The 55,768-nt window shown below is 63.8% G+C and carries 50 protein-coding genes, 4 tRNA genes and 2 pseudogenes (2 of these 56 running past the window's edge); 27 read left to right on the top strand and 29 right to left on the bottom strand.

The features are described from left to right. Positions 1-1,278, bottom strand: partial view of a sensor histidine kinase gene (locus AC1Q64_RS04330; protein WP_291436181.1) — the 5' portion only. 267 nt of this gene lie to the left of the window's left edge; 1,278 of the gene's 1,545 nt are visible here — the first part of the coding sequence; the start codon lies at positions 1,276-1,278; the stop codon falls past the left edge of the window. A 6-nt stretch (positions 1,279-1,284) separates the two neighbouring features. Then, positions 1,285-2,016: an osmolarity response regulator transcription factor OmpR gene (gene ompR, locus AC1Q64_RS04335; RefSeq protein ID WP_015014739.1), complete on the bottom strand. Its 732-nt coding sequence runs from the start codon at positions 2,014-2,016 to the stop codon at positions 1,285-1,287. A 217-nt stretch (positions 2,017-2,233) separates the two neighbouring features. Between ompR and AC1Q64_RS04340 the strand changes: the two genes are divergently transcribed. Then, the gene (locus AC1Q64_RS04340; protein WP_492250583.1) at positions 2,234-2,947 is read left to right on the top strand and encodes an SIMPL domain-containing protein; all 714 of its coding nucleotides are present in this window, start codon (positions 2,234-2,236) and stop codon (positions 2,945-2,947) included. Between the two features lie 116 nt (positions 2,948-3,063). On the opposite strand, the gene AC1Q64_RS04345 is transcribed toward AC1Q64_RS04340, so the two are convergent. After that, the gene (locus AC1Q64_RS04345; protein ID WP_060986609.1) at positions 3,064-3,846 is read right to left on the bottom strand and encodes a 3-hydroxybutyrate dehydrogenase; all 783 of its coding nucleotides are present in this window, start codon (positions 3,844-3,846) and stop codon (positions 3,064-3,066) included. 115 nt (positions 3,847-3,961) lie between these two features. Between AC1Q64_RS04345 and AC1Q64_RS04350 the strand changes: the two genes are divergently transcribed. The 5 genes from AC1Q64_RS04350 (at position 3,962) to rimO (ending at position 9,700) form a co-directional block, all read left to right on the top strand. Beyond that, the gene (locus AC1Q64_RS04350) at positions 3,962-4,930 is read left to right on the top strand and encodes an alpha/beta fold hydrolase (RefSeq protein ID WP_492250584.1); all 969 of its coding nucleotides are present in this window, start codon (positions 3,962-3,964) and stop codon (positions 4,928-4,930) included. Next, positions 4,927-7,140, top strand: coding sequence for a RelA/SpoT family protein (locus tag AC1Q64_RS04355; RefSeq protein WP_492250585.1), 2,214 nt, complete (start codon positions 4,927-4,929; stop codon positions 7,138-7,140). The genes AC1Q64_RS04350 and AC1Q64_RS04355 overlap by 4 nt, the downstream gene beginning before the upstream one ends. Positions 7,141-7,256: 116 nt before the next feature. Next, positions 7,257-7,333: transfer RNA gene (locus tag AC1Q64_RS04360), tRNA-Val, on the top strand. A gap of 279 nt (positions 7,334-7,612) precedes the next feature. Further along, on the top strand, positions 7,613-8,173 hold the full coding sequence (gene phaR / locus AC1Q64_RS04365; RefSeq protein WP_056064204.1) for a polyhydroxyalkanoate synthesis repressor PhaR: 561 nt from the start codon (positions 7,613-7,615) through the stop codon (positions 8,171-8,173). A gap of 135 nt (positions 8,174-8,308) precedes the next feature. Further along, positions 8,309-9,700, top strand: a complete 1,392-nt coding sequence (gene rimO, locus AC1Q64_RS04370; protein ID WP_492250586.1) for a 30S ribosomal protein S12 methylthiotransferase RimO — start codon at positions 8,309-8,311, stop codon at positions 9,698-9,700. Between the two features lie 138 nt (positions 9,701-9,838). Here rimO and efp read toward each other — a convergent pair whose 3' ends face one another. From efp to AC1Q64_RS04385, 3 genes are all read right to left on the bottom strand, one after another. Further along, positions 9,839-10,393 (bottom strand): elongation factor P, encoded by a 555-nt coding sequence (efp, locus tag AC1Q64_RS04375; protein WP_008906801.1) that lies wholly within the window; start codon positions 10,391-10,393, stop codon positions 9,839-9,841. Between the two features lie 140 nt (positions 10,394-10,533). Further along, positions 10,534-11,679, bottom strand: a complete 1,146-nt coding sequence (gene earP / locus AC1Q64_RS04380; RefSeq protein WP_492250587.1) for an elongation factor P maturation arginine rhamnosyltransferase EarP — start codon at positions 11,677-11,679, stop codon at positions 10,534-10,536. Beyond that, positions 11,676-12,572: a LysR family transcriptional regulator gene (locus AC1Q64_RS04385; RefSeq protein WP_492250588.1), complete on the bottom strand. Its 897-nt coding sequence runs from the start codon at positions 12,570-12,572 to the stop codon at positions 11,676-11,678. Before AC1Q64_RS04385 ends, earP begins: the two co-directional genes overlap by 4 nt. A 149-nt stretch (positions 12,573-12,721) precedes the next feature. Here AC1Q64_RS04385 and AC1Q64_RS04390 point away from each other — a divergent pair, with 149 nt between their 5' ends. From AC1Q64_RS04390 to AC1Q64_RS04460, 15 genes are all read left to right on the top strand, one after another. Further along, positions 12,722-13,951: a CaiB/BaiF CoA transferase family protein gene (locus AC1Q64_RS04390; RefSeq protein ID WP_492250589.1), complete on the top strand. Its 1,230-nt coding sequence runs from the start codon at positions 12,722-12,724 to the stop codon at positions 13,949-13,951. Continuing rightward, positions 13,948-14,928: a hydroxymethylglutaryl-CoA lyase gene (locus AC1Q64_RS04395; protein WP_492250590.1), complete on the top strand. Its 981-nt coding sequence runs from the start codon at positions 13,948-13,950 to the stop codon at positions 14,926-14,928. Before AC1Q64_RS04390 ends, AC1Q64_RS04395 begins: the two co-directional genes overlap by 4 nt. A gap of 46 nt (positions 14,929-14,974) precedes the next feature. Continuing rightward, positions 14,975-15,955: a Bug family tripartite tricarboxylate transporter substrate binding protein gene (locus tag AC1Q64_RS04400; protein ID WP_492250591.1), complete on the top strand. Its 981-nt coding sequence runs from the start codon at positions 14,975-14,977 to the stop codon at positions 15,953-15,955. Positions 15,956-16,037: 82 nt separating this feature from the next. Continuing rightward, the gene (locus AC1Q64_RS04405; RefSeq protein ID WP_492250592.1) at positions 16,038-17,018 is read left to right on the top strand and encodes a Bug family tripartite tricarboxylate transporter substrate binding protein; all 981 of its coding nucleotides are present in this window, start codon (positions 16,038-16,040) and stop codon (positions 17,016-17,018) included. A gap of 117 nt (positions 17,019-17,135) precedes the next feature. Next, positions 17,136-19,133, top strand: coding sequence for an excinuclease ABC subunit UvrC (uvrC, locus tag AC1Q64_RS04410; protein ID WP_492250593.1), 1,998 nt, complete (start codon positions 17,136-17,138; stop codon positions 19,131-19,133). Between the two features lie 45 nt (positions 19,134-19,178). Further along, complete coding sequence (gene pgsA, locus AC1Q64_RS04415; protein WP_492250594.1) at positions 19,179-19,745, top strand: CDP-diacylglycerol--glycerol-3-phosphate 3-phosphatidyltransferase; 567 nt, start codon at positions 19,179-19,181, stop codon at positions 19,743-19,745. A gap of 70 nt (positions 19,746-19,815) precedes the next feature. Beyond that, positions 19,816-20,910 (top strand): tartrate dehydrogenase, encoded by a 1,095-nt coding sequence (locus tag AC1Q64_RS04420; protein WP_492250595.1) that lies wholly within the window; start codon positions 19,816-19,818, stop codon positions 20,908-20,910. A 301-nt stretch (positions 20,911-21,211) separates the two neighbouring features. Continuing rightward, a complete protein-coding gene (locus AC1Q64_RS04425) occupies positions 21,212-21,484 on the top strand; it encodes an HU family DNA-binding protein (protein ID WP_008906675.1) in 273 nt (90 codons plus the stop codon). Positions 21,485-21,499: 15 nt separating this feature from the next. Next, positions 21,500-21,575 (top strand) — tRNA-Val (locus AC1Q64_RS04430). A gap of 60 nt (positions 21,576-21,635) precedes the next feature. Then, positions 21,636-23,564, top strand: coding sequence for a SurA N-terminal domain-containing protein (locus AC1Q64_RS04435; RefSeq protein ID WP_492250596.1), 1,929 nt, complete (start codon positions 21,636-21,638; stop codon positions 23,562-23,564). Positions 23,565-23,613: 49 nt separating this feature from the next. Continuing rightward, positions 23,614-23,689 (top strand) — tRNA-His (locus tag AC1Q64_RS04440). 184 nt (positions 23,690-23,873) lie between these two features. Continuing rightward, positions 23,874-24,077: a hypothetical protein gene (locus tag AC1Q64_RS04445; protein ID WP_056064167.1), complete on the top strand. Its 204-nt coding sequence runs from the start codon at positions 23,874-23,876 to the stop codon at positions 24,075-24,077. Positions 24,078-24,530: 453 nt separating this feature from the next. Next, a complete protein-coding gene (locus AC1Q64_RS04450) occupies positions 24,531-24,971 on the top strand; it encodes a hypothetical protein (RefSeq protein WP_291438380.1) in 441 nt (146 codons plus the stop codon). 69 nt (positions 24,972-25,040) lie between these two features. Further along, entirely contained in the window at positions 25,041-25,262 is a 222-nt protein-coding gene (locus tag AC1Q64_RS04455) for a hypothetical protein (RefSeq protein WP_492250597.1), read from the top strand. 73 nt (positions 25,263-25,335) lie between these two features. After that, positions 25,336-25,593 (top strand): hypothetical protein, encoded by a 258-nt coding sequence (locus tag AC1Q64_RS04460; protein ID WP_110959664.1) that lies wholly within the window; start codon positions 25,336-25,338, stop codon positions 25,591-25,593. A gap of 653 nt (positions 25,594-26,246) precedes the next feature. On the opposite strand, the gene AC1Q64_RS04465 is transcribed toward AC1Q64_RS04460, so the two are convergent. The 9 genes from AC1Q64_RS04465 to AC1Q64_RS04505 all read right to left on the bottom strand — a co-directional run bounded on the left by AC1Q64_RS04465 (position 26,247) and on the right by AC1Q64_RS04505 (position 33,150). Beyond that, the gene (locus AC1Q64_RS04465) at positions 26,247-26,945 is read right to left on the bottom strand and encodes a hypothetical protein (protein WP_492250598.1); all 699 of its coding nucleotides are present in this window, start codon (positions 26,943-26,945) and stop codon (positions 26,247-26,249) included. Continuing rightward, complete coding sequence (locus tag AC1Q64_RS04470) at positions 26,942-27,232, bottom strand: hypothetical protein (RefSeq protein WP_099730601.1); 291 nt, start codon at positions 27,230-27,232, stop codon at positions 26,942-26,944. The genes AC1Q64_RS04465 and AC1Q64_RS04470 overlap by 4 nt, the downstream gene beginning before the upstream one ends. A 191-nt stretch (positions 27,233-27,423) precedes the next feature. After that, entirely contained in the window at positions 27,424-29,835 is a 2,412-nt protein-coding gene (locus AC1Q64_RS04475) for a DUF3987 domain-containing protein (RefSeq protein WP_099730600.1), read from the bottom strand. Further along, a complete protein-coding gene (locus AC1Q64_RS04480) occupies positions 29,819-30,121 on the bottom strand; it encodes a helix-turn-helix domain-containing protein (protein WP_492250599.1) in 303 nt (100 codons plus the stop codon). Before AC1Q64_RS04480 ends, AC1Q64_RS04475 begins: the two co-directional genes overlap by 17 nt. Positions 30,122-30,132: 11 nt before the next feature. Beyond that, complete coding sequence (locus tag AC1Q64_RS04485) at positions 30,133-30,393, bottom strand: helix-turn-helix transcriptional regulator (RefSeq protein WP_099730598.1); 261 nt, start codon at positions 30,391-30,393, stop codon at positions 30,133-30,135. After that, positions 30,390-30,659, bottom strand: coding sequence for a helix-turn-helix transcriptional regulator (locus AC1Q64_RS04490; RefSeq protein ID WP_099730597.1), 270 nt, complete (start codon positions 30,657-30,659; stop codon positions 30,390-30,392). Before AC1Q64_RS04490 ends, AC1Q64_RS04485 begins: the two co-directional genes overlap by 4 nt. Before the next feature lie 73 nt (positions 30,660-30,732). Then, the gene (locus tag AC1Q64_RS04495; RefSeq protein WP_143227274.1) at positions 30,733-31,554 is read right to left on the bottom strand and encodes a hypothetical protein; all 822 of its coding nucleotides are present in this window, start codon (positions 31,552-31,554) and stop codon (positions 30,733-30,735) included. Between the two features lie 99 nt (positions 31,555-31,653). Beyond that, positions 31,654-32,898 (bottom strand): tyrosine-type recombinase/integrase, encoded by a 1,245-nt coding sequence (locus tag AC1Q64_RS04500; RefSeq protein WP_099730596.1) that lies wholly within the window; start codon positions 32,896-32,898, stop codon positions 31,654-31,656. A gap of 175 nt (positions 32,899-33,073) precedes the next feature. Continuing rightward, a tRNA-Arg gene (locus tag AC1Q64_RS04505) sits at positions 33,074-33,150 on the bottom strand. A 190-nt stretch (positions 33,151-33,340) separates the two neighbouring features. On the opposite strand from AC1Q64_RS04505, the gene AC1Q64_RS04510 reads away from it, so the two are divergent. Next, positions 33,341-35,080, top strand: a complete 1,740-nt coding sequence (locus AC1Q64_RS04510) for a cation:proton antiporter domain-containing protein (protein ID WP_492250600.1) — start codon at positions 33,341-33,343, stop codon at positions 35,078-35,080. 190 nt (positions 35,081-35,270) lie between these two features. Here the strand turns inward: AC1Q64_RS04510 and AC1Q64_RS04515 are convergent, their stop codons facing one another. Next, positions 35,271-37,145 carry a M14 family metallopeptidase gene (locus AC1Q64_RS04515; protein WP_492250601.1) on the bottom strand — a complete coding sequence of 625 codons (1,875 nt, stop codon included), beginning with the start codon at positions 37,143-37,145 and terminating at the stop codon, positions 35,271-35,273. Positions 37,146-37,283: 138 nt separating this feature from the next. Continuing rightward, positions 37,284-38,372, bottom strand: coding sequence for an endonuclease/exonuclease/phosphatase family protein (locus AC1Q64_RS04520; RefSeq protein WP_492250602.1), 1,089 nt, complete (start codon positions 38,370-38,372; stop codon positions 37,284-37,286). A 109-nt stretch (positions 38,373-38,481) separates the two neighbouring features. Here AC1Q64_RS04520 and AC1Q64_RS04525 point away from each other — a divergent pair, with 109 nt between their 5' ends. Beyond that, a complete protein-coding gene (locus tag AC1Q64_RS04525; protein WP_492250603.1) occupies positions 38,482-38,808 on the top strand; it encodes a hypothetical protein in 327 nt (108 codons plus the stop codon). Positions 38,809-39,033: 225 nt separating this feature from the next. Here AC1Q64_RS04525 and AC1Q64_RS04530 read toward each other — a convergent pair whose 3' ends face one another. Then, the gene (locus tag AC1Q64_RS04530; RefSeq protein ID WP_492250604.1) at positions 39,034-40,827 is read right to left on the bottom strand and encodes a DEAD/DEAH box helicase; all 1,794 of its coding nucleotides are present in this window, start codon (positions 40,825-40,827) and stop codon (positions 39,034-39,036) included. A 298-nt stretch (positions 40,828-41,125) separates the two neighbouring features. On the opposite strand from AC1Q64_RS04530, the gene ettA reads away from it, so the two are divergent. After that, positions 41,126-42,787 (top strand): energy-dependent translational throttle protein EttA, encoded by a 1,662-nt coding sequence (gene ettA / locus AC1Q64_RS04535; RefSeq protein ID WP_492250605.1) that lies wholly within the window; start codon positions 41,126-41,128, stop codon positions 42,785-42,787. A gap of 59 nt (positions 42,788-42,846) precedes the next feature. Beyond that, positions 42,847-45,375, top strand: a complete 2,529-nt coding sequence (locus AC1Q64_RS04540) for a DUF1631 family protein (protein ID WP_492250606.1) — start codon at positions 42,847-42,849, stop codon at positions 45,373-45,375. A 69-nt stretch (positions 45,376-45,444) separates the two neighbouring features. Here AC1Q64_RS04540 and AC1Q64_RS04545 read toward each other — a convergent pair whose 3' ends face one another. The 3 genes from AC1Q64_RS04545 to AC1Q64_RS04555 all read right to left on the bottom strand — a co-directional run bounded on the left by AC1Q64_RS04545 (position 45,445) and on the right by AC1Q64_RS04555 (position 48,379). Then, entirely contained in the window at positions 45,445-46,863 is a 1,419-nt protein-coding gene (locus tag AC1Q64_RS04545; RefSeq protein WP_291437349.1) for a TAXI family TRAP transporter solute-binding subunit, read from the bottom strand. Between the two features lie 210 nt (positions 46,864-47,073). Next, positions 47,074-47,571: an EF-hand domain-containing protein gene (locus AC1Q64_RS04550; RefSeq protein ID WP_492250607.1), complete on the bottom strand. Its 498-nt coding sequence runs from the start codon at positions 47,569-47,571 to the stop codon at positions 47,074-47,076. A gap of 10 nt (positions 47,572-47,581) precedes the next feature. Next, complete coding sequence (locus tag AC1Q64_RS04555; protein ID WP_492250608.1) at positions 47,582-48,379, bottom strand: lectin; 798 nt, start codon at positions 48,377-48,379, stop codon at positions 47,582-47,584. A gap of 246 nt (positions 48,380-48,625) precedes the next feature. Between AC1Q64_RS04555 and AC1Q64_RS04560 the strand changes: the two genes are divergently transcribed. Beyond that, positions 48,626-50,194, top strand: a complete 1,569-nt coding sequence (locus AC1Q64_RS04560; protein ID WP_492250609.1) for an EAL domain-containing protein — start codon at positions 48,626-48,628, stop codon at positions 50,192-50,194. A gap of 50 nt (positions 50,195-50,244) precedes the next feature. Here AC1Q64_RS04560 and AC1Q64_RS04565 read toward each other — a convergent pair. Continuing rightward, positions 50,245-50,584 (bottom strand): annotated as a pseudogene (locus tag AC1Q64_RS04565) (methyl-accepting chemotaxis protein); the annotation flags it as partial. A 63-nt stretch (positions 50,585-50,647) separates the two neighbouring features. Next, on the bottom strand, positions 50,648-51,448 hold the full coding sequence (locus AC1Q64_RS04570; protein WP_492250686.1) for a LysR family transcriptional regulator: 801 nt from the start codon (positions 51,446-51,448) through the stop codon (positions 50,648-50,650). Here AC1Q64_RS04570 and AC1Q64_RS04575 point away from each other — a divergent pair. Next, a pseudogene (locus AC1Q64_RS04575) lies at positions 51,447-51,668 on the top strand (tautomerase family protein); the annotation flags it as partial. The gene AC1Q64_RS04570 and the pseudogene AC1Q64_RS04575 sit on opposite strands and share 2 nt — an antisense overlap. A gap of 32 nt (positions 51,669-51,700) precedes the next feature. Here AC1Q64_RS04575 and AC1Q64_RS04580 read toward each other — a convergent pair. The 6 genes from AC1Q64_RS04580 to AC1Q64_RS04605 form a co-directional block, all read right to left on the bottom strand. Further along, a complete protein-coding gene (locus tag AC1Q64_RS04580; protein ID WP_291437339.1) occupies positions 51,701-52,708 on the bottom strand; it encodes a P1 family peptidase in 1,008 nt (335 codons plus the stop codon). A 76-nt stretch (positions 52,709-52,784) separates the two neighbouring features. Further along, a complete protein-coding gene (locus AC1Q64_RS04585) occupies positions 52,785-53,156 on the bottom strand; it encodes a copper-binding protein (RefSeq protein WP_291437337.1) in 372 nt (123 codons plus the stop codon). Beyond that, complete coding sequence (locus AC1Q64_RS04590; protein ID WP_492250610.1) at positions 53,153-53,707, bottom strand: DUF411 domain-containing protein; 555 nt, start codon at positions 53,705-53,707, stop codon at positions 53,153-53,155. Before AC1Q64_RS04590 ends, AC1Q64_RS04585 begins: the two co-directional genes overlap by 4 nt. 16 nt (positions 53,708-53,723) lie before the next feature. Further along, positions 53,724-54,230, bottom strand: a complete 507-nt coding sequence (locus tag AC1Q64_RS04595; RefSeq protein WP_492250611.1) for a cupredoxin domain-containing protein — start codon at positions 54,228-54,230, stop codon at positions 53,724-53,726. A 14-nt stretch (positions 54,231-54,244) separates the two neighbouring features. After that, a complete protein-coding gene (locus tag AC1Q64_RS04600) occupies positions 54,245-55,627 on the bottom strand; it encodes a multicopper oxidase family protein (protein ID WP_492250612.1) in 1,383 nt (460 codons plus the stop codon). Position 55,628: 1 nt separating this feature from the next. After that, positions 55,629-55,768, bottom strand: the final stretch of a protein-coding gene (locus tag AC1Q64_RS04605; RefSeq protein ID WP_492250613.1) for a TolC family protein. Its footprint extends 1,288 nt past the window's final position; only the last 140 of its 1,428 coding nucleotides appear in the window; its start codon lies off the right edge, out of view; its stop codon occupies positions 55,629-55,631.

Consider the following 55,768-nt stretch of genomic DNA (forward strand, 5'->3'; position numbering starts at 1 on the left):
CGGCTTGGTGAGGTTGGACAGTTGCTCAGGCGGAACGCCGGCGCCGTGGTCTCGCAGCTTGATAAGCACCCAGTTTTCTCGGCTTTTGGCAGCGATGTCCACGTTGGTGATGCCCGTGTCTTCGTTCTTGCCGTAGCGCCTGGCATTCTCCAGCAGGTTGGAGATCACCCGGGCCAGTTCCACCTCGTCGGCCAGCACATTCAGGTCTTCAGGCACGGACATCGTGATCTGCAGCTCGCGGTGGTCCTGCACCGCATACACGCACGACGACACCACCGCATGCAGGTTGACGGGCGTGAGCGTCACATGGTCGGGCCGGGCGTAGTCCAGGAACTTGTCGATAGTGGCATCGAGCTGCACGATGTCCGCCACCATGTGCTCGCGGGCCACTTCGTCGGTCACGCTCATCTCGGTTTCCAGCCGCAGGCGCGCCAGCGGCGTGCGCAGGTCGTGCGAGATGCCCGCGAGCATCACTGCGCGGTCCTGCTCCAGCTTGGCGAGTTTTTGCGCCATGCGGTTGAAGCCGATATTCACCTCGCGGATTTCGCTGGTCACCACTTCTTCGTCCAGGTGACTGGCGGCAAAGTCACCGTCCTTGACGCGGTTGGCCGCATACGACAGCTGCTTGAGCGGGCGGTTGATGAGCCGCGCAATCGCAGCGGCACCGGCCAGCGACAGCGCTGCCGCCGTGATCAGCCAGATCAGCCAGGTGCGTCCACCCGCAGGGCTGAAGCGCGAACGGTCCATCAGCAGCCAGTTGGGATCGCCATTGATGTTAAAGCCGACCCACAGGCCATTTTCCCCGTTCACGCTCTGCGCCACGATGGTGTCGGGGCCCAGGCGCATGGTCAGCTCGTCCGTCAGGCGGTTGCCCAGAGCGGTTGGGTCGAGCAGCGCGTACTTGTCCTTGGGCTCGCGCGGCAGGATGCGCACACCCTCCTGGTCGGCCATGGTCTTGATCAGCGACACCCGCGCGATGGCGTCCGAGTGCACCAGCGCCGCGCGGCTCAGGTTGACGAGCGACGCAATCTGCTGCGCCGTCTGCAGCGTGCGCGGTTCAAACTCCAGCGCGCGCAGGGTCTGCAGCCACGCCAGGATGCTGCCTACCAGCAGCAGCGCCAGCAGAAAGAACGTGCGCCAGAAAAGATTCAGACCCACGCGCGTACGTTGTTCCCGCGCCCGCCGAATGGCCTCCAGCGGGGCGGGGCTGGTTGCGTCGGAGGGGGCGGTGGCAGACTTGCGGGACGAAGGTCTTGGCTTGCCCTCAGTATTGGCCATGAACTATCAGCTCGTTCCGTCCGGCACAAACACGTAGCCCACGCCCCACACGGTCTGGATGTAGCGGGGCGCGGCGGCGTCCACTTCCACCAGCTTGCGCAGGCGCGACACCTGCACGTCCAGGCTGCGGTCAAAGGGCTCGAACTCGCGGCCGCGGGCCAGCAGTGCCAGCTTTTCGCGCGACAGGGGCTGGCGCGGGTGGCGCACCAGGGCCTTGAGCATGGCGAATTCGCCGGTAGTCAGGGGCAGCTCTTCGCCGTTGCGCTGCAGTGCGCGCGTTCCCAGGTCGAAGGTGAAAGGGCCAAAGGTGACCACCTCGTTGTCGCCAGAAGGGGCGCCCGGTGCTTCCTGAGCAGGGCGGCGGCGCAGCACGGCATGGATACGGGCCAGCAGCTCGCGGGGGTTGAAGGGCTTGCCCAGGTAATCGTCGGCGCCCACTTCCAGGCCCACGATGCGGTCCACGTCCTCGCCCTTGGCAGTGAGCATGATGATGGGAGTGCGGTCGTTGGCGGCGCGCAGGCGGCGGCAGATCGACAAACCGTCTTCGCCGGGCATCATCAGGTCCAGCACGATGATGTCCACCGTCTCGCGCAGCAGCAGGCGGTTGAGGGCCTTGCCGTCTTCGGCAACCATGACTTCAAAACCCTCTTGGGTGAGGTAGCGGCGCAGCAGGTCGCGGATGCGGGCGTCGTCGTCCACTACCAGAACTTTGTCGGTGCGATTGGGTGTTGTGGCCATGTTGATCTCAAGTCCAATTTGTAACAGAGCCAATTCTGACCAGTTGGAACGCCGAAGTTCGGGTTTGGAGGCCGGGTTTGACCAACTGTTACAAGTTTTGCCCAGCTTCGCACCTCGTGCGACATGGCTTTGTCAAGGGCGTAGCGCACTGCGGTTAAGGTGGTGCCCCGCACGCCTGGCAACCGGGGCGTGCACCAATGAAAAGGACCGTGTGATGATGAAAAACACTACCAAATTGATAGCTGCCAGTGCATTGATCGCCTGCGCAAGCGCCGCTTTTGCCCAAAATACATCGGCCCCTGAGCTGCGCAATGTGGTGCAGCTGTCGGCCACGGGCACGGTGGAGGTGCAGCAAGACCTGCTGGTGCTCAACCTTGCCACCAGCAAAGAGGCCGCCGATGCCGCTACCGTGCAAACCCAACTCAAGCAGGCGCTGGATGCTGCACTGACTGAGGCCAAGCGCAATGCGCAGCCCGGACAGCTGGACGTGCGCACCGGTCCGTTCGGGCTGTACCCGCGCTACGGCAAGGACGGCAAGATCAACGGCTGGCAGGGCCGGGCCGAGCTGGTGCTCGAGGGCCGCGACTTTGCGCGCATCACGGCCACCGCTGGCAAGATCCAGACTCTGTCCATCAGCCAGGTGGCATTTGGCCTGTCGCGCGAGGCCCGCGCCAAGGTGGAGTCCGAGGCCCAGACCCAGGCCATCGAGCAGTTCAAGGCCCGTGCGGCCGAGCTGGCCAAAGGCTTTGGATTTGCCAACTACAGCTTGCGCGAAGTGGCGGTGAACAGCAATGAAATGTCGCCCGGCCCCCGGCCCCGCATGATGGCCGCCGAGGCCAAGGCGGCGTCGTTCTCGGACTCTGCCGTGCCGGTGGAGGCGGGCAAGGCTCAGGTCATTGTGAACGTGTCGGGCTCGGTGCAGATGCGCTGAGACCTCTGAGCCCCCTGAGTCACTGGGTGTGCCCTGTTTGAAGTAAAAATGGCTGCAAGCGCCAGTGCAATAAGCGCTGGCAGCTATCAAAAGCAGAGCGATTGCTCAGCGCCGGCTTACTGCGCAGCCCAGCCGCCATCCATGTTCCACGCCACGCCACGCACGTTGTTGGCTGCGGGGGAGCAGAAGAACACGGCCAGCTCGCCCAGCTCTTCGGGCGTGGTGAACTGCATGGAGGGCTCCTTTTCGCCCAGCAGCAGCTTCTTGGCTTCTTCGTTGGAGATGCCGTGTTCGGCGGCCTTGGCGTCCACCTGCTTTTGAACCAGCGGCGTCAGCACCCAGCCGGGGCAGATGGCGTTGCAGGTCACGCCGGTGGTGGCGTTCTCCAGCGCGGTGACCTTGGTCAGGCCCACGATGCCGTGCTTGGCGGCCACATAGGCAGACTTCTGCGCTGATCCCACCAGACCGTGCACCGACGCCACATTGATGATGCGGCCCCAGTTGGCGCTCTTCATCGCAGGCAGGGCCAGGCGCGAGGTGTGGAAGGCGCTGGTCAGGTTGATGGCGATGATGGAGTCCCAGCGTTCGACGGGGAAGTTCTCCACATTGGCCACATGCTGGATGCCCGCGTTGTTGACCAGAATGTCCACGCGGCCGAACTGGCTGGCGCTGTACTTCATCATGTCTTCGATGTCGGCCACGCGGCTCATGTCGGCGCCGTGGTAAGCCACCTGGGCACCGGCGGCCTCGCCGGCAGCCAGCACCTCGGCGCGGGGGCCATCCACATCGCCAAAGCCGTTGAGCACGATATTGGCGCCCTGGCGCGCCAGGGCCTTGGCGATGCCAAGACCAATGCCGCTGGTGGAGCCGGTGACGAGGGCAGTTTTGCCTTTCAGCATGGGAGTCTCTCCGAATGAATTACGATGCAACGCAAGAAAAAGTCGGCACTCAAGGGCAACCTACGGGTGCCAACGACCACGGCATTATCGAGCGCTGCCCCCGGATTTCGCACCCATGATTGAACCTACGCTGAACTACGTACTGTGCCCAGGCCCTGCGGCCTCGCCGGAGACCCCAGACCGTGCGCCCGCGTCGGCACAGCAGCACCGCATGGCGTACTGGGAGTGGAATGCCACGGGCGATGCAGCGCACCCGCATGTCATCGTCTGCGTTCACGGCCTGTCGCGCCAGGGGCGGGATTTTGATACCCTGGCACGCGTGCTGAGTCAGCATGCACGGGTGGTCTGCCCCGACGTGGTGGGCCGTGGCCGCAGCGACTGGCTGGCCGACCCCATGGGCTACCAGATTCCGCAATACGCGGCCGACATGCTGTCAATGGTGGCGCAATTGCACCAGCAAGCCCCCATCACCACGCTGGACTGGGTGGGCACGAGCATGGGCGGGCTCATCGGCATGGGCATCACCGGCCAGCCGGGCCTTCCCTTGCCGGTGCCTGTGCGTCGGCTGGTGCTGAACGATGTGGGGCCCGTCATTCAGTGGCAGGCGCTGCAGCGCATCGGCCAGTACCTGGGGCAGCCCGCCCGGTTTGCTTCGCTGCAGCAGGCGGCCGAAGCGATGTGGGCCATCTCCACCAGCTTTGGCCCCCACACGCCCGCCCAGTGGCTGGAGCTGTCGCGTGCCATGGTGCGTGAGTTGCCGCAGCCCGCTGGAGGCGGCCTTGCGCTGCACTATGACCCGGCGATTGCCGTGCCTTTCAGGACGCTCACGCAGGAAGCTGCGGCAGCGGGCGAGGCGGCACTGTGGCAGCTGTATGACCACATCACGGCCCAGACACTGTTGCTCCGTGGTGCGCAGTCTGATCTGCTCTCGCGCGAGACAGCGCTGGCCATGGAGCAGCGCGGTCCCCTTGCCCGCGTGGTGGAGTTTGAGGGTGTGGGCCACGCACCCACGCTGGTGGCGCCTGACCAAGTGGGTGCAGTCACTGATTTCTTGCTGGCAGCAGAAGGCACTGTGGCCGGATGAAAACCAACCCCCCTGCACCAGCATCTCTTATCCCCCAGGCCGACGCTGTCCCCCAGCTCATCGCCGCCACGGCGCACACCCTGCCCGAGCAGGTGAACGCGCTGGCCCGGGCGCGCGCGTTTGCCGAGCCCTTGATGGCGGGCGAAACGCTCGACTCCGGTGAGAACACGCTGGCCCACGCCGATGCCGTGGCCGCCATACTCAAGGGCATTGGCGGCTCCGAGGCCATGCAGGCCGCCAGCTATCTGGTGCATGCCTGCGTCCATCTGAACAAACCCGAAGAGGTGATTGCCAAGGCCTTTGGCGCCAATTTTGCGGCGCTGGCGGTGGAGACCACCAAGCTGATGCGCGTGCAGCAGCAGGCCCGTGCGGCTGCGCCGCTGGACGACCCGGCCGTGCAGACGGAGAACGTGCGCAAGATGCTGCTGGCTTTCTCGCGCGACCTGCGTGTGGTGATGCTGCGGTTGGCCTCGCGCTTGCAGACGCTGCGTTTTCATGCCGCCAGCAAGCGCCCCGTGTCGCCCAGCCTGGCGCGCGAGTCGCTGCAGGTGTTTGCGCCGCTGGCGAACCGCCTGGGTATCTGGCAGGTGAAGTGGGAGCTGGAGGACCTGTCCTTCCGCTTCCTGGAGCCCGACACCTACAAGGAAGTGGCCCGCCTGCTCGACGAAAAGCGGGGCGAGCGCGAGGTCTACATGGAGCAGCTGCGCGCGCGGCTCGAATCCGACCTGCGTGCGCGCAGCATCAGCGCCACCGTGGCGGGCCGCCCCAAGCACATCTACAGCATCGTCAAGAAGATGCGTGGCAAGTCGCTCAACTTCGACCAGGTGTTCGACATCCGCGCGCTGCGTGTGGTGGTGCCCACGGTGAAGGACTGCTACGCCGCCCTGAGCTGGGTGCATGAGCAGTTCAAGCCCATCGTGGAGGAGTTTGACGACTACATCGCCAAGCCCAAGCCCAACGGCTACCAGTCGCTGCACACCATCGTGCGGGACGACAACGGCAAGCCCATCGAGATCCAGATCCGCACCCAGGCCATGCACGAACACGCCGAGCATGGCGTGGCAGCGCACTGGGCGTACAAGGAGGCGGGTGCCAAGGGTTATGCGGGCGTCTCTGCGACGGGCGAGTACGACGCCAAGATCGCCGTGCTGCGCCAGCTGCTGGCGTGGGAGCGGGACCTTGCGGGCGCGTTGCCCAACCGGGGCTTGTTCGAGGACCGCATCTACGTGTTGACCCCCGATGCCGCCGTGGTGGAGCTGCCCCAGGGCGCCACCCCGGTGGACTTTGCCTACTCGGTCCACACCAGCCTGGGCCACCGCTGCCGGGGCGCCAAGGTCGATGGTGTGATGGTGCCGCTCAATACCCCGTTGCAAAACGGGCAGACGGTCGAAATCTCCACCGTCAAGGAAGGGCGCCCCTCGCGCGACTGGCTCAATGCCGAGCTGGGCTATCTCACCAGCAACCGCGCCAAGGCCAAGGTGCGTGCCTGGTTCAACGCACAGGCCACGCACGAGACAGTGGCCCGGGGTCGCGAGGCCGTGGAGAAGCTGCTGCAGCGCGAGGGCAAGACCGCCATCAAGCTCGACGATCTGGCGGTGCAACTTGGCTTCAAGTCGGCCGACGCGCTGTTTGAGGTGGTGGGCAAGGACGAGTTTTCGCTGCGCAACATCGAAACGGTGCTGCGCCCGCCCGAGCCCGTGCTGCAGCCTGACGACTATCTGCTGCTCAAGAAAACACGCACCAACGACGCGGCCCCCAAGGGCGGTGTGCTGGTGGTGGGCATCGACTCGCTGATGACTCAGCTGGCCAAGTGCTGCAAGCCCGCGCCGCCGGACACCATCCGTGGCTTTGTCACGCGCGGCAAAGGGGTGAGCGTACACCGTGCCGACTGCAGCAACTTCCGCGAGATGGCGGCACGCAATGCCGAGCGTGTGATCGAGGTGGAGTGGGGCGTGCCCAAGCCATCGGCATCCACAGCGGTGTACCCGGTGGACGTTGCGGTGGAGGCCGCCGACCGCCAGGGCCTGCTGCGCGACATCTCGGAAGTGTTCGCCCGTGAAAAAACCAATGTGATCGGTGTGCAGACGCAGTCCGTCAAAGGCACGGCGTGGATGACCTTCACGGTAGAAGTGTCCGACTCAGGCCGTCTGAACAAGGTGCTGGGCATCGTGGCTGGGGTGCATGGCGTTCGTTCTGCCCGCCGCCGTTGAGGCGAGGCGCGCGCGGGCCTTGCCTGTGAGCCCGCTTCGCGCGCGTTGTGTGATTTGTAGCGTGCTGTGCCCGAGGGGGCGATTTTTATGGCTATAATCGTGGTCTTGATAACGACAGGCGCGTAGCTCAGCTGGTTAGAGCACCACCTTGACATGGTGGGGGTCGTTGGTTCGAGTCCAATCGCGCCTACCAAGTTTTTCGCTGAAAGAAACCAGCTTTCAGATTTTAGAAAACTTGGCAATGACACCGCTGCAGGTGTTCACACAGCAAGCCACCGCAAGGTGGCTTTTTTTGTTTCTGCTTCTCTGTCACCTCACCGGGGGCTGTTGTTGGGGAGGGGCAGGCGGCTGCACTACATACGACGCTTGGCGCACCAGTCACCCGCGCGACACTCGGGTGCCTTGCATCATCAGGGTATTCCTTTGCCGTTGCGGCTCAGCAGTCTCCCTAGAATGTGCTGCACTGCAATACATGGGTTTTGAGCCCGAGGAGTTCGTTGTGTCCGAACCGAAAACCGCTGCGTCCAAATCGGCCCAGCGCGTCATCAAGAAGTACCCCAACCGCCGTCTGTACGACACAGACACCTCCACCTACATCACGCTGGCCGAGGTGCGCCAGCTGGTGATGGACCACCAGAACGTGGTGGTGCGCGACGCCAAGACGGGCGAAGACCTCACGCGCAGCATTCTGCTGCAGATCATTCTGGAAGAGGAGGCCGGCGGTGCGCCCATGTTCACCGAGGCGGTGCTGGCCAACATCATCCGGTTCTATGGTCATGCCATGCAGGGGTTCATGGGCGCGTACCTGGAGAAGAACGTGCAGGCCTTCACCGATGTGCAAACCAAGCTGGCCGAGCAGTCGCAAAGCGTGACGCCCGAGATGTGGGCGCAGTTCATGAGTCTGCAGTCGCCCATGCTCAAGGGCATGATGGGCAACTATGTCGAACAGTCGCAGACCATGCTGGCGCAGATGCAGGAGCAGATGCAAAAACAGACGGAGCAGATGCTGGGCGCGTTTGGACTGAAGAGATAACCCCCTGCAGCGCTGCCAGAGCGCGGTGGCCACTGGCTTGGGCAGCGCCGGTTACGCAGGTTGCAGGGAGTGGCAAACGTTGCCATGAATCGGCAACCCACCCGCTCAACGCCGGAACTGGGACAATAGGGGGATATGAGCGAAGCAATTGCCCCCACCAAAACACCCAAAGTCGGATTCGTCAGCCTGGGCTGCCCCAAGGCGCTGACCGATTCCGAGCTGATCCTCACGCAGCTAAGCGCCGAGGGTTACGAAACCTCCAAGACCTTCCAGGGCGCAGACCTGGTCATCGTCAACACCTGCGGCTTCATCGACGATGCCGTGAAAGAAAGCCTGGACACCATTGGCGAAGCCTTGGCCGAGAATGGCAAAGTCATCGTCACCGGCTGCCTGGGTGCCCGCACGGGTGACGATGGTGGCAACATGGTGCGGCAGATGCACCCCAGTGTGCTGGCCGTGACCGGGCCCCACGCCACGCAAGAAGTGATGGACGCCGTCCACCTGAACCTGCCCAAGCCCCACGACCCGTTCGTGGACCTGGTGCCCGGCAGCTTTGGCATTGCGGGCATCAAGCTCACGCCCAAGCACTACGCCTACCTCAAGATCAGCGAGGGCTGCAACCACCGTTGTACCTTCTGCATCATCCCGTCCATGCGCGGTGACCTGGTGTCGCGGCCCATTGGCGATGTGCTCAGTGAGGCCAAGGCCTTGTTTGAAGGTGGCGTGAAGGAATTGCTGGTGATCAGCCAGGACACCTCGGCCTACGGTGTGGACGTGAAGTACCGCACGGGCTTCTGGGACGGCAAGCCGGTCAAGACCCGGATGCTGGAGCTGGTTCAGACGCTGGGTGAGATTGCGGAACCCTACGGCGCCTGGGTGCGCCTGCACTACGTGTACCCATATCCCAGCGTGGATGAAGTCATCCCGTTCATGGCGACGGGCAAGGTGCTGCCGTATCTGGACGTGCCTTTCCAGCACAGCCACCCAGACGTACTCAAGCGCATGAAGCGCCCCGCCAGTGGCGAGCGCAACCTGGAGCGCATCCTGCGCTGGCGCGAAGCCTGCCCCGAGCTGGTCATTCGCAGCACGTTCATTGCGGGCTTTCCGGGCGAGACGGAAGAAGAGTTCCAGCACCTGCTGGACTTCGTGCGCGAGGCACAGATTGATCGTGCGGGCTGCTTTGCCTACAGCGATGTGAATGGCGCCGCTGCCAACGAACTGCCCGGCATGCTGCCGATGGAGGTGCGCGAAGAGCGCCGTGCCCGCTTCATGGCGGTGGCCGAAGAGGTGTCGATTGCGAGACTGCAACGCCGGGTGGGTGCCACCATGCAGGTGCTGGTGGATCACGCTCCCGCTCTGGGGCGCAAGGGCGGTGTGGGCCGCACCTATGCGGATGCGCCCGAGATCGACGGCACCGTGCAGCTGCTGCCGCCCGAGAAGATCAGCAAGCAGCTCAAGGTGGGTGAGTTCACCAAGGCACGTATCGTGGGCGTGCAGGGACACGACCTTGTAGCGCAACCTATCTGATTGCTATTGAATTCATAGCGTTAGACCCATGCAGCATTAGCGCATTGGCGCTGAACCATGAAAAAAGGCTTCCCGAGGGAAGCCTTTTTCTTGGGGGATCTCCTGTGAGGGAGAGAAGGCAGCGAGCCCTTGCCGCCCTTAGACGCGCTTGCGGTATTCGCCAGTGCGGGTGTCGATTTCGATCTTGTCGCCTTGGCTGACGAAGAGGGGCACGGGCACTTCGAAGCCGGTGGCGATCTTGGCAGGCTTCATGACCTTGCCGGAGGTGTCGCCCTTGACGGCGGGTTCCGTCCAGGTGATTTCGCGCTCGACGCTGGTGGGCAGTTCGACCGAGATGGCCTTGCCGTCATAGAACACCACTTCCACGGTCATGCCGTCTTCCAGGTAGTTCAGCGAGTCGCCCATGTTTTCGGCTTCCACTTCGTACTGGTTGTACTCGGTGTCCATGCACACGTACATGGGGTCGGCAAAGTAGGAGTAGGTGCACTCCTTCTTGTCCAGGATCACGTTGTCGATCTTGTCGTCGGCCTTGAACACGACTTCGGTGCCGAAGTTGCCGATCAGGCTCTTGAGCTTCATGCGCACGGTGGCTGCACCGCGGCCGCCGCGGGCGTATTCGGTCTTCAGGACCACCATCGGGTCCTTGCCGTGCATGATGACGTTGCCGGCGCGGATTTCTTGAGCGATTTTCATAGCAAGTTGCTTGGGTTGGGGCCGCTCAACGCGCGAGCTGGCAAACCTCCTGGTTTGCGCGCCGGTGCATGTTCTGCGGCGAAAGTGCGCAGGGCGGGGGCACTGACATGCCGCGCCTGATTTGCGCAAAGCCTCGGATTTTACCGTTTTTCGGCGACAAAGCCCAAAAGTTGTGCGACGAGGTTGTCCTGCGTCAGCAGGCGCGCACGGGCAGCTTGGGTGCATGCGGTCCACTCTGCCAGGGTGTTGTCGTCCGGCCATTGCAGCGGCACGGCGTCCAGCCCGTTCCAGGTAGCGTGGAACTGCCGCAGCGACGCAGGGGCCTGCAGCCAGTCCAGAAACGCCCAGAGCTTGTCGTGGTGGGCGTTGTCGTGCTGCGGGTAGATGTGCCAGACAAAGGCCTGGCCAGCCCACAGAGCACGCACCAACGAGTCCTCGCCTCGCACCGCGTTGAAGTCGCAAGCCCAGAGCATTGCGTCGAACGCAGCCTGGGGCCGGTGAGGCAGGTAGGACAAGGACAGCAGCCCTCGCTGGTCATGCTGTTGCTGGCCCCCTTCGGTGCCCTGGGCGGGCTCGGCCAGGGCCGCCCGCACAGCAGCGGCCGGTCGGCCAGGCGTGACCAGCAGCTCCGTGGGCTGCAGCGCACATTGTTGAAGCATGTTGGTCAGTGCTGGGGGCTCGTAGCAGAACAGCGACACCCAGCGTCTTCCCGGTGCTTCATCATCCAGGCCAAACAGGGCCCGGTGCTCAACGCGCCATGCGCTGCGGTCAAACGCCTCGCGCTGCACCATCAGATGGGGCTCGCGCAGCAGACCGCCGGTGCCGGTGGTGAAGCCAGGGTAAAAAAACCAGCGTGTCCACCCCGATGCCGGGCCGGACAGAATGGGGGACGGCAGGCGGTGGGTGCGCTCTACATAGGCCTCTGCAGACAGGTATTCCAGGTTGATCCAGACGGGTTTTGAACGGTTTTGGCCAGAAGCGCTAGTGGAAACTGCGCTATATGCTATGAATTCAGGAGCAATATCGCAGCCGAAGGCCTCTACCATCACGTCGGGCTTGGGCTCTTGCGGGCCCGGTGGCGGCGCGCCCCAGGGCCGCACATCCACCCCTGGGCAACCCCCGGGGGCCATCCATTGCAGCGCCGAGGCTTCGTCCACCCACAGGCGCACGCGGTGGCCCAGAGCGGCCAGCTGCGCCACCAGGCGCCAGCACACGCCGATGTCGCCAAAGTTGTCGATCACGCGGCAGAAAACATCCCACTGAAGGGGGGGGTGGTCGGGGGTCATGGTGTGGTGGGCTGCGTGCGCAAGTGGTCCACCAGCAGCCGGGCCACCGTGGAGAGGGATTCTTCTGACCGCACACACAGCGACAGGCGGCGGTGGGCCCAGGGCTCGTTCAGGGTGACGGTGCGGATCTGCAGTGCGCCCTGGTACAGCCGCGCACTGCCGCGCGGCATCACACCCACACCCAGCCCGGCGTTGACCATGAGGCACAGCGCGTCGTAGCTGGTCACCTGCATGCGCAGCCGCAGCGGCAGCCCCGCTTCGGCCGCAGCGCGGGTGAGCTGGTTGTTGATGGCGCTGTTGGGGTGGGCGCCCACAAAGTCGTAGGAGAGGGCTTCGGCCAGCCGCACGGACTTGCGCCGCGCCAGCGCATGGCCGGTGGGCACCACCAGCACCAGCTCGTCGGTGCGGTAGGGGAGCAGCGTCACACGCTCGCCGTAGTGACCTTCGTTCAGGATGCCCACGTCGGCTGCGTTCTCGGCCACTGAATGGGCAATCGCACTGCTGATCTGCTCCTGCAGCCGCACATCCACCTGCGGGTGTTGCGTCAGAAAGCTCTGCAGCTCAGCCGGCAAAAACTGAGTGATGGCCGAGATGTTGGCCACCACGCGCACATGGCCGCGCACCCCCGTGCCGTACTCGCGCATCTGGGAGGCGATGCCGTCCAGGTCGTTCAGCACGCCGCGCGCGAGGTTCAGCAGCGCAAACGCGGCAGCGGTGGGCTCGGTGCCCTTGTTGCTGCGCATGAACAGGCTCACGCGCAGGGCGTCTTCCAGGTCGGCCAGGCGGCGGCTCACGGCCGATGCGGCAATGTGCTCGCGCGCGGCGGCGGCAGCGATGGTGCTTTCTTCCATCACGGCCACAAACAGGCGCAGGGAGACGGGATCCAGTTTCATGGGGGCCTGATGGTAGCAAGCGGCACAGCTGCCATGCCGGTTTGCGATGGCATCTTGTTGCTTGAGCGATTTACGGCCCTGCTTGCACTGCGCATCATTCGCGCCGAGCCGCCCCAGCGTGGGGCTGGACGCAGCAGACAACTCCACCCATGGATTCCATTGCTTCCCCCTCCGCCTTGCAAAATGTGCGCGTCATCGAAATGGGCCAGCTCATCGCCGGCCCCTTCTGTGGCAAGACGCTGGGCGAGTTTGGCGCCGACGTGATCAAGATCGAGGCCCCCGCGGACCCGAGCCGACCCGGTGCGTCGGGCGGCGACCCGCTGCGCAACTGGCGCCTGATCAAGGAAGGCACCTCCGTCTGGTGGCAGGTGCAGTCGCGCAACAAGCGCTCGGTGGCGCTGGACCTGCGTCAAAAGGAAGGCCAGGACATTGCGCGTCAGCTGATTGCCGAGGCCGATGTGCTGGTCGAGAACTTCCGCCCCGGCACGCTGGAAGGCTGGGGCATGTCGCCCGAAGAGCTGCATGCGCTCAACCCCGGCCTGGTCATGCTGCGAATATCGGGCTACGGCCAGACGGGGCCGTACCGCGACCTACCCGGCTTTGGCGCCATCGGCGAGGCCATGGGCGGCCTGCGCCACCTGACGGGTGAGCCCGGCCGCGTGCCGGTGCGCGTGGGGGTATCGATTGGTGACACGCTGGCGGCGCTGCACGGCACCATTGGCGTGCTCACAGCGCTGTACCACCGCAAGGTCAACGGCGGCAAAGGCCAGGTGATTGACGTGGCGCTGCATGAGGCGGTGTTCAACGTGATGGAGAGCCTGATCCCTGAATACAGCGCCTTCGGCGCGGTGCGCGAGGCTGCGGGCAGTGCGCTGCCGGGCATTGCTCCGAGCAACGCCTACCCCTGCACCGACGGCTGGGTGCTGGTGGCGGGCAATGGCGACAGCATCTTCAAGCGGCTGATGGAGGCCATTGGCCGCGCAGACCTGGGCGCCGCGCCCGACCTGGCCAACAACACAGGCCGCGTGGCCCGCGTGGAAGAGATCGATGCCGCTATTGGCGACTGGAGCGCGCAGCGTACCGTGCAGCAGGTGTTGGACGTCTTGGGCGCCGCGCGTGTACCTGCAGGCAAGGTTTACACCGCCAAGGACATTGCCGAAGATCCGCACTACCGCGACCGCGACATGCTGCTGACGCAGCAGACGCGCGATGGCTACAGCGTGGAGGTGCCGGGCATCGTGCCCAAACTCTCGGCCACTCCCGGCACCATCCGCAGCAGTGCGCCGCACTTGGGCGATGACACCGATGCGGTGCTGGCCGAGGCGGGTCTCACCGTCGAACAGATTGCACTGCTGCGCAGCAAGGGAGTGATTCAATGAGTGCATCCAACTCGGTGTGGCAGGGCGCAAACCGCCGCATTCACATGCAGGAGGTCGGCCTGCGCGACGGTCTGCAGATGGAAAAGGCCTTTGTGCCCACAGCCGACAAGATCGCGCTGTGCAACGCATTGTCGGCAGCGGGCCTGTCCAAGATCGAGGTGACTTCATTCACCTCGCCCACGGCCATCCCGGCGCTGAAAGATGCCGAGATCGTGATGCGCGAGATCACGCGCCGCCCCGGTACCGTCTACACCGCGCTGGTGCCCAATCTGCGCGGGGCCGAGCGCGCCATCGAGTCGCGTACGGATGAACTCAACCTTGTGATGTCGGTGAGCGCCACCCACAACCTGGCCAACCTGCGCATGACGCAGGAGCAATCGTTTGCGGCGCTGGCGCAGGTGGTGGCGCTGGCGCAGGGTGCCAACGTGGCGGTGAATGTGTCGCTGTCGTGTGTATTCGGCTGCCCCATGGAAGGCGATGTAGCCCAGGCCAATGTGTTCGGCTGGGTGCAGCGTTTTGTGGATCGGGGCGTGCGCGGCATCACGCTGTGCGACACCACGGGCATGGCCTACCCCACGCAGGTGCACCAGCTCACGGCGGCAGCCCGCGCGCGTTGGCCTGCAGTGGCGTTCACGCTGCACTTCCACAACACGCGCGGCATGGGGCTGGCCAATGTGCTGGCGGCCATTGATGCAGGTGCGGACCGGTTTGACGCTTCGCTGGGTGGCTTGGGCGGTTGCCCCTATGCGCCGGGCGCCAGCGGCAATGTGTGCAGCGAAGAGGTCGTGCATGCGCTGGCGCTGATGGGCTATGACACGGGCGTGGACCTGGTGCAACTTGTGGCGGCGGCGCAGCAGCTGCCTGCGTTGATTGGCCACGACATTCCGAGCCAGATCGCCAAGGCGGGCCCGCGCCTGGCACTGCACCCGGTGCCTGCGGATTTCGAAGCCATCCGCGAAAGGGCGCTGTCCCGCTGACTACGGGTGAGCCTGCATCCCCCCATAACAACAGGAGACAAGAGCCATGACATTTCAAACTACGCTGTCCCGCCGCGCCTTTGCCGCTGCCGTGTTGTGCTCAGCTGCTTTTGCCGCAGGCGCGCAGGACAAGTACCCGTCCAAGCCCGTCACCGTGGTTGTGCCCCAGGCTGCGGGTGGCGCCAACGACGCCATTGCGCGAGTGCTGGCACAAAAGCTCGGCGAGCAACTGGGCCAGAGCGTGATTGTGGAAAACCGCCCTGGTGCAGGTGGCACCCTTGCCACGGGCACCACGGCCCGCGCGCGCAATGATGGCTACACCCTGCTGCTGACGGCCGACAGTGCCCATGTGATTGGCCCTGCGCTGTACAAGAACCCGGGCTTTGACCCGGTGAAGGACTTTGCGCCTGTGGCGCCCGTGGCCACCGCAGGCTATGTGCTGGTCGCGCACCCGTCTTTTCCCGCCAATAACGTGGCCGAGCTTGTGAATTTGGCCAAGGCCAGCCCTGGCAAGTATTCGATCGCCTCGGCAGGCAACGGCACGCTGAACCATCTGATTGGCGAAATGCTGCAAAAGGCGGCGGGCATCCAGCTGCAGCACATCCCTTACAAGGGCTCGGCGGCTGCGGCCACCGATGTGGTGGGCGGGCAGGTGCCGCTGTCGGTGCAAAGCCTGCCGTCGGCCATTGCGTTCATCAAGGCGGGCAAGCTCAAGGTGCTGGGCGTGGTCAATGAAAAGCGCGTGGCGGCCTTGCCTGATGCGCCCACCATTGGCGAGACGATCAAGGGCTTTGGCCAGGCGCCCTGGTATGCGCTGTTTGCCCCGGCCGGTACGCCCGCGCCCATCGTGGCGCAGCTGCAGGCCGAGGTGGCCCGCGCGCTGGAGCACAAGGACGTGGTGGACAAGCTGGCCACCGTGGGCTGCGAGCCCTTCAAGGGCTCGGCGGCGCAGCTGGCGGTGCTGGTGCAGTCTGACCTGCCCAAGTGGAGCCGCGTGGTCAAGGACACCGGTGCCACGGTGGATTGAGCGGTGCAGGGCTGTCGAGCCCTGCTGCTTTGTTTTTGATATTCAAACCTTTCACAACAACGACAACGGAGACATCGCTTTCATGAAAACCACCCGCAAACAGTTCACCACCCTGGCCCTTGCCGCACTGGCCACGGGCTTTATCGGCCACGCCGCAGCGCAGGGCGCCTACCCGTCCAAAAACGTCACCATGGTGGTGCCTACCGCCGCCGGTGGCACCACGGACCTGTCGGCCCGCATGCTGGCGCAGGCCTTGGCGCCGGTGCTGGGCCAGGCGGTCATCGTGGACAACAAGGGCGGGGGCAACGGCAACATTGCGGCCAGTGCCGTCAAGCGGGCCGAGGCCGATGGCTACACGCTGCTGATGCAGTACTCGGGCTACCACGTCATCTCGCCCCACATCACCAAACAAAAGCAGTGGGAGCAAGGCGACTTCCAGCCCGTGGCCAATGTCATCTCGGCCCCGCAGATCATCGTGGTGCGGGCCGACCTGCCGGTGAAAACGCTGCCCGAGTTGATTGCCTATGCCAAGGCCAACCCCGGCAAGCTCAACTACGCCTCGTCGGGCAACGGCTCGCTGCAGCACGTGACCGGTGCCATGCTGGAGCAGCAGGGCGCCATCAAGATGGTCCATGTGCCCTACAAGGGCACAGGCCCGGCGCTGCAGGACCTGCTGGGCGGCCAGGTGGACCTGACCTTTGGCACTGCACCGCCGTTCATGCCCCACATCGCCAGCGGCAAGCTGCGCGTGCTGGCCGTGACGGGCAAGCAGCGCCTGCCCAGCCTGCCCGATGTGCCCACCACCGCCGAGGCGGGCTACCCCAAGGTCGATGCCACCTCGTGGTTTGCGGTGTTTGCCCCCGCCGCCGTGCCCAAGACCGTGGTGGACAAGCTCACGGCCGACATCCGCACCGTGGTGCAGAACCCGGCCTTCCAGCAAAAAGCGCAGGAGCAGGGCGCCACGGCCGACTACCAGACCCCTGCGCAGCTGGGTGACAAGGTGAAGGCCGATCTGGCCAACTGGGCCATGGTGGTGAAGACCTCGAAGATCGAGGCGGAGTGATCCTGGGTACGGTGCTTTTTTGATCAAAATGGCTGCAAGCGCTGGTTGAATATGCGCTGGTAGCTATTTATTTGATAGTGAATGGGGCAAGCCGCGCCCGGGGCCACAATACGCGCCATGTCCCATTCCGAAGAACTCCTCGCCCAGGTGGCTGCGCTGCCCACGCTGCCGGGCGTGTACCGCTATTTCGACACGCAGGATGCGCTGCTGTACGTGGGCAAGGCGCTCAACCTCAAGCGCCGTGTGTCAAGCTATTTCCAGAAGAACCATGGTGGCACCCGCATCGGCCACATGGTCAGCAAGATCGTGCGCATGGAAACCACGGTGGTGCGCTCCGAGGCCGAGGCGCTGCTGCTGGAAAACAACCTGATCAAGACGCTGAACCCCAAGTTCAACATCTTGTTCCGCGACGACAAGAGCTACCCGTATCTCAAGATCACCGGCACGCCGGGCGCCCACACACGGGGCGATGTGCCAGGGCAGGTGTTTCCGCGCATGGCTTACTACCGGGGCGCGGTCGATAAAAAACACCGCTACTTTGGTCCGTACCCCAGCGCCTGGGCCGTCAAGGAAACCATCCAGCTCTTGCAAAAGGTGTTCCGGCTGCGCACCTGTGAAGACACGGTGTTTGCCAACCGCACACGACCCTGCCTGCTGTTCCAGATCAAGCGATGCACCGGCCCGTGTGTGGACTTGATCTCGCCCGAGGCCTATGCCGCCGACGTGTCGCATGCGGAAGCTCTGTTGCGCGGCGAAACGCAGGAGGTGCTGCAAGCCATGGAGGCGCGGATGATGGCGCACTCGGACAAGCTGGAGTTTGAGCAGGCTGCCGAGGTGCGCAACCAGATCCAGGCGCTGTCGCGCGTGCTGCACCAGCAGTCCATCGAGACGGTGGATGACAAGGATGTGGACATCCTGGCGGTGCGCGTGCAAGGTGGCCGCGCCTGCGTGAACCTGGCCATGGTGCGCGGTGGCCGCCACCTGGGCGACCGGCCGTACTTTCCAGTGCATGTCGAGGACGCTGCGGCGGTGTTTGAGGAAGAAGGCGCAGAGGGCGCGGATGAAGCGGTGACCAGCCCCTCGCGCCCCGCGCGCCCCGTGGAGGCCTTGGTACTGGAGGCCTTCATTGCCCAGCACTACATCGGCGTGCCCGTACCGCCGTTGCTGGTGACCAGCGTGCCAGTGGACAAGGCGTTGCTGGACGCGCTGACCGAACAGAGCGGCTTGCGCGTGAGTGCCATCCACCAGCCGCGCGAACAGCGCCGTGCCTGGCTGGACATGGCGCAGAAAAACGCCGACCTGCAACTGGCCCGTCTGCTGGCCGAGGAGGGCTCGCAGCAGGCCCGCACGCGGGCGCTGGCCGAGGCGCTGGATCTGCCGTCCGAAGACCTGGACCTGCTCACCATCGAGTGTTTCGACATCTCGCACACGGCAGGCGAATCCACCCAGGCGTCGTGTGTGGTGTTCCACCACCACAAGATGCAGAGCAGCGAATACCGCCGCTACAAGATCGACGGCATCACCGGCGGCGACGACTACGCCGCCATGCGCCAAGTGCTCACGCGCCGCTATAGCAAGGTGGTGGAGGCACAGCGCGCGGAGGGGGGTATCGACTTTGCCGCCCCGGACGCCGAAGCAGGTGCCCCCATCCGCAAAGGGGCTGCGCGCTTGCCCGACCTGGTGCTCATCGACGGTGGCAAGGGCCAGGTGGGCGTGGCGCGCGAGGTGTTCACCGCGCTGGGGCTGGATCTGACCCGCATCGTGGGCGTGGAAAAGGGCGAGGGCCGCAAGGTGGGCCTGGAAGAGCTGGTGTTTGCCGATGGCCGCGAGAAGGTCTACTTGGGCAAGGACTCTGCCGCGCTCATGCTGGTGGCGCAGATCCGCGATGAGGCCCACCGGTTTGCCATCACCGGCATGCGGGCAGCACGGGCCAAGGTGCGCGTGGGGGGCGGGCAACTGGAAGAAATTGCGGGGGTGGGACCCAAGAAGCGAGCGCGACTGTTGCAACGTTTTGGCGGGGTGCGTGGTGTGGCGTCCGCGAGTGTGGAAGACCTTGTTACTGTGGATGGCATCTCGCATGAATTGGCAGAAGAAATTTACAAAGCATTGAGATAAGCCCCCTGTGTCGTTCCACGGCCGCGTCGTGACACAATCGCCGCCATGTTCTGGACTATCCCCACCTTGATGACCTGGACGCGCATCGTCGCGATACCTTTGATCGTGGGGGTGTTCTACGCACCGCTGGACCCGGCCACGCGCAACCTCATTGCCACCGTGCTGTTCGTGGTGTTCGCGGCCACCGACTGGCTGGACGGCTACCTGGCCCGCAAGCTCAATCAGACCTCGTCCTTCGGTGCTTTCCTGGACCCGGTGGCCGACAAGTTTCTCGTGTGTGCGTCGCTCCTGGTGCTGGTGCACCTGCAACGTGCCGACGTGTTTGTGGCCCTCATCATCATCGGCCGCGAGATCGCGATCTCGGCCCTGCGCGAGTGGATGGCGCAGATCGGCGCCAGCAAGAGCGTGGCCGTGCACATGATCGGCAAGGTCAAGACCACGGTGCAGATGCTGGCCATCCCCTTTCTGCTGTACGACGGGCGCCTGTTCGGCGTGATCGATACCGGCGTGTGGGGCACCTGGCTCATCTGGGCCTCGGCGGTGCTCACGGTCTGGTCGATGGTGTACTACCTGCAGAAGGCCTTGCCTGAGATCCGGGCACGCGTCAAATAGGTTTCAAGTCTTTGATGCCTGGAGCGTTGGATCAATAAGCACAGGCAGCTATATTTTCAGGAGCATCTGAATGGCGAAGCATCGCATTGCAGTCATTGCCGGTGACGGCATTGGCAAAGAGGTCATGCCCGAGGGGCTGCGCGTTTTGGACGAGGCCGCCCGCAAGTTTGGCATCGACCTGCACTTCGACCACTTCGACTTTTCGAGCTGGGACTATTACGAAAAGCACGGCAAGATGCTGCCCGACAACTGGAAGGACCAGATCGGCGGTCATGAGGCGATTTACTTCGGCGCCGTGGGCTGGCCCGAGAAGATTGCCGACCATGTCTCGCTTTGGGGATCGCTGCTGCTGTTCCGCCGAGAGTTCGATCAGTACATCAACCTGCGCCCCGCGCGCCTCATGCCTGGCGTGATCGCCCCCGTGGTGCGCCGTGACGGCAGCCCGCGCCTGCCCGGCGAGATCGACATGCTGATCGTGCGCGAGAACACCGAAGGCGAATACTCCAGCATCGGTGGCCGCATGTACGAAGGTACCCCGCGCGAGATCGTGATGCAGGAGACAGTGATGTCGCGCCACGGCGTGGACCGCGTGCTCAAGTTTGCGTTTGAACTGGCCCGGTCGCGCCCCAAGAAGCACCTGACCAGCGCCACCAAGTCCAACGGCATTGCCATCACCATGCCCTACTGGGACGAGCGCGTGGCCGAGATGGCCAAGGCCTACCCCGATGTGACGGTGGACAAGTTCCACATCGACATCCTCACCGCCCACTTCGTGCAGCGGCCCGACTTCTTTGATGTGGTGGTTGCCAGCAACCTGTTTGGCGACATCCTTTCGGACCTGGGGCCCGCTTGCACGGGCACCATCGGTATCGCACCCAGCGCCAACCTCAATCCCACGCGCACCATGCCGTCGCTGTTTGAGCCGGTGCATGGCTCGGCGCCCGACATCGCGGGCAAAGGCATCGCCAACCCCATCGGGCAGATCTGGTGCGGCGCAATGATGCTGGACTTCCTGGGTTATCGCGCCGCGCACGACGCTGTGCTGGCCGCCATCGAAGCCGTTTTGCAACCCGGCAGTGGTGCCCCTCGCACCCCGGACCTGGGTGGCACAGGCGGCACTCAGGATGTGGGCAAAGCCATCGCTCAGGCACTCGCTGCTCGTTGAGTACGGCTGGCTGCGGGGTGTCAATACGGAATGCTGCCCATACGGCGTGTTTGAGACAAAAACGCCCGCCAAGCCCTGTCGCAGCGTCAAATACGACTAGAATTCAAAACAACGCTGACGCAAAACAGCGTGTTGTATTGACACTCTGAAACTCGATGGCTTTAATCTGATGCAGCAGCCACTGCTGTGTATGCCAGTCGTTCCCCCGCCTGTTCTCCACCAGCCCACGGCTGTGCTTTCAGGCGTGTGAAGACCAGATATCCTCGAGACATTCCATTAACTCTTTTCCGAGAGGCTTCTTGTGAACAAAACCGAATTGATTGAGCACATCGCTACCAACGCCGACATCTCCAAGGCCGCTGCTGCGCGTGCCCTGGAATCCACGATCGAGGCTGTCAAGAAGACTCTCAAGAAGGGCGGCACCGTGTCGCTCGTCGGTTTCGGTACCTTCGCTGTGGGCAAGCGTGCTGCCCGTACCGGTCGCAATCCCCGCACTGGCGCTACGATTAAAATCAAAGCTGCTAAAGTTCCGAAGTTCCGTCCTGGCAAGGCATTGAAAGATGCCTTGAACTGAGGATCAGTTTAGGTGGGGTCCTTAGCTCAGTTGGTAGAGCGGCTCCTTTACACGGAGTAGGTCGGCGGTTCGAGACCGTCAGGACCCACCATCACCGAACAAAGGCGAACGCAAGTTCGCCTTTTGTTTTTTGCCTTCTGAAAGATCGACCATGTTTGAATCCATCCGCAAGCACTCCAAGATCGTGATGATCTTCTTGTTCTTGCTGATCATTCCTTCGTTTGTGCTGGTAGGCATCGACAGCAACTATTTCTCTGAAAAGAGCCCTGTGGTAGCACGTGTCGACGGCAACAACATCAAGCAGACGGACTGGGACAATGCCCATCGCATGGAGACAGACCGTATTCGCGCCCAGTCTCCCACGGTCGATCCCAAGTTGCTGGACTCGCCCAGTGCCCGGTATGCCACGTTGGAGCGCCTGGTGCGCGACCGTGTGCTGGCGGCTGCTGCGCAAAAGATGCACCTTGTGACCAGCGACGCGCGTCTCGCCCGTAGCTTGCAGGAGATTCCCGCGATTGCTGGACTCAAGCGCCCTGACGGGACCTTGGACGCCGATGCCTACCGCGCCCTGGTTGCTGCACAAGGTCTGACGCCCGAAGGTTTTGAAGCCAATGTGCGCCGCGACATCTCGGTGAACCAGGTGATGGGCGGTGTGATGAGCACTGCGTTTGGCTCCGATACACAGGTCAAGCTCGCGCTCGACGCTTTGTATGAGCGCCGCGAGATCCAGGTGGCCCGATTCAACGCTGCCGACTTCGCCAGCAAAGTCACCCCCATGGATGCAGACCTGGAGGCCTACTACAAGGCCCATCCCGCCCAGTTCCAGCAACTGGAACAAGCAGCCATCGAATATGTGGTGCTGGACCTCGACAGCGTGCGCGCTTCCATCACCCTTGGCGAGGACGACCTGCGTACCTACTACAAGGAGAATGTGGCTCGCATGACGGCAAAGGAAGAACGCCGCGCCAGCCATATCCTTGTCAACGCAGCCAAAGACGCGTCCGCTGCGGACCGCGAAAAAGCCAAGGCACGCGCTACCGAACTGCTGGCCCAGGTGCGCAAGGCTCCCGGCAGTTTTGCTGATGTGGCCAAGAAATCTTCCGATGACAAGGGCTCGGCCGTTGCGGGAGGCGACCTGAACTTCTTCGCCCGGGGTGCGATGGTCAAGCCATTTGAGGAGGCTGCTTTCGCTCTGAAAAAGGGCGAGATCAGCGACTTGGTGGAAACCGAGTTTGGTTATCACATCATCCAGCTCACCGATATCAAGACACCTCGCCAGCCCACGTTTGAAGAACTGCGCCCCACCATGGAGGCTGAACTCAAGCAGCAGCAGGCCCAGCGCAAATTTGCCGAAGTGGCAGAGTCTTTCACCAACGGTGTGTATGAGCAGGCAGATAGCCTCCAGCCCGTGGCCGACAAGCTCAAGCTCAAGATCCAGATCGCCAAGGGCGTGACGCGGACCCCTGCTGCAGGTGCCAAGGGGGCTTTGGCCAATGCCAAGTTCCTCGAAGCACTTTTTGCCACAGACTCGCTGCAAAACAAGCGCAACACCGAGGCCGTGGAGGTAGGCCCCAGCCAGATGGCTGCCGGCCGTGTCACCACCTACACCCCCGCGCTGACGCTGCCCTATGACGAAGTGAAGGCCCGTGTCCGCAGCTTGTATGTGGCTGAAAAATCCGCCGAACTGGCTCGCAAGGAAGGCGAGGCCAAACTTGCTGCGTGGAAGGCGGATCCCTCGTCCGCGACAGGTCTGGCAGCCGCCGCGGAAGTCTCGCGTGAACAGACCCAGAACTTGCCTCGCGCTTTGATCGACGCAGCTCTGCGTGCTCCCACCGAGGCGCTGCCAGGCTGGACGGGTGTGGATCTGGGTGCTGCTGGTTATGCTGTGGTCAAGGTCAACCGTGTAGTGCCGCGGCAGGCTCCGGATGCACAGCGTGCGCAGCAAGAGCGCCAACAATACGTGCAATGGCTGGCGACGGCTGAGGGGTTGGCTTACTATGAACTGCTCAAGCAGCGCTTCAAAGTCCAGATCAAGGTACCACGTCCCGAAGCTGCGACGGCAGTCACTGCAGAAAATTAAGCGATTTGATGTCCGGGGGTAAAATACCGGGCTATAATACAAAGCTACGGTGGCTGTAGCTCAGTTGGTAGAGTCCAGGATTGTGATTCCTGTTGTCGTGGGTTCGAGCCCCATCAGCCACCCCAAAATAGCAAAGCGCTGCAACAGAAATGTTGCAGCGCTTTTTGCTTTGGGGCATGGGTTGCTGTCTTGCATTTATGCCTGTGCGGCGTTGCTTGCCAAAGGCTTCTTTCTCCATCACTGCGCTACCTTTTACGCACCAGGGCCCCGCACGGCGCATACTGCATGCTCCACCTTTGGGAGTTTCTGATGAGCCTTGTGATTCGCGACGCGTCGCCCAGTGAAAAGCGCGGTAACGCCATGTCTGCGGCCTTGGCCAAGGAGCAACTGCAATACGCCGTCCAGATCGTGCGCGACGTGTTGCCGCAAAGTGCTGGCGATGCGGCACTGATCGGCGCCGTGGTGCAGGCCATTGCCATGAATTACGCCGCTGTGCCGCAGCCCAACCGTTAAGTGCGGTGCGCGACTACGTTCATGGGCCATCGCCACTCAGCCAGCGCGCGCATCTTCTGGCTGTTCCACTCTGGTCAGAATGGTTCGGTTTGTATGAACGGGGAGATTGAACCCGGAGGAGTTCACATAGCGCCTTGAAAACCGCATCAATGCTGGGTTTCATATTTTCGATTTAGAAAAGTACCGTCAAAAGTACCGTCATTTGTGAAAGTGTCCCCGTGTCGCACACTCCCCACACGTCGGCCGGGCTACGCGTTTGATTGCTTTCAAACAGGTGCATTTTTCTGCGCGTGAGGAACTGCGGGGTGTCGTGAAGTCCGGTAACCTAGACTTTTGCTACCCCCCGCGTTCCCGCACAGCACGCCAGACAACTTGTAGGCGGCTGCATGAATCCTCACGCTCTGGCTGCAATCGGCCAAGAGCAGACGTTCACCCACTCATTGAGGAGAAGGCATGGAGCGCTGGGAAGTTATGGAGCGCAGAGTTCTCATTGCAGTAGGCATCGTCTTGGTTTCTCTCTCTGCCTGGCTTGTGATGGATGGGGAGAGAGCCTTCTTCGCAATACTGCTGGCTCCCATTATTTTCTGGGTCTTCTGGCAGGCGTTCTTTGAAGACAAGTTTGGCTCCAACGAGCCTGTCTCTGGGGCAGAGCGCCTTATGCAGGGGACGTTTCTCTGGGCGAGGCGCCTAGTTATTGGAGGCATTGCATTGGTACTTGCCGCAATGGCCTTCAAGTTGGCGCGAGATGGCATGGGTCTCACGACGATTCTTCTCCCCGCCGTGCTTTCCCTGATTGCAGGCTGGGTTTCCATTTTTGGCGCTGGAAGGTCGAAATCGATGTCCGACGATCTGCAAATCCACCGCGAACGTCAAAAGCGCTATCGCAAACCCTAACTTCGGCTTAGAGCCCGATAGCGTCTCTCGCCGTGGGGCAGAATTCCGCCAGAAGCGGACATCGATTGAATGCAGAAGCAGAAGCAGAAGCAGAAGATAACCCGTACCGGACGAAAGTTAAGCGCTCTCGTGTGCCTCGGTGTTGGCGGCATTTTCTGGTGGATTTGCTGGATGGAGAACCGCGCAGGCATTGGTCTGTTCATCTTTTCGATCTGCGCCGCCATTGCGCTCTACTTGGTATGCGCAAGTGACGACAGACTCAAGAACACCCCTTGGTGGATGTTTTGGTGACGTCCGCTCTGGGCCCGCTAGCGCCCCTCGCCGTGGGGCAGAATCCGGCTAATAGCAGACCTTCGCATTCTTTATGACGCTCGTATCCGTTTTTTTCGCTTCGGTGGTTCTTTGGATAGTTGTCGGAGCAGTCTGGCTCCTTCCCCAAAAGCTGAAGCTGATGAAGCGGCTCGGACACCTGAATGCATATCAAATCATTCAGCTTGGCAAAGAGGGTGATGCCGAAGTGCAGAGCCTACGTAGGAAGGGCTGGTGGTGGATTGCTATTGGAATGACTGCACTCCTGCCCCAGCTCATCGTTCTGAACATCATCAAGGCAACGAGCAACTAAGGGGCAAACTTTTTTGTCTCGGCTACGCTCTTGACTTCCGCTTTGGGCCCAAAGCGGATAGTCAACGCCTTGGTTACAGAGCAAAAATACGTCCGGCCATGGCCGCAAAGAACGCTGCAAGGTTAACGGTAAGTAAGGCGAATAGCGTCCGCCGAAATCTGAACCCTGACAAGGCGCACACGAGCAGTGTTGCACTAACGGAGAGGAGAAACGCACCACCGGTGTACGCGGCTACTCCGTGCAGAACGTTAACCTGTAAAGGGGCGCTACGCGATCCTCCCTCGGCAAGTTCTCCGGTTTGCAAGGCGATGACTCCTGCACTACCCGACATAGCGGCGAGCATAAGAAGGATCGCTTTCCCGCCTATCCGCTCAAATGCCGACGATGGCCTCTCAGGTTGTGACAGCCCGTCTGTGCCTTGGCTCATGTCGTTTCCTCTTCCAAGATCAATGGCCGCTTCTGGCCGATAGCCGCCATCCTAGCAACCAATTCAGGCGCAAAGACAAGCAGACAGGCTGCACACTCAGCTGGTGAAAATCTAAGCTGATCGCGTGTCTGGGCTCTCAGGCAGGTTTTCACGTTGTACCTTCAGCGCCAAATTCAGCTCCTGAACTAGTTTGCGCAGTGCGGCTCTTTGCCCGCCTTTGTAGGCATTACGCGCTGCCACCACCTTTCCTTCTGGGCTTGCGGGGCCGGTGGATTGGTTCCAGGGCTTCCACCGTTGGATGGCCTCGCGCTGGCGTTGTCGCTGCTCTGTCGTCCATGTCCGTGCTGCCATGCTGCGGCCCCTCTAATAGTTCGTCTGGCGCGGTTCTCGGTTTTCTCGCACGCGCGCGGGCGTGCGTAATGGTCTCGAAACCCTCGTTGTTCACCTGCTGCGGCCCGTGGGCGATGTTGGCCTGCTTGGCAAAGATCACGGGCGGGTTCTTGATGGCCGCCAATGTCTCAAGCGTGGCGCGGCATTGGCCCTGGGCCTTGAGTGCCAGTCGCATATAGCGCTCGGTGGCGTCCATGTATTCGCCCATGTTCAGTGCTGCCCGCCGGGCCATCTCGTTAAAGATGGCGTCCAGCGTTGCGGCTTGCGCCGTGAGGGTGGTTTCTGCGTGCTTGAGGTCGCCGCCGTGGGTGGTGTCCACGCGCTTCTTCAACGTCAATACGCACTCGGTCACGTCCAGTGTGCCAAACGTGCCCTTTGCAAATGTGCGTGCGGTCATCGCATTGACCGCAACGCTGCCCAACGCCATTGCCGCGATTTGGGCGGCGTATGTCTGCGCCGGGTCTTTGTGTAGCTGCAGGGTGTTGGGGTCGGCGTTGCCGGTTTGCACCGCAGGGGCCTGGGCCTTCTTGGTCATCGTGTGTGCCCCTTGAACCCTGGGCAGTGCTGAGGCGTCACCACCAGCACATGCGCCAGCCCTGCGTCTGCTGGGCGGGTGCAGATGGCGGCCTGTTTCCAGTTCCCGCAGCCCCAGCGGCCCACGCCTTGCAAGTGGGCGCACTCCAGGCACAGTCGGCGGCTGTCGTTGTCCCTGTCCCGCGTCACCAGCTTGTCGGCCAGGGCTTCGGCGTCGTCCAGGGACAGCCCCTTGTCGGTGAAGCGCGCCAGCCGCGCCGTGAAGGCGTCAATCTCCGCCGTGCTCATCGCAGAGCTATGGGGCCAGCACCAGCGGTCAGGGTCTGAGGTGGCTTCGTTGGCCGGTGGCTGCTGTGGGGCTGTGAAGTTTTCAGAAGGCCCATCGGGGCACGCTACAAAACCTACGAAACCGGGTTCTGTAGGTTTCGTAGCGTTGGCGTCTGGGGTTGGTGCCGATTTCAGGCGCTGTAGCCACTTCATCACGCGCCCCCCTTCATCAGCACGGGGTGCAGCATGTATCGCTCGCTGGGCCTGCCGCCTGCCGCGCCGCTGGGCGTGGCCTCACGCTCCAGCCAGCCATAGTCGGCCAGCAGGTCGGCGGCCTTGCGCACGGCGTCTGGTGTGCCCAGTCCTGCCCAGTGCTTCACCGCGATCTGTCTGGGCGTGAAGGCGTCTAGCAAAGTCCCGTCACTGTCAGCCAGCTTGCCCGCCTTGATCTTGTCCAGCAGTTGCTTGGCTGCGCTGGTTTCGGGCATCACCGCTGCGGCATACAGGCGCTCGGCATGGGTGCGCAGGTAGTCGGCCCATGCCAATGCGCGGATCAGCTCGCGCTCGTGGATCAGGTGTCCGCTTTCGGGCGTGTCCACCAGGGCAAAGATCAGCGCCAGGGCTGGCACCAGCTTGCGGTACTTGGCAAGGTGCGACACCAGGGCCGGGTGCAGTTCCTCCCCGCGCAGCTCCGTCTCAAACGGGATCAGCCATTCCTCAAACAGAGCCTGTGCTTCAGGGGTGAAGCGCCATTCCTGCGCATCGCTGTCGGTGGACGGTTTTAGCTGGTTCAGGCGCTCAAACACCGCCCATGCAGCCTGCTTTGCAGGGGTGTCGGGCCACCGATCCACATAGACAAATTCGCGGTTCACATCGGGCCACACCGTCAGCCCAAAGCGCTGCAGCAGGCCATCATCACCCGCACCGCCTGCCACCGCCTCGCGCACATAGCTCTGCACCTTGCCGGGCTGGATGCCGCCCAGCATTGCCAGACACACGCGGGGCACAAATGATTCACCGCGCCCGATGCGATCCACGGCGTGGCCTTGGTTGCCGTCATAGCCCGTCAGGTAGAAGCCCCGCGCGCCTTCTTGCCCCTGTTTGTCCATGCTGCACAGCAGTCCGTGGATCTCATCGCGGTAAACCAGCGTGCCCCACTGATTCACCGTCAGCAGCTCGGCCAGCTTTTCCACCGTGGCATCGTTGACCACGTAGCGCCGCATGGTGGGCTCTGCGGTCAGGTTGTCGGCTGGCTGCAGCAGCGCCCGCGCTTTGGCCGGGTCTTTGGCAGCCTGGGCTGCGGCCTGCTTTTCATTGGCCTTGGCGGCCAGCTCGGCCACCTTGCAATCGAGTTGCCAGGCTTCGTGCGCTGCCTGCCACTGTTCCCGCTCTGTTTTTTCAAGGCGCTGCAGGGGCTTCAATACCTCGCTCAGTGCGGGCGACTTCATCACACCAGGGCGGCCCACAATGGCGCCCCACAGATTGGGCGTCACTGCCCAATCGTCGCGGGCCTTGGGCTTGACCACAGCACGCGCACCGATCAGGCTGGAGAGCGCCACCACAGCCCCCACCGCTGTGAAGTCGGGCGGGCACTGCATACGGTCTGCAATGTCGGCCACCCAGCACCGCAGGGCCTCCGGCAGCAGCTCTGCATCAAACGGTGCCACGGGCGGCAGGCCACTCGGCAGGGACACGGGGTGAGGCCAGCCGCTGTCGGTGGGTGCCATCACGGCACCATCAATGCACGCCTTCACCGCGTCCAGCCCCTGCAGTTGGTGCAGGTCGTTAAAGTCCGTCGCCTTCTCTGGGCGGCTGTCGCCAAAGTCAGGTTTTGACAGGTCGCCGCCTACCGCCTGCGCTGCCTCGGTGGCTTTGGTCAGGCCTGGGTTTCCATCGGTGCGCCAGTCATCGTCGGCGGCCATGATGATGCGCAGCGCCGGGTATTTGCCGTGCAGCGCCTGGGCCACGGGCAGCAGGTTGCCCGCGTTGAAGGCCACCGCCACCGCGTGGCCCGTGGCCTCATGGATGCTGGCACCGGTGGCGAAGCCCTCGCACACTACCAGCACGCCTTGGGGCTTGCCCATGGAGTGATAGCAGCCCACCACCCGCCCGCCGGGCAGGAATCGCTTGTCGCCATCGGGCGCAATGGTCTGCAGGCTGTGCAGGGCGCCATCCACATCACGCAAGGGGATCACCAGCCGCTGCCCATCACACCGTGCGCCGTGGGGCTGTATGCCCTTGCGTGCCAGGTACTCATGCTGCATGGCCGGTGTTGCGGCCTGCCACAGCGCCGCCGCTGTCTGGCGCGCCTGCTGCTGGCGTTGGGCCTGCTCTGCATCGCGCTGTGCCTTCATGGCCTTGATGCGCTGGCGGTGTGCATCGCGCTCGGCCTGGGTCATCGCCGTGTCGGGCTTGCTGCTCCAGGTCTGTGACCAGCCATTGCGCCAGCAGCCAAACACGCCCGCCGCGATGCCGTCCGGGTGCAGCACATACCAGCCCGAGTCGTCGCCACGCTTGCCGCTGGTGTTGAAGCGGTGCAGGCTTCCATCAGCCTCAATCGTGGGCGGGGGTGGCAGGCCCGCCGCCTCCATGGCGGAGCTGAATCCATCAATGGCGCTCTGCATGGTGGCCCCCCTTGGCTTCCAGCACGTAGAGCCCCACGCGGTGTTTGCCACCGCCTTCGGTTTCTACCGTCTGCCAGTGCGTGCGGATCACATCACCGGCATGGCGCAGTTGCATCACCCGTGCGCGCGGGTCGTAGCAGTCCAGATAGCGTGAAGCCTCAAACGTGGTGAGTGCAAAGCGGGCCAGCGCAGCCCGGATGCGCGTGCATTGCGCCGTGGTGTCGGTGCCCGGATGCGCGGCCAGAATCTCGGCCAGGGCCTGCCGCTTGGTTGCGTCGGTATGCATGGTGTGCCCCCTTACGCATCGGCGGTGTGTTGGTTGATCCACGCGCGCACGTCGCCCACCTTCCATGCCGTCACACGCTCAGACAGGCGGTGCGGCTTAGGGAAGGTGCCCGCCTTCACCTTGCGCCACAGGGTAGGCGCGCTGAAGGGCAGGGGGGCAGGGCTGTCGGGGCGCTTGGGGCTCTGTACCAATTGCGCTTCGCGGATGAATGCGCTGTCGGGCAGGGCGTCGAATATGGAGGGCGCAGCGACTTGGGTGTTGTAGTGGATCACTGCAGCACCTCCTTGGCGGATTGTTGGCTGCGCGTGCGGGTGGCGCTTTCCAGATATTGCGCCACGGCCTTGCGTGGGTAGAGGTAGCGATTACCCAGCAGGATGTATGCGGGGCCGGTCCCGCGCTTTCGCCATGCCTCCACCGTGCTTTGGGATAGCTTTCCCAAAAGCATCACGTCCGTTTCGGTCAGGCAGTCCAGTTTGTCTGCCAATGCGCGCAGGCGGTCTAGTTGAGACTCTGCTGCTTGTTGAATGGTGGTTTCCATTTCCCATTTCCTTTCTGGCGTTTGCCAAAAGTGACTGATGGGTGAATGGTGTTTTTTTAGCTGCTTTAAGTCATTACCCGTCTGCTGGCATACCGTCCGGTTTGCTGGCAGACGGGGTATCTTTCAGCCACACCTCGCGCATTTGCTTTTCAGTTATCGAAACTTGGTATTCGTTATGAACACGCCTTACGTAATCTCTTGCAAATGCTGATTTGTTTTCACTGTAAGCCGACTTATGTTTAGCCCATTCTGCAACCACGAACGCCTTAGCTCGATTGGTTGGACCATGCTTTCTAAGTGCAGCTCGGCGTGCCTTATCTTTATTGAAATCCGCTAGACGCTGCTCCATATCGACTTCCATCTCATTTGTGATTTCGATATGGCGTTCATATTTCAGTGCCAAGCCAAATGCCAAGGCTGCATCAAAGGCAGAATTCGCCGCACTGATGAGTCTTGCGGCAACGGGGCCATCCTCCGAAAAGCCAAGATCCTCCTCTGGACATTCAAGTGTTTCAACGCAACTCGCCACTAACATCAGCGCAAGCACTGCCGCGCACTTTACTGGACAGGATCCGGGCTCTTCGGGGTCGGTGGGGCCCCATCCAACATCCGTCGCGAAGCTCAATGCCTCTACTTCTGAGGGTTCTTCATATTCCTCCTCAAACTTCTCCAGATCGGCTTCGTTGTTGCTTTCTACTCTTTCAAGCGCCGTGTTGTAGAAGTATTCCCGAACACGCTCGACTTGATAATCGACATCTTTTTCAATCCAAAGGATTTGATCCTTTGGCACTTCTTTGAGAAGTTCTCTTGCTTTCCAAGCTACATCGAAAAGCCCGAAGAACGGGTAAAGCGGAACGTTACCTTCCAAGGGGTCGAATTTTTCAAAACAATCCATGCGTTCCCTCGCGCTCCCTGAAAAGGTGCCAGCCCAGCCCGTCAGGGGAAACGGGTTTTCGGGGATCAGCCTAGGGCTGGCAAATCGGTCAGCGTTGCATCATGCAGCGCCATGCAACGGGATTACATCGGCCCCCTTGCGTAACTTGTCCAAATAGTCCGCCCACTCTTTCATCATCCGGCGTCGTTGCTCCATGAATTCGGCTCGGTCATAGGCGGCCCCCAGCGGCCCCGACTTGCCGTGCGCCAGTTGGGCTTCAATAACATCGGCGGATATGCCGTGGATGCGCTCAATCATCAGCGTGCGCGCCATGGCGCGGAACCCGTGGGCGCTCATCTCGTCGGAGGCAAAGCCCATGCGCCGCAGGGCTGCATTGATGGTGTTGTCGCTCATGGCTCGCTCGCCCGTGCGCAGGCTGGGGAACACGTAGCGGCCATGGCCCGTGAGGGGTTGCAGCTCTTTCAGGATGGCGATGGCCTGCCGGGCCAGGGGCACAAAGTGCGGTCTGCCGTTGATCTTCTGTGCTAGCCGCCGCTTCATGTCCTGGGATGGAATGGTCAGCAAGGCTTTGTCGAAGTCGATCCACGCCCATTCCATCTGCCGGATGTTGCCGGGGCGCTGAAAGAGCAGGGCAGACAGCGCCAGCGCCGCCTTGGTCATGGGCTGGCCGGTATAGTCGTCAATGGCCCGCAGCAGCTCGCCCGCTTTGGCTGGCTCCAGCAGGGCAGCCATGTGCTTGACCACGATGGGCTTCAATGCGCCGTGCAGGTCAGTCACGGGGCTGCGCTCGCAGCGCCCGGTCTGCACACCGTAGCGGAACACCTGCCCGGCGGTCTGGCGCAGGGTGTGGGCGGTTTCGTTGGCCCCGCGCTTCTCTACCTTGCGCAGTGCGTCCAGCAGCACGGGCGCGGTGATGGCGGGCAGCGTGAGCTTGCCGATGTACGGGAACAGGTCTTTCTCCATCCGCTCGATCCATCGCGCCGCATAGCGGGGGCTCCAGCCGCTGGCCTGGGTGGCGTGGAATTCGCGGGCCACTGCTTCAAAAGTGTTGGCTGCGGCTACGCGGGTTGCCAGCTTCTCGGCCTTCTTGGCTGCGCTGGGGTCCAGCCCTTCGGCCAGAAGTTCGCGGGCTTCATCACGGCGCTTGCGGGCCTTGGCTAGAGAGACTGCGGGGTACACGCCAATCGCCAGGGTTTTCTGCTTGCCCAGATGGCGGTAGCTCAAGCGCCAATACTTGCCAGCCGGTTTGACGTGCAGGTACAGGCCCTGCCCATCCGCGTGCTTCTCGCCCGTGGCAGAGCCAGCGGGCTTGACGTTCTTCACAAAGGTGTCTGTAAGTGCCATGCGTGCCCCTGTTGTTGGTATCTGCTCCGTTGGTATGCAGAGATACCGGCAGAAGTACCAACTTTTTGTTGGTATGTCATGGTACGCAGTGAAATGGCGTGAGACAACAAAAAACCCGCAACGCTAGGAAACGTGCGGGTTCTGAGAGGTAGTGAGACTGTGTGAAGGTCTGTTTTGGCCTGCCCGGAGGGACTCGAACCCCCGACCTATAGCTTAGAAGGCTATTGCTCTATCCAGTTGAGCTACGGGCAGATTGGTGTTGGCCGACTGTGTGGCCGGCCGGCTTGCGGAGTGTCCGCAACTGCGTGATGCAGGGCACTAATCATACCCGCCCTGACCAACGCTCTTGGCGGCCCGGCAGGATCGATTTTGCGCCAGGGATGGCGATGCGGTTATAACCGGGTCATCCCCCTTGGCTGCCCGCCTCACTGGAGCATTTGCCATGCCGCACAGCGTCACGCTGATCCACACCATTGCTGCTGCCCTTGGCTTGGCGTTGGTGTTGGGCTTTCTGGCTGCCCGTCTGCGGTTACCAGCATTGGTGGGATATCTGCTGGCGGGGGTGGCCATCGGCCCGTTCACTCCCGGTTTTGTCGCAGATGCGGCTCTGGCCAGCCAGTTGGCGGAGATCGGCGTGATGCTGCTGATGTTTGGCGTGGGCCTGCATTTTTCGTGGGGCGATCTGATAGCCGTGCGCAAGATTGCTGTGCCAGGCGCGGTGGTGCAGATGATCGTGGCGACATCGCTGGGCATGGGGCTGGCCTTGTGGTGGGGCTGGGGCGTGGGTGGTGCCCTGGTATTCGGCCTTGCGCTCTCTGTGGCCAGCACGGTGGTGCTGCTGCGTGCGCTGGAGACCCTGGGCATTCTGGACAGCTACACCGGGCGCATCGCGGTTGGGTGGCTGGTGGTGGAAGACCTGGCCATGGTGCTGGTATTGGTTCTGCTGCCGCCGCTGGGGGGATGGCTGGGAGGTGGTATGGGGGCGGGGCTGGACGCAGCGCAGCTGTGGCGTACGCTGGGCTGGACCTTGCTGCAGGTGGGCGGGTTTGTGGCTCTGATGCTGCTGGTCGGACGCAGGCTGTTTCCCTGGCTGTTGTGGCAGGTGGCACGTACGGGGTCGCGTGAACTGTTCACGCTGTGTGTGGTGGCGGCAGCAGTGGGCATTGCATTCGGATCGGCCGAGCTGTTTGGCGTGTCGTTTGCACTGGGGGCATTTTTTGCAGGCATGGTCATGCGCGAGTCGGAGTTCAGCCACCGCGCGGCGCATGAGTCGCTGCCTCTGCGCGATGCCTTTGCAGTGCTGTTTTTTGTGTCGGTCGGCATGCTGTTCAATCCTGCGGTCTTGTGGGAGCGCCCGCTGCAGGTACTGGCAGTAGTCGCCATCATCATGTTGGGCAAGACGTTGGCCGCTGCGGGCCTGGTGCTGGCGTTCCGTTACCCGCTCAACACCGCGCTCACTGTGTCGGCCAGCCTGGCGCAAATTGGTGAGTTCTCGTTCATTCTGGTCGCACTGGGGTCCTCTTTAGGGCTGCTGCCGCCGGAGGGGGCCAGCCTGGTGCTGGCGGGCGCCCTGTTCTCCATGGCGCTCAACCCGTTGTTGTTCCGTGCCATTGCCCCGTTGCAGGACTGGCTGCGCGCCAGATCGGCGCTTGCACGGCGGCTGGAGCAGCGTGATGACCCTTTGGCCGAACTGCCAACGAGCACCGATTCGCGTTACCTCGCGCGGCAGGTGGTGCTGGTAGGGTATGGCCGGGTAGGGCGGCGCGTGGCGGCAACGCTGGCGGCCAACGACATTCCCTTTGTGGTGGCGGAGCAGAACCGTGAACTGGTGGAAGCCTTGCGGGCCGATGGTGTGGCCGCCGTGTTTGGAGACGCGGTGGAGCCTGCCGTGCTGATCCAGGCCCACATTGCGCGGGCCGCCATGCTGGTGGTCGCCACCCCGGATGCGCTGCAGGTGCGCCAGATGATCGAGACGGCGCAGACCCTGAACCCGGGGATCGACATCGTGGTGCGCAGCCACAACGAGGACGAGGCCCAGCGGCTGGTGCAGGAGTGCAGCCATGCTGTGGTGTTCCTGGCAGAAGAAGCCCTGGCACAGGCGATGTCGCGCCATGTGCTGGAGCGAGCGCGGGTCCGCCAAGCCGCTGCCACCCGGCCCGTACCTCTGCATGGATCGGCGTGATTTGAAGGAAATCTGCCTGTTGCGCTAGAAGAACATGCCTGGATAGCTATCTAATTGATAGCAATCTGGCGCCTGCGGTTGCTAGCGCGTTGCACATTCTGGGTGGCTTACAAGCGGGGTGTCCCATCTGCGCGATATGTGGGACAACCCCCACCCCTGCGCCATGCAGGAGCTTGCCGTAGGGCTTTGGTCAATCCGTTTCTTCAAACACCAGGGATGGCACGGCCATCACGCGAGCGCTTTGGCCCAGTTCCTGGATCAGGTGGTTGGCAAAGTAGCTGTTCTGCGTGTCGGGCTCCAGCGCGGCCACGGCCAGGTTGGCTCGCGGCTGGTTCAGGGGCACATAGAAGCTGCCAGCGGGCGCATCAATGGCGCTGCGCAGGGTGGACACCTGCACGCGAACGATATCGCCGCTACCTGCGATGGTGCCGATCACGTCCTGGCGGTTGCCTGTTTCGCGCGCGGTTTCGTGGTAGCTCTCGGCCAGGACGGAACCAGGCTCTCCCACTCGCATGACCTGGATGCCCAATTGGCGCAGGCGTTCCACAGCAGCGCGGGCGTCAGACGACAGCCAGTAGCCGCAGGGTCGCGCACGCACCTTGGTGTTGCGCAGCGTCAGCGATGAGTTCCAGTCAACGCGGATGCTACGGTCCGCGCCCGTCTCGGGGTCCAGAAAATCCAGGTCGCGCTGGGTGGGCGTGGCCTCGGCTTCAATGACCACCTGGTCGCGGCAGGCCTGGGCACTCACGTCACGGGCTACGAACGTGCGCACCTGCTCCAGGTTGGCCGCCCGCTCGGCGGTGGTCCTCAGCGCGCTGGTGATGGCTGTGACCTGCGCATGCACGCGGCGCTGGATGTGCATGCGACCAATGCCCACGCCACGGGTTTCGATCAGCAGGCTGACCGTGTTCTTGAGGCCGTGGACGTTGCGACCCGTATCCGGCTGGGTGCCGCCCATGGAGATGCGCTTGTCCTGCAGGTTGGTCGAGGTGGTGTAGTACCAGTCACTCGTCAGGCCCTGGGCCTTGAGGGCGGCCACCATGGGCTGATGAAACCATTCCTGTGATGCCTTGGTGAGGAACTCGGGATAGTTGGCGGTGGTGGTGTATTGCAGCAGCGCGTCGTAGCGCTGGATGGCGTTGAACTTCTGCAGATAGCGGCCTACCACGGTGTATTCGTGGGCGTCCACGACGAGGATGGGGCGGTAGTCGTTGATGACCTGGGCCAGGGCACGGGCCTCGGGGGTGTTGAGCAACAGGTGGTCGCGGTTCAGGTCCACGCCATTGGCAGTAACGCGCGTGCCTACCTCGGCGCCATCGGGGTTGGCGCGGGGCACCACCACCACGTTGATGCGGTCCAGCAGCGGTTCGAGCAGGCCCTGGGCCAGTTCGCGGCTGATGACCAGCAGGGCTTCGCTGCCGGCGGGTTCGTCGCCATGCTGCTGCCCGATCAGCACGACGGTGGGGCGGTTACTCTTGTCCAGGCTGGCAGGGTCTGTGCCTGCGGCACGGGTGAGCAGCAGGCCCAGGATAGGCTCGCCGCGCTGCGAGGTGCCGATCTGCAGCAAATGGGTGCGGGTGCTGCCACGGGGCACGCCATCGCTCAGTCCGCGCAGCCATTGGCCCAACTCGGCATTGGTGGTGAAGGCCCTGCGGTCGGCACCCAGGCCGGGTGTGCTGTAGACCACTGAGGGGTCAGGGAACCGCGCGGCCACCGCATCGCCATAGGGCGGCGCCATGGGCGCTTCGTCGCGCACCAGCAGCGGTGCGGATGGGGGCAGGGGGCTGGCGACCACGGCGGCGCGTTGTGGGGGCAGCTGCGTCGGTGTCTGCTGCCCCAGCGGTGCGGGCACCACCGTGCCCTGCTGTACGCGTGGCAACGGCGCGGGGGCGCTGCGCTGCTGGGCAGTGGGAGTGGAGGGCCAGGGGGGCAGCGGTGTGCTGCCGCAGGCTGTCAGCAGCAGCGCTGCCAGCGTGGCCGGGGCGGCCCAGCGCGTGATCCGTAGTACAGGACGAGAAAGCTGGGCGGCATCGGCGCGGCGGCGCTGGAAATTTTGCTGGATCATGGTGTGGGCTGCCAGAGAGAGTCCCTGGTGTGGGGCGAGTGGGGCGCTTTGTACGTGGATGTTACCTGCGCGCGCCCGCCTCTCCTTGTCAGCGTACATCCCGTTGCAAACGCGTGGCGCCGTGGGCTGGTGCCGTGATCAGCGAGGGATGTTGCTGGGTGCGGTGGCGTCCGTGGGCGGCAGCGGCACGCTCTGGGTCGGGGGAGGGCTGGGCAGCTTCAGGCGCAGCAGGGCACGTACAAAGCCGTGGTCCGAGCGTGTGCGGTCCCGCCCCTCATGCAGGTGGTCATTAAAATAGTCCACCCGGCGCACATCGCCTACGCTATTGCGCCCGTTGGTCAGGAACTCTTCGCTGACCAGGATCTGGTCCAGCACATAGGGCGCGCCCTGGTGGATGTGCGAGTAGGCCACGTCCTTTTTCAGTGCGGCATCGCCCTGCAGGTCATAGGCATTGAAAAGCGCCACATCCCGGGCTGACCGGTCGTAGGCAATGTCGTTGGTGGCGCAGATCAGCTGCGTGGTCACGCTGTCGGGGGTGTCGTTGAAGTCGCCCAGCACCACCAGGGGCACGCTGGTGCGATGCAGCACGTCTATCACCAGGCACCGCAGTGCCATGGCCTCGGCACCGCGCATGATCAGCGAGCGCAGAGACGCCAGCGCCACCACCTTGCGGTCGTCCCGGTCCTCGGTGGGCTGGCCCAATGCATCCTGCAGAAACTTGGGGCGCTTGGATTTGAGATGGGCAGTGAGGACGTTGATGGTTTGACCATGCTTCATCCGCAACGTGGCCACGAGGGGTGGTCGCTCGAAGCGGGTGTGTTGGCCAATGCCAGGCACATCCACCTGAAAGCCCGGTGGGAAGTCGGCAAAGGACTGCAACGCCTCAACCTTGAGCCGTGTGGCCAGGCCCACTCGGGGCGTGCCTTGCGCGCCCTGTTGGGTGTCGTTGTTCTCTGCCCCTGGCACGGTGACAACGTCGTAGCGCAGGCCACCCCGACCCAGCGCCCCTTTGAAGGCTGCATCGTCCCAGACCTCCTGCACTGCCAGCACATCGGCGTTCAGTGCCCGAAAGCGCTCCCCCAGCCAGGTGATCTTGCGTTCAAACTCGGTCTGGCTATAGGGGTCCTGGTTCTCGTAGAACAGACGTCCCGGGTTGGCCAGGTTGAGCACATTGCAGGTGGCCACCATCAGGGTGTCCAGCGGTTGGGGGAGTTCGTTGGGGCGCATGAAAGGCGTGCAGCGTCGGCAGGGTCACGAGGGCCGCAGCCCCGGATCAACTGGTCTGCAGCGCGCGGCCGGACAGCACTTGCAGCCCGGGCCGACCCAACTGTACGGCATGGACCAGCGCACGGGCCACCTCCGCCCCGGGGCGGGCACGGTAGTTAGCGGGCAGGATCGGGTTCAGCCACTGAAAGAGCGTGAGCGACAGAGACTCGGCGGGCCGGTGGGCCTGCTGCAGCGCCCGGCGTTCGCCCATCAGCAGGGATGGGCGTGCAATGACCAGCGTCTCAAAACCCAGCTGCTGCAGGTCGCGCTCGACCTCGCCTTTGACGCGGTTGTAAAAAATGCGCGACTGCGCATTGGCCCCATGGCAGTGACCACGCCACAGCGGGTGGCGCCCGCTGCGCGCGCCGCGCGGGCGGTGGCCATCACGGCGTCATAGTCCACCGCACGGAACGCGCTCTGGCTGCCGGCTGCAGCCATGGTGGTGCCCAGGGTGATGTAGACATCGTCGGCCCGCGGCAAAGCGGGCATCGCCCCAAAATCCACCGCATGCAACTGCAGGCGGGGATGGTTCAACGCGGGGGCTCGCCGCCCCTTGGCGTGCAGCACATGGACGGTGACGCCCGCTGCGTCCGCTGTGTTGGCAGGGGACGCTTTGCGCGTATCAGCGGTTAAAAGAGCCGCGAGGACCGCCTGGCCCACGAGGCCCGTTGCCCCGGCCACCACCGCCACCCGCGCCTGTTCCTCCACCATAGCCGCCACCTCCAGAGTTGCGATAACCACCGCCGCCACCACCACGGCGGCCGCGTTCAGCCATGCTGTCCACGCTGGTGCGCATGGGGTCGGGCTGACCGCCTGCCCCATTGCCCGAACTGCGGTGGCCCGGATTGCTGTGACCCAGATGGGTACCCAGGTGCGCATTGGCGCGTGGGGGCTGTGCGTCATCGTAGCGATGGCCACCGCCGCCTTCAGGGCGTGGGCCTCGACTGCGCGCTGGTGCCTGGGCTGCTCCGTCACGGGCACTACTCCGACCAACACCCTGGCCGCCCCGGCCTCCTCCGGCCGGGCCCTGGGTGTTGCGTGGAGCACCGCCACCAGAGCGGCCACCACCGCCACCACCACCGTTGCCGGCACGAGGACCGCGCTCACCAACTTGGCCGCCGCCCTGGCCTGCCTTGTTGGTGCGGATGCGCTCCATCATTTCGCTGCGGGCTGCCTTGGCGGCCGCCTGCATCACGTCACGGCTCGGGGGCTTGCCTGCGCCGCCCCAGATGGTCTGGCGACCCATGGCGATGGGCTCGGCCTTCTCGCCTGGCTCGGGGCCAAAACCTTCAATGACCTGGACAGGAATCTGCTGCTTGGTGAAGCGCTCGATGTCCATCATGAAGCCTTCTTCGTCCATGCAGACCAGACTCACGGCTTCGCCAGTTGCGCCAGCGCGGCCCGTGCGGCCGATTCGGTGCACGTAGTCTTCGGAGACGTTGGGGATTTCGTAGTTGACGACGTGCGGCAGGTCATCGATGTCGATGCCACGCGCAGCAATGTCGGTGGCCACCAGGGCGCGGATCTCGCCGCTCTTGAAGCCCGCCAAGGCTTGCGTACGGGCGCTTTGGCTCTTGTTGCCGTGCAGGGCCATGGCCTGCACGCCGTTCTTGGTCAGGAATTCGGCCACGTTGTTGGCGCCGAACTTGGTGCGGGTGAACACCAGCACCTGGCTCCAGTTGTGCTGCTGGATGATGTGCAGCAGCACCTGCTTTTTCTTGCCGCGGCCCACAGGGTGGATCACCTGCGAGATACGCTGCACCGTGGTGTTGCGCGGGGTGACCTGAATGCTTTGGGGATTCTTGAGCAGGGTGTTGGCCAGCTCGCGGATCTCGTCGCTGAAAGTGGCCGAGAACAGCAGGCTTTGCTTGTCCTTGGGCACCAGGGCCAGAACCTTTTTCACGTCGTGAATAAAGCCCATGTCGAGCATGCGGTCGGCTTCGTCAAGCACCAGCACCTGCACGGTGGACAGGTCCAGGAAGCCCTGTTGCTGCAGGTCCAGCAGACGGCCAGGGGTGGCCACCAGGATGTCCACGCCGCGCTTGATACGGTCGATCTGCGGGTTCATGCCCACGCCACCGAAGACCACGGTGGAGTTGATGTCCAGGTACTTGCCGTATTCGCGCACAGATTCTTCGACCTGTGCCGCGAGTTCACGGGTGGGGGTCAGCACCAAGGCACGGATGCCCTTGCCGCCAAACTTGTTCTTGGGCGCCGCGCCTTGCGAGAGGCGGTGCAGCATGGGCAGGGTGAACGCAGCGGTCTTGCCGGTGCCAGTCTGCGCGCCGGCCAGAAGGTCGTGGCCTTCCAAAACGGCGGGAATGGCCTGGGCCTGAATGGGCGTGGGGGTTTCATAGCCCGTTTCGTGCACGGCCTTCAGGATGGCAGGAGCCAGGTTCAGTTCGTCAAATGTCATGTCGTTGGATGCGCCCGTCCGGGGCGCTGGGTATCCGCCTGTCGTGCAACCGGGAGGTTGCTGAGCCAGTCTCAGGCTGATGAGGTTCAGGATTGGGAGCCCGGAAGCGTGGCTTCCTTCGTCCCCAGCAGTGTGCTGATGTAGCGGGCAACTGGAGCCCACAACGGGGGTATTGTCGCATGGACCGATAATCTAGGGTTTGAGAGCGCGTTCGGCGTCTTTGGGGATTGCTCCAAATGATCCTCCGAACCCGCTCGAATGCAGACTCCCTGCCCACTTTCGCAAGCTAGAACCCTCCATGGCCCAATACGTTTATTCGATGAATCGCGTCTCCAAGACCGTGCCGCCCAAGCGGCAGATCTTGAAGGACATCTCCCTGAGCTTTTTCCCGGGCGCCAAGATTGGCGTGCTGGGCCTGAACGGCTCGGGCAAATCCACCCTGCTCAAGATCATGGCCGGCGTGGACAAGGAAATCGAAGGCGAAGCCATCCCCATGCCCGGGATCAAGATCGGCTACCTGCCCCAGGAGCCGCAGCTCAACAACGAGCACACGGTGCGCGAGAGCGTGGAAGAGGCCATGGGCGAAGTCTTTGCTGCCAAGGCCAAGCTGGAAGAGGTCTACGCTGCCTACGCCGAGCCCGATGCCGATTTTGATGCGCTGGCTGCAGAACAGGCCCGCCTGGAAGCGATCATTGCCACGGTGGGTACCGACTCCGAGCACCAGCTCGAAATCGCTGCCGACGCGCTGCGTCTGCCTCCCTGGGAGGCCAAGGTCGGCCTGCTGTCTGGCGGTGAAAAGCGCCGCATCGCGCTGTGCCGCCTGCTGCTGTCCAAGCCCGACATGCTGCTGCTCGACGAACCCACCAACCACTTGGACGCTGAATCGGTGGACTGGCTGGAGCAGTTCCTGCATCGCTTTCCGGGCACCGTGGTGGCTATTACCCACGATCGCTACTTCCTGGACAACGCGGCCGAGTGGATTCTGGAACTGGACCGCGGCTATGGCCACCCCTACAAGGGCAACTACAGCACGTGGCTGGACCAGAAGCAGGCCCGCCTGGAGTCCGAAAACAAGGGCGAGGAAGCCCGCGCCAAGGCCCTGAAGAAGGAACTGGAATGGGTGCGCCAGAACGCCAAGGGCCGCCAGGCCAAGAGCAAGGCGCGTATCGCCCGTTTCGAGGAACTGAGCGACTACGAATACCAAAAGCGTAACGAAACGCAGGAAATCTTCATTCCTGTGGCCGAGCGCCTGGGCACCCAGGTCATTGAGTTCCACAACGTCACCAAGTCGTTCGGGGATCGCGTGCTCATCGACAACCTGTCCATGACCATCCCTGCGGGCGCCATCGTTGGCATCATCGGCCCGAACGGTGCCGGTAAATCGACCCTGTTCAAGCTCATCGCGGGCCGCGAGCAGCCTGACAGCGGCGAGGTGGTGATCGGCTCCACCGTGAAGATGGCCTTTGTGGACCAGCACCGCGATGCCCTGTCGGACGACAAGACCGTATGGGAAGACATCTCCGGTGGCCTGGACATGATCAACATCGGCAAGTTCACCATGGCCAGCCGTGCCTACGCCGGGCGCTTCAACTTCAACGGCGGTGACCAGCAAAAGAAGGTGGGCATGCTGTCGGGCGGTGAGCGTGGCCGACTGCACCTGGCCAAGACACTGATCGCTGGCGGCAACGTGTTGCTGCTGGACGAGCCTTCGAACGACCTGGACGTGGAAACCCTGCGTGCGCTGGAAGACGCTTTGCTCGAATACGCGGGCACAGTGTTGGTTATCAGCCACGATCGCTGGTTCCTGGACCGGATCGCTACCCACATCCTGGCCGCCGAAGGTGACAGCCAGTGGACGTTCTTTGACGGCAATTACCAGGAGTACGAGGCCGACAAGAAGAAGCGCCTGGGTGAAGAAGGTGCAAAGCCCAAGCGGATGCGTTTCAAGGCCCTGAAATAAGGGCTGAGGTCAAGTAGGATTGCATCTGGAAACCTCTGGCCCGATTCCTCCCTCCCACTATGTCACTGCCCGCATCGCGTCTGAGAGCCGTTTTCCGCGCCTGCGTTGTCAACGCCGTTCGCGGGGGTGAGGCCCTGATGGGGCAGCTCGTCAAGGTCACCCAAGGTGCCTTGACCAGCGAGGAGTCGGCAAGCCGCAATATCCAGCAGCGCAATTTGCTCAGCGATTCGCTGCGCCTGCTCAATGAGCACGAGGCAGCACTGCTCAAGGGCTACCCCATGGCCCTGCTGGAAATTTTTGCCGAAGGCCCCGCTGTCTCCAAGGGGCGCAGCTCGGCCGATGACACCGGCATGGATTTTGGCGAGCTTTCGCTGATGGACGAAAGCGAAATGCAGGCACAGGTGGAGCTGTCCAAGGCGCAGCAGTCTGCGCTGCATGCCACCGATGCCGTGCTGGCCGAACTCAACACCCTGGTGAGCGCTGCGCAAGGTTTGCGCAGTGTTCAACCCGAGCGCAACCCCCTGCGGCCCGAGAGCTACATCCGTGCTTTGCAGCAAGTGGTGGGCGAAACTGGCGTCTCGGCAGACGTCCGCCAGCTGTGGATGCAGCACATGCGCGATCTGTTGGGCAAGCTGCTGGCCGAAGAATACAAAAAAACCGCCCAGAGCTTGCGCGAGCATGGCGTGCAGCCTGTGGGCTATGCCGTGCTGGGCACGCCTTCGGGTGGCGGTCGCGGTGCAGGCGCGGGCGCCGGTTATGGCGGGTCTGGTTATGGCGGCCCTGGCACGGGTTATGGCAGTGGTTATTCCGGCTATGGCCCGTCGATGAACGCGCCCATGGGCGACTATGGCAACACGGGCTATGGGCGTGGCGTGGGCCCAGGTACCGGTTGGAGCGGCGACTCCCAGCAGGGTGCGATGGTGCCTGTGGATGCCGCCGAAGAGGCGCTGCTCACGGTCGGTATCCTGCGCCAGATGCTGGCGGGCGGCGATCCGTTTGTCCCTCCGGTCTATGGCGCAGTGCCTGCGCAGGCGGTGGTCATGCCCAGCGGCTCGGGTCAGCCGGGCTGGGTGGACCCCCGCGCGGGCGCCGCCAGCGCCCAGTCATCGCTGGCAGGGGGCTATTACCCCTCGGGCGCGGCGGCCGAAGCCATTGAAGACATGGCCCAGCTAGAGCGTCTTGTGGGGCGTCTCGCCAATGGCGGCACAGTCAGTCAGCCGGGTTCGTTGCCCGTGCCTCTCGCGGGCTGGCGTGGGCCTGGCGTGGCACCTGTGGTCTATGCAGCCATGCCCATGGAGGCAGCTACCCAGTCCACCGCCATGGCGGTGGAGGTGGTGGGGCGCATGATGGCCAACATCGCCCAGGATACCCGCCTGCTGCCCCCTGTGCAGCAGGCAGTCAAGAGCCTGGAACCTGCGCTCAAGCAACTGGTACACCACGACGGCCGGTTTTTTACCGACAGCAGCCATCCTGCGCGCCGATTGCTGGATGAGCTCACGCAGCGCAGCCTGGCATTTACCGCCGAGACGGAGCCCGGCTTCAGCCGTTTCATGCGGCTGGTGACCGAGGCTGTGGGCCACCTGTCAGCCCACGAGGTCAAGGACGCGGGACCGTTCGACACCGTGCTCAAGGCGCTGCAGTCTGCCTGGGACACCCAAGAGCAAAAAATCAAGGCCCAGCAGGAGGCCGAACAAAAAGCCAAATTGCAGGCTGAGCAGCGTGAACTGCTGGCCGAGAAGATCGCAGCCGACATTCGCAAGCTGCCCGATGTAGACAAGGTGCCATCGGACGTGCTGGATTTTGCGGCGGGCCCCTGGGCTGACGTGGTAGCGCTGGCGCAGGTGATGCGCAGCGACGATAGCCAGGACGATGACCCAAGTGGTTACCTGGCCCTGGTCCCGGTGCTGCTATGGACTGCACAGCCCGACCTCACGCGCCAGGAGACCGACCGGCTCAACGAGGCAATCCCTGGCTTGCTGGCCAAGCTGCGCAAGGGCCTCAAGACCATCAACTACCCCGCTGTGCAGACCAGTGCGTTCTTGCAGCGGCTGGTGGCGCTGCACCAGGCAGCTTTCGAAAAGCCGGCACCGGCCTCCGTGCCTGCCCCAGCGGCCGAGCCCGATGCGACAAAGGCCGTGCCAGAAATGTTCGAGCCCTCTGAGGCTTCGGCCCTTGGACCGCAGGACAGTGCCCAGGCCCCACTGGATGCCCCAGATCCTTACGCCGACTTTGTCATTGGAGCCTGGGTGGAGTTGGTGACCAATGGCCGGGTGGTACGCACGCAGCTCACCTGGGCCAGCCCGCATGGCACCCTGTTTTTGTTCACTGCGCCGGATGCCAGCACCCAATCCATGACCCGCCGGATGCGCGACAAGCTGGCCGCCGAAGGCGCGCTGCGCGTAGTCCCAGCCCAGCCACCCAAACCAGCCAAGACCGTGGCCCGCACGTCGGGCTCGGCAGAGATGGGTGGGGTAGATCGCAAGTCGCCGTCCGACGGCCGTTCGGTGTCCAGTTCCAGGCTGGGGCAGCTCTCCAAGTCAGCCCCTCTGTCTCCGTCTTCGGGTTCCAAGACCCCTAAAAATCGCTGAGCGTAAAGAGGCGCAGACCCTGGGCAGCACCCGCAGGCCACAAGCGGCCTTGCGCGGTGACAGCGCTCATCAATGCGCAGTTTCTGCGGCGCTTTCCGTTCCGGTTACGTGGCCAGCCGCTTCGGTACCCGGCGTGATTTGGTGAGCGGAGCTACTACCGCCCTCCGAGGCCCGCAACAGCTTCTTGCGCACCAGGTGGATGTGGTTGCGCAGGGCATACAGTTCGTCGGCATACGAAAGGGGCACGCTCACCTTTTCGGCCTGTGTTTCCAGGTTGTCCAGGGTGCGCAGCAGTGTGGCGGGGTCGCTTTTGCCCGCCTCCAGGTCATTCTCGATCTCGCGCAGGCGGCCATACCAGCGAAACACCCGCGAGCGCACCCGGAACTGGTAGAGCGGCGGCACGATCCGCGACAGCGGCAGCATGATCGCCAGCAAGATACCCAGCACCAGCCACATGCGCTCGATCAGGTTGGCCAACCAGAACGGCAGGTAGCGCTGCAGCATGGGCACTGGCTCGTTCATGGCACGGTCGCCCTCCTTGGCAATTGGTAGCTCGCTGCCTCGCGTGTTGGGGAACTCACGCGCCCGGTTGAACCAGCCCGCGCCGCTGTGCAGCTTTTGCGCGTTTTGGGCAAACAGGGTGAGCAGTGCGGGGTGTGTGCCATCGCGCGCTAGCAGGGAGGTGGTGGTTGCCACCAGTCGCACATCCCTGGTAGGCACGTTGGCTGCGAGGTCCACCACCCCGCGCGGTAGCGTCACGGGGGTGAGAAACGGAAACCGCCGTGCATAGGCCTCGTGCTGCGCAAAGTCCAGCAGCTGCACGCCGGGTGTTTGCAGCAGCATCTGCACCATCAGCGATTCGGGCGCAGACGCAAACACCAGTGCGTCGAGCCTGCCCGCCAAAAACTCCACCGTCGCGGGCGTCTGCTCCAGGCGCGACAGCTTGACTGCCCCGGGCTCCACCTTGTTGGCCTGCAGCAGCCGCTCGATCAGCGTGGGCACGCCGCTGCCCTCCGACCCCACATTGACCCGCCAGCCGCGCAACTGCCGCAGGCCATCAAGCCGGGGTGCGTTGTGCATACGCTCTGCTGCGTCGGTACGGTAGAAGAGCCACAGCGGCTCCACAAACAGGCTGCCCAGCGATACCAGGTTGTCCCGGTCATCGGGCTGCAGTTCGGCCGTGCCGCCCTGCACAAAGGCGACATCGGCCTGGCCGTCGCGCAGCAGTTGCAGGTTGTGTGATGAGCCCTCGCTGGGCAGCAGGGCCACATCAATGCCATCGGCTGCCAGCGCCTTCTGGTAGCGCTTGCCAAACTCCTCGTAGGCGCTTTGTGCGGGTCCAGTGGCCAGGGTCACTGTCTTGGGAGGATTGGGGTTGAGCCACCAATACGCCAGCACCAGCAGCCCTACCGCCAAGAAGGCGAGGGGGCCGGCCGACACAATCAGATCGCGGAGGGTGAGAAAGGTGTTGCGAAAGGCCTGGGGCATGGGGGATGAAAGGAACGGTGCGAAGACAGGGCGGTAGTGCGCCAGGATGAACCAGCATGGCACCCGCGTGGCGCCAGTGTCATATCACGCGGTCAGCGTGTCCCGCGATTATCCAGGCAGGCGCCGCAAAGCCTCTTACCAGAGCATCGCCTTCGGCATCGCCCCTGAGTCCGTCGCGTGGGAGGGCTGCGGACTGCCAGCCAGTGCCGCCTACTGCTGCAGGCGTCTTCGCTGGCGTTCGTAGGCCATGCACTCCTGCAGGGACAGCGCATCATTCTGGTCCACGTCCGCTGCCTCGAAGTAGGCCATGCGTGCCTGTACCACCTCCTTGAACGACAGCTTGCCGTCCCCGTCCTTGTCGGCTGCAGCCAGTCGTCTCAACTGGCCTTTGCCGATGCGGGGCAGTTGGTTCAGTTGGGAGAGATGGACGTAGCCCTCAGCATCGGGCCCCAGGCTGTGCCAGCCCTGCACGATGTCCTGGTGAAACTCGTCCAGCGACACGCTGCCGTCGTGATTGAGGTCGGCGGCCGAACAGATGGCCTGCAGCCGGTGGGCAAGGGTTGAGGCCGCCGGTTTGTGGGCTGCTGCGGGACGGGCTGGGGTGGTGGGTGACGATACCGGGGTGTCGGCCGCACTGGCGGTGTGGGCCGTTGTCGTCAACGCCAGAGCGCAGGCGCCTGCGTAGATCAAGCGAAAGGTTCGTTGCATGGGAGCCTCCTTACCACCACCAGCGTTGGCTGGGGCTGCGGTTGCAGGGCCAGACCATGGTGTGCGCGCCCTGGCGGACCTGGCCTGCGTCCACATCCAGGCATTTGCCAGTGAGCTGGCTCACGATCTGCCCGCCCCGGGTGGACCAGCTCTGGCTGCGCGAGCCTGAGCAGGACCACAACACCACCCGTGCGCCATCCCGCGGGTCGCCACGGTCCACGTCCACGCACAGGTCGCGCACCCGGATCTCGCCGCCGCGTCCCACCGCAAACCGCTGGGACGCGGTGCCGTTGCATTCGTACACCTGCAGTGTGGTGCCTGGCTGGAACTTGCCACCCCTCACGTCCAGGCACAGGCGGCCGTCCACGCGGATCTCGCGTCCCCAGTCGCCGCCCTGGCCGGGGTAATCCGGGTATTCGGGGCGCCGGTCGTTGTCGTGCCGGTTGTGATTGGCCAGCAATGCAATGCCGGCGATGGCAGCCACTGCCGCCACAGCCGCACCGGCATTGGAGCCACTGTTGTTCCCGGATACATAGGTGCGTGTGATCTTGAAGCGGCCGCCGCAGCCACCATTGGTCCACAGCTCGCGTTGGGTAAGGTCGTAACCCCAGGTGCGGTTGAAGCGGCAGGCTCCCTGGGTTTGTTCTACCAGGTCCACCTGGGTCACATCGTCCGCGAGGCGGTAGGAGGTGTAGCCGCCGCTCGACTGCAAATCCACCAACTGGTCCTGCGCCTGTGCCACCTGGGTGCTCACGAGCCATGGCAGGCACAGCAGCCATGCAAGTTTCCGAAAGGCCTGGTCTCTCATGGGTTCACTCTCCTTGTTCCGATAAGGGGCCATAGGGATGGGTGTGGGGCAGTGTGGGCCTTAGCCTTAGGGCACCGTCCGCCATTGGCATCATAGGGCGGTCTGATGCCTTCGCGCTCGGCTACAGGTGGTGCCATCGGTTGAAATCCCGTTGGAACGGCGGGGGCTGTTCGTGCATGATGGCGGTGCGCTGGCGCAGCCCAGCCCTCTGGCTGCCTGTGTCCTATCCATCCACTGCGGTGTCCGATGAAACGCTTCTATGTCGTTGCCTCCATCCCACTGCTGCTGGCGGCGCTGATCCCCATTGCAGCGTCCCTGTGGGTGGCACACCGAAAGGCCAAAGACGATCAGATCGCCTACCTGACCTCATTGGCGGATGAGGTGCTGCGACGCGGCGTGGCCTCGCGCCAGCAGCTGGTGGCTGCGCTCAACGAGCTGGAACGGGACCCGCACCCACCCTGCAGCCAGGCCAGCCTCACGCGCATGCAGCAGCTGGTGGGTACCTCGTTCTACCTGCAAGGCATGGGCTCGGTGATGGATGGCACCCTGGTCTGCAGCACGCTCACCCAGGGCAGCGACCTGGTGCCGCTCACTGGCAACCACATGGTCACCTCCACCGGGATTTCCAGCTGGATTGGCGCCCGCCTGCCCTTTGCGCATGATCAGCCCTTCAACATCTACGCCCGCAACGGCCACGCGGTGATCATCCACCCCGGCATCGTGATCGACATGCCGGTGCTCCACGCGGATGTCTCTCTGGGGCTGCTGATCAGCACGCCGCAGGCGCTGATACGGTCCAAAGGCCCGCTCGATCCGCAGTGGCTGGCTTTGTACACCCCCCATGCCAGCAGCCAGGTCGAAAGCGACACCCACCACATCGTTTTTCGGGCATCGAAAGACAACAACATCGCCGCCATTGCTGCAGCCCCCAAGGCCCAGGTGTATGGCGGGCTCTGGGCCCAGGCGCTGATCCTGGCACCGCTGGGTCTGGTGGCCAGCGCCCTGTTTGCGCTGGGCGTGGCGGTACTGACCCGGTGGCAGTTGTCGCCGCGTGTGCGGCTGCGAGCGGCCTTGCGGCGGCGCGAGCTCTTCATCCTCTACCAGCCCATCGTTGATTTGCAGACAGGCCAATGGGTGGGTGCCGAGGCCCTGCTGCGTTGGCGTCGCCGCAACGGCACCCTGGTGCCTCCTGACGAATTCATTGCCGAAGCTGAGAAGGCCGGTGTCATTGCTCCGATCACGCGCTACGTGATCGACGTGGTGCTGGCCGACCTGCCTGAGCTGCTCAAAGCCAGCCCGGGTTTTCATGTGAGCCTGAACCTGTCGCCCCAGGACCTGGTGGCCGACGGGCCCGTGCAGTACCTGCAGCGGCGCTTCAGCGCCATGGAGTTTCCTGCGGGTGCGCTGATGCTGGAGGTCACCGAGCGGGGGCTGGTGGACATCGAGGCCGCGCGGCCCGCGCTGCAGGCGGCCCGGCAGATCGGGGCGTCGATTGCGCTGGATGACTTTGGCACGGGTTACTCCAGCCTGTCCCTGCTGGAGTCCATCGATATCGACACCCTCAAGATCGATCGCATCTTCATCGCCAGTATTGGCGCACAGGCCGCCATCAGCCCGGTCACCACCCACATCATCGAAATGGCCCACACACTCAAGCTGGCGTTGATTGCCGAGGGCGTGGAGACGCAGGATCAGGTGGAGTTCCTGGTCGCGCGCGGTGTGCGTCAGGCCCAGGGCTGGAAGTTCGCCCGCGCCATGCCCTTGGTGGAGTTGCTGGCCGGGCTGCGCGCGGCAAAATCCGCCCGCCAGCGGTAACGCCACCAGAGTCAATTCAGGTCTGCGCCGGGTTTTTCAGCGGCCCCTGCTCACTTGAGCAGCAATGCTGATCTGCTGCCGTAAATCTGAAAGACCGCTACAGCATTCACAAGGTCATCGGCCTGCCCGCGAAGGCTCGGCGCTGCGGCAGCCATCTCCTCCACCAGGGCCGCATTCTGCTGCGTGGCCTGGTCCATCAGCGTGACCGCCTCGCCCACCTGCGTGACCCCCGAACTTTGCTCGGAGCTGGCAGCACTGATCTCCCCCATGAGGTGGGCATACGTTGCGTATGCTGGCAACCAACTCTGTCATGGTGTGGCCGGCCTTGTCCACGAGGGCAGTGCCATGTTCCACGCGGCCGACACTTTCCGGGATCAACTGCTTGATCTTCAGTGGGTCCGGCGTGCGTCAAGAAGTTTTTGACCGCAATGGGCAGCGGGACCTTCGCCCCCGCTATCCGCGCACCGCGCTTCTGAACGCAGCAGACAGTGCCGCGATGGCATTGCGTGATCGGCCCTCCTGGGCGCGGTTGTGAAGGACCACTGGCAGGCTCGGCAGTGCAGGAAGCCCCAGCCGTGCGCCTACGTCCACCGCGCCCCAGGGCAACATGCGGGGTGCCAGAGCTGCCACCCCCAGCCCCGCAACAACGGCTGCAGACACCGCAGCCACGCCACCGCCCACAAACACCGCACGCCAGGGGATGGCGGCAGCATCCAGCAGTTTTCCGGCCATCGCGCGCACGCCGCAGGGCTCTGCCAGGGTGGCCAGCGGCAGGGGTTCGCCAGCGCGGTGTTGCCAGTGGGGTGCCGCGAACCAGCCAAATCGCTCTTGGGCAAGCACTTCGCCATCGCTGCGCCCAACATGCATGCGGACAATGGCGGCGTCGAGCTCGCGCCGGTCAAAGCATTGCAGCAGGTCGCCCGACGAGCCGATCCGGATGTCGATCAGCAGCTGGGGGTCTTGTGCATTCATGCGCGCAATCAACGCCGGCAGTTCAGGCCCAGCCACATGGTCGCTGATGCCGATGGTCAAACGCTGCGGAGCTTCGCTCAGCGCAGCCACGGCTCGCTCCTGTGCCGCGAGCAGTGCGCGGGCGTGGTCGAGGAAGGCGGCGCCCTGCGCCGACAGCTCCACATACCGGGGCGTGCGCTCCAGCAGCCGGCAGCCCAGCCGGTCCTCAAGCCGTTTGAGCTTGAGGCTTACAGCGGCCTGGCTGGTTTGCATGGCCTCGACTGCGCGGGTAAAGCTCCCCAGCCCGTCCTACCTGGGGGTGGCTCGCGGCGACGATGTGGTGTTTGTCCAGACCACTGCCAACAACACGCGCACGCTGGATCAGAAGAAGGCGCTGTTCCAGCGCATCGCCCAGCTTCTGGGTGAAAGGCCAGGCCTCAGGCCTGAAGATGTGTTCGTGAACATTGTTGAGGTGGCCAAAGAGAACTGGTCCTTCGGACACGGGCTGGCGCAATTCGCCTGAGGTCTGGCGCGGAGCCTGCCGTTTTTTGCGCTTCAGCCCAGATCGGCGGCCGAGGGCAGGTATAGCCCCTCTGCCGTGGTGATGGACCGCGCCGCGCGCGCAGCCCGCGCAGTGGCGATGGCCGTGGCCTCGGCCGCCATGGTGGCCAGCACCATCATGCCCAGGCTCTTGCCGCTGCGGCCCGTGCCCAGGCTGAAGAGGGTGTCGCCGTCGGACATGGTGTGCACGGGGTTGATGCTGCGCGCCAGCCCGTCGTGCGCCGCCACAGCCAGGCGGTGGGCCTGCACCTTGGAAATGACCGCGTCAGTGGCGATCACGCCGATGGTGGTGTTGGTGCCCGCCAGCAGGGGCTGTGGCGGGTCGCCGCGCAGCAGGGCGCGGCGTGTGTCGCGCAAGCGCAGGCCGTCGTCGGTGCGGGCGCCGGCAATCACCTGGGCGGTGTCGGGGTCGATCACGTCGCCCAGCGCATTGCAGGCAATCAGTGCACCCACCGTGACGCCATCCACCGTGACGGAGGCCGTACCAATGCCACCCTTCATCGCGCGCTGGATGCCAAAAATCTTGCCCAGCGCCGCACCGGTGCCTGCGCCCACATTACCTTCGGCCGGGTCGGCGGTGGACGCGGCATCGCACGCCGCGTAGCCCGCCGCAGCATCGGGGCGGATGCGCATGTCGCCCACCAGCAGGTCGAACAGCACGGCGGCAGGCACGATGGGCAGGCGGCCTACGGCCACGTCAAAACCCACGCCGCGCTCTTCGAGCCAACGCACGGCGCCGGTGGCGGCATCCAGCCCCCAGGCGCTGCCGCCAGCGAGCACGATGGCATGCACCTTGTCCACCAGGTTGGAGGGGTGGAGCAGGTCTGTCTCGCGCGTGCCGGGCGCGGCACCCCGCACATCCACACCAGCCACGGCGCCCTCGCGCGTGATGATGACGGTGCAGCCCGTGGGGCGGCGGGTTTCGGTGAAGTGGCCGACCTCGATGCCAGCCACGCGGGTGATGCTGCCGGCATCGCCAGCCATTGTGTGTGGAGAACTCATGGCCGTTGATTATGGTGCCCGGGCAACGTGCCGCGCTTGCGCAGCATCAGGGGCCCGGTGCTGCGTTCTGAACCGGTCAAGGTGCTTTCTCGATCCGTTGGACGTGATAAGCGCCGCTGACCTGTTCGGCCCGAAAACGCACCTTGTCGCCGGGTTTCAGGTCGCCCACCACACCGGCGTCCGCCACGCGGAACACCATGGTCATGGGCGGCATCTCCAGGTTCTTGATCTCGCCGTGCTTGAGGGTGAGGCGCAGGGTGCGCGGGTCCCAGCGGGTGATTTCGCCTTCGCTCAGCTCTGCCTGTTGCGCGGGCGATGCGGTGGCTGCGGGGTGGTGGCTGCTGTGGCTGTCTGCGGCAGCCCCTGCGGGGGCTTGAGCCAGTGCGGGCCCCGCAACCAAGACGAGCAGGCTGGCAGCCAGCGGGATGGATAAGAGGTGCTTGGTCATGTCGATGCCTTTTTGTTGTAGCTCTTGAAGATGCGCGTGCTGCCGTCGTGCGCCACCAGCAGGACGTCGTACGGGTCGCGCCGATCGCCATACACGGCGCCGTCCATGCCCGGCGAGCCCACGGGCATGCCGGGCACGGCCAGGCCCAGGGCCTTGGGCTTTTGCTGCAGCAATGCGCGCACGTCGCTGGCGGGCACATGGCCTTCGATGAGGTAGCCACCGACCAATGCGGTGTGGCACGAGCCCAGCTTTTGCGGCAGGCCCAGGCGGGCGCGCACGGCGTTGTTGCCGGTGGCGTGCACCTTCACGGCAAAACCGTTGGATTGCATGTGATCCACCCAGTCCTGGCAACAGCCGCAGTTCGGGTCTTTCCATACCTCCAGCGGGGTGGTGGTGGGTGTGGTGTTGGCGGCGCGGGTCCCACCCGGCAGCAAAGCGACAGCCAACCCCGCACCCAGCAAGGGCAGGGCGGTGGCGAGCCATTGGCGGCGGGCGGGGCTGGGGAGGGGGGACACGGATGCGGATGCAGCCCGAGGGCGTTGGTTGGTCATGGTGTTTCTCCTGGCGTTATGGTTTGCGGGGCAACACGGTGATGGCGCCGGTCATGCCAGCCTGGTAGTGGCCGGGGATGAGGCAGGCAAAGTCAAAGCTGCCTGCGCGGTTGAAGTGCCACACGATGTCGCCCGCCTTGCCAGCCGCCACATGGGCCATGTAAGGCTCGTCGTGTTCCATGCCCGGGTGCTTTTTCATCAGCTCGGCGTGCTGGTCCAGCTCTGCCTTGGTGCCGATCACGATCTCGTGCAGCACCTGGCCTTTGTTCTGGGCGCGAAGCCGCACGGTGTCGCCCTCGCGCACCTCGATGTGGCGCGGGCGGAAGCGCATGTCGTCGCCCATGTGGATGGTGATCGTGCGGCGCACCTGCTGGGCGTCGCCTGCAATGCCCCAGTCCTTTTGCTCTTTGACCACCGGGGCTGTGGAGGCGTGGTGTGGCATGTTTTCATGCCCATAGGCAGAAAAAGTGCCGAATGCGCTAGTGCCTATTGCCCAGGCAGCTATGAATTTGATAGTGTTCATGGTGGTTGGCAATGTCAATGTTGGTGGCCGCTGGCAGCCGGCTTGCGCGCATTGGCGGCGCCGGGGGCCGTGCCCGGTATGTCGGTGCGTGCTGGGCGCGGTGTGGCGGCTGGGGCGCCTTGCCATTCAAAGGCCCGGGTGCCGCGTGGCTGCTGGAAGTCGCCGGGGTTGGCGTAGCTGCCTGCGGGTTGGTCGGCGCGCACCTTGAGGGTGGTGAACATGCCGCCCATCTCCAGCGGGCCGAAGGGGCCGGTGCCCGTCATCATCGGGAAGGTGTTGTCGGGCAGCGGCATCTCCATGGCGCCCATGTCGGCCATGCCGCGCTCGCCCATCACCATGTAGTCGGGCACGATCTTCTGGATCTTGCCCACCAGGCCCCGGTGGTCCACGCCGATCATGGTGGGCACGGCGTGCCCCATGGCGCCCATGGTGTGGTGGCTTTTGTGGCAATGCAGGGCCCAGTCGCCGGGCTCGTCGGCCATGAACTCCACCTGCCGCATCTGGCCCACGGCCACGTCGGTGGTCACTTCAGGCCAGCGCGCGCTTTTGGGCACGGGGCCGCCGTCGGTGCCGGTCACTTCGAACTCGTGCCCATGCAGATGGATGGGGTGGTTGGTCATGGTGAGGTTGCCCACGCGGATGCGCACGCGCTCGCCCTGCCGCGCAACCAGAGGGCTGATGGCGGGGAACACGCGGCTGTTCCAGCACCAGATGTTGTGGTCCAGCATGGTGTTGACCTTGGGGGTCATGCTGCCGGGCTCCACGTCAAAAGCGTTGAGCAGAAACGCGTAGTCGCGCTGCACCTTGGCGATCTGTGGGTGGCTGCCCTTGGGGTGGGTGATCCACAGGCCCATCATGCCCATCGCCATCTGCACCATCTCGTCGGCATGTGGGTGGTACATGAAGGTGCCGGGGCGGCGCGCCACAAACTCGTACACAAAGGTCTTGCCGGGCTGGATGGCGGGCTGGGTGAGGCCCCCCACGCCGTCCATGCCGTTGGGCAGGCGCTGGCCGTGCCAGTGGATGGTGGTGTGCTCGGGCAGGCGGTTGGTGACGAAGATGCGCACACGGTCGCCTTCGACCACCTCGATGGTGGGGCCCGGGCTCTGGCCGTTGTAGCCCCACATGTTGACCATGAAACCGGGCGCCACCTCGCGCACCACGGGCTCGGCCACCAGGTGGAACTCCTTGACGCCTGCGTTCATGCGCCAGGGGGCGGTCCAGCCATTCAAAGTGACCACCGGGTTGTAGGGGCGGCCCGTGGGCGGGTGCAGCGGTGGCGCGGTGTCGGCGTTGGTCTGCATGGCGGGCTCGGGCAGCGCGGCCAGGGCCACGCGGCTGACGGAGGCTGCGGCCACGGCCGTGGCGGCGCCAGAAAAGAAATTGCGGCGATTCATGTCAGTGGCCTTGTGGGGTGGTGGAGGCTGCGGCGGCCGATGTGAGGCCCTGCAGCGCGCCTGGCGATGTGCCAGTGAGTGCGAGCTGCAAATCGGTCTCGGCCAGCCAGAAGTCGCGCTGTGCTTCGATGGCGTTGGCCA

It is taken from the genome of Acidovorax sp. GW835-FHT14G06 (genome assembly GCF_058793595.1).

Bases quoted from the DNA above. Each gene is read 5' to 3' on its own strand.
- AC1Q64_RS04495 (WP_143227274.1), bottom strand. From the start codon at position 31,554: ATGGATTGTTTTGAAAAATTCGACCCCTTGGAAGGTAACGTTCCGCTT.
- AC1Q64_RS04385 (WP_492250588.1), bottom strand. From the start codon at position 12,572: ATGAAACTGGATCCCGTCTCCCTGCGCCTGTTTGTGGCCGTGATGGAA.
- AC1Q64_RS04390 (WP_492250589.1), top strand. From the start codon at position 12,722: ATGGATTCCATTGCTTCCCCCTCCGCCTTGCAAAATGTGCGCGTCATC.
- phaR (WP_056064204.1), top strand. From the start codon at position 7,613: ATGGGTTTTGAGCCCGAGGAGTTCGTTGTGTCCGAACCGAAAACCGCT.
- pgsA (WP_492250594.1), top strand. From the start codon at position 19,179: ATGTTCTGGACTATCCCCACCTTGATGACCTGGACGCGCATCGTCGCG.
- AC1Q64_RS04470 (WP_099730601.1), bottom strand. From the start codon at position 27,232: ATGAGCACGGCGGAGATTGACGCCTTCACGGCGCGGCTGGCGCGCTTC.
- AC1Q64_RS04480 (WP_492250599.1), bottom strand. From the start codon at position 30,121: ATGCATACCGACGCAACCAAGCGGCAGGCCCTGGCCGAGATTCTGGCC.
- AC1Q64_RS04510 (WP_492250600.1), top strand. From the start codon at position 33,341: ATGCCGCACAGCGTCACGCTGATCCACACCATTGCTGCTGCCCTTGGC.
- AC1Q64_RS04465 (WP_492250598.1), bottom strand. From the start codon at position 26,945: ATGACCAAGAAGGCCCAGGCCCCTGCGGTGCAAACCGGCAACGCCGAC.
- AC1Q64_RS04515 (WP_492250601.1), bottom strand. From the start codon at position 37,145: ATGATCCAGCAAAATTTCCAGCGCCGCCGCGCCGATGCCGCCCAGCTT.
- AC1Q64_RS04530 (WP_492250604.1), bottom strand. From the start codon at position 40,827: ATGACATTTGACGAACTGAACCTGGCTCCTGCCATCCTGAAGGCCGTG.
- AC1Q64_RS04525 (WP_492250603.1), top strand. From the start codon at position 38,482: ATGGACCAGCGCACGGGCCACCTCCGCCCCGGGGCGGGCACGGTAGTT.
- AC1Q64_RS04420 (WP_492250595.1), top strand. From the start codon at position 19,816: ATGGCGAAGCATCGCATTGCAGTCATTGCCGGTGACGGCATTGGCAAA.
- AC1Q64_RS04580 (WP_291437339.1), bottom strand. From the start codon at position 52,708: ATGAGTTCTCCACACACAATGGCTGGCGATGCCGGCAGCATCACCCGC.
- AC1Q64_RS04490 (WP_099730597.1), bottom strand. From the start codon at position 30,659: ATGGAAACCACCATTCAACAAGCAGCAGAGTCTCAACTAGACCGCCTG.
- AC1Q64_RS04460 (WP_110959664.1), top strand. From the start codon at position 25,336: ATGACGCTCGTATCCGTTTTTTTCGCTTCGGTGGTTCTTTGGATAGTT.
- AC1Q64_RS04450 (WP_291438380.1), top strand. From the start codon at position 24,531: ATGGAGCGCTGGGAAGTTATGGAGCGCAGAGTTCTCATTGCAGTAGGC.
- AC1Q64_RS04350 (WP_492250584.1), top strand. From the start codon at position 3,962: ATGATTGAACCTACGCTGAACTACGTACTGTGCCCAGGCCCTGCGGCC.
- AC1Q64_RS04345 (WP_060986609.1), bottom strand. From the start codon at position 3,846: ATGCTGAAAGGCAAAACTGCCCTCGTCACCGGCTCCACCAGCGGCATT.
- earP (WP_492250587.1), bottom strand. From the start codon at position 11,679: ATGACCCCCGACCACCCCCCCCTTCAGTGGGATGTTTTCTGCCGCGTG.
- AC1Q64_RS04540 (WP_492250606.1), top strand. From the start codon at position 42,847: ATGTCACTGCCCGCATCGCGTCTGAGAGCCGTTTTCCGCGCCTGCGTT.
- AC1Q64_RS04555 (WP_492250608.1), bottom strand. From the start codon at position 48,379: ATGAGAGACCAGGCCTTTCGGAAACTTGCATGGCTGCTGTGCCTGCCA.
- AC1Q64_RS04445 (WP_056064167.1), top strand. From the start codon at position 23,874: ATGAGCCTTGTGATTCGCGACGCGTCGCCCAGTGAAAAGCGCGGTAAC.
- AC1Q64_RS04355 (WP_492250585.1), top strand. From the start codon at position 4,927: ATGAAAACCAACCCCCCTGCACCAGCATCTCTTATCCCCCAGGCCGAC.
- AC1Q64_RS04475 (WP_099730600.1), bottom strand. From the start codon at position 29,835: ATGCAGAGCGCCATTGATGGATTCAGCTCCGCCATGGAGGCGGCGGGC.
- AC1Q64_RS04585 (WP_291437337.1), bottom strand. From the start codon at position 53,156: ATGACCAAGCACCTCTTATCCATCCCGCTGGCTGCCAGCCTGCTCGTC.
- AC1Q64_RS04560 (WP_492250609.1), top strand. From the start codon at position 48,626: ATGAAACGCTTCTATGTCGTTGCCTCCATCCCACTGCTGCTGGCGGCG.
- AC1Q64_RS04520 (WP_492250602.1), bottom strand. From the start codon at position 38,372: ATGCGCCCCAACGAACTCCCCCAACCGCTGGACACCCTGATGGTGGCC.
- AC1Q64_RS04590 (WP_492250610.1), bottom strand. From the start codon at position 53,707: ATGACCAACCAACGCCCTCGGGCTGCATCCGCATCCGTGTCCCCCCTC.
- AC1Q64_RS04405 (WP_492250592.1), top strand. From the start codon at position 16,038: ATGAAAACCACCCGCAAACAGTTCACCACCCTGGCCCTTGCCGCACTG.
- AC1Q64_RS04400 (WP_492250591.1), top strand. From the start codon at position 14,975: ATGACATTTCAAACTACGCTGTCCCGCCGCGCCTTTGCCGCTGCCGTG.
- AC1Q64_RS04435 (WP_492250596.1), top strand. From the start codon at position 21,636: ATGTTTGAATCCATCCGCAAGCACTCCAAGATCGTGATGATCTTCTTG.
- AC1Q64_RS04500 (WP_099730596.1), bottom strand. From the start codon at position 32,898: ATGGCACTTACAGACACCTTTGTGAAGAACGTCAAGCCCGCTGGCTCT.
- ettA (WP_492250605.1), top strand. From the start codon at position 41,126: ATGGCCCAATACGTTTATTCGATGAATCGCGTCTCCAAGACCGTGCCG.
- uvrC (WP_492250593.1), top strand. From the start codon at position 17,136: ATGTCCCATTCCGAAGAACTCCTCGCCCAGGTGGCTGCGCTGCCCACG.
- ompR (WP_015014739.1), bottom strand. From the start codon at position 2,016: ATGGCCACAACACCCAATCGCACCGACAAAGTTCTGGTAGTGGACGAC.
- AC1Q64_RS04600 (WP_492250612.1), bottom strand. From the start codon at position 55,627: ATGAATCGCCGCAATTTCTTTTCTGGCGCCGCCACGGCCGTGGCCGCA.
- AC1Q64_RS04545 (WP_291437349.1), bottom strand. From the start codon at position 46,863: ATGCCCCAGGCCTTTCGCAACACCTTTCTCACCCTCCGCGATCTGATT.
- AC1Q64_RS04395 (WP_492250590.1), top strand. From the start codon at position 13,948: ATGAGTGCATCCAACTCGGTGTGGCAGGGCGCAAACCGCCGCATTCAC.
- AC1Q64_RS04340 (WP_492250583.1), top strand. From the start codon at position 2,234: ATGAAAAACACTACCAAATTGATAGCTGCCAGTGCATTGATCGCCTGC.
- AC1Q64_RS04550 (WP_492250607.1), bottom strand. From the start codon at position 47,571: ATGCAACGAACCTTTCGCTTGATCTACGCAGGCGCCTGCGCTCTGGCG.
- efp (WP_008906801.1), bottom strand. From the start codon at position 10,393: ATGAAAATCGCTCAAGAAATCCGCGCCGGCAACGTCATCATGCACGGC.
- AC1Q64_RS04455 (WP_492250597.1), top strand. From the start codon at position 25,041: ATGCAGAAGCAGAAGCAGAAGCAGAAGATAACCCGTACCGGACGAAAG.
- AC1Q64_RS04595 (WP_492250611.1), bottom strand. From the start codon at position 54,230: ATGAACACTATCAAATTCATAGCTGCCTGGGCAATAGGCACTAGCGCA.
- rimO (WP_492250586.1), top strand. From the start codon at position 8,309: ATGAGCGAAGCAATTGCCCCCACCAAAACACCCAAAGTCGGATTCGTC.